The organism is Cellulomonas taurus (assembly GCF_012931845.1).
GTDB lineage: Bacteria > Actinomycetota > Actinomycetes > Actinomycetales > Cellulomonadaceae > Cellulomonas > Cellulomonas taurus.
Map to the genome: position 1 here is coordinate 1,203,887 of NZ_CP051884.1, position 57,671 is coordinate 1,261,557.

Consider the following 57,671-nt stretch of genomic DNA (forward strand, 5'->3'; position numbering starts at 1 on the left):
CCTCCGGCACGCGGAGCCCGAGTTCGGCCGCCACCCCGAGGCCGGCGACCGCCATCACGTCGTTGTCGTAGACGATCGCGGTCGGCCGGTCGTCACCGGCGAGCAGGGAGCGGGTCGCCGCCGCCCCGCTGGCAGCGCCGTAGTCGCCGGTCAGCACGGTGCCGGTCAGTCCGGAGTCCCGCAGCGCGCGATGGAAGCTCGCGGTCCGGGCGCGGGTGTGCAGGAATCGCTCGGGGCCGCACACCCGGCCGATCCGGCGATGCCCGAGTCCGATCAGGTAGTCCAGCGCGATCCGCATCGCCGCGCCGTTGTCGTAGTCGTCGACCACCGGCAGCCCCCAGGCGGGGTCGCCGCCGAGCAGCACCACCGGCAGCCCCTCCCGGGCGCAGGCGGCGGCGCGGTCGTCGCCGTCGGTCAGGTCGGTCACCAGCACCGCGTCCACCAGGCGCTGATCGGCCCAGCGGCGGTACAGGGCGACCTCGGCGGCCCGGTCGTCGGCGGTCACCAGCAGCACGGCACCACCGCGCGGGTCGAGGTGTTCCTCCACCCCGGCCAGCAGATCCCGGTAGAACGGGGTCAGCGGACCGTCGCCCGGGCCCTCGGTCAGCACCAAGCCGAACCGCAGACGGTCGCCATCGCTCGTCATGGGGGTGAGTATGGCGCGGCCAGCCTGATCTGGACAGATCGACGGCCATACTGGTCCCCATGTCCGGCCAGGCCCCTCGGCGTCCAGCGTCCTCCCGCGGCCGGGTGCTGGACCTGGTCCGGACCCGCGCGCCGATCAGCCGGGTCGAACTCGCCGAGCTGACCGGGCTCACCCAGGCGGCGATCTCGCACGCGGTGCGCTCGCTGATCGACGACGGACTCCTGGTCGAGACCGATCAGCGCACCTACACCGGCGGCAAGCCACGCGTGCTGCTCAGCCTCAACCCCCGGGCCCGATGCGGGATCGGCGTGCAGCTCGGCGCCGACTGGATCGTGCTGGTGCTCGCCGACGCCGCCGGACAGGTCGTCGCCCGCTCGCGGCTGCGCGGTGCCCGCGACCGGGACCCCGCCGAGGTGGTCGCGGACGTCGCGGCCGAACTCGACGTGCTGCTGCGAGCCGCCGCGGTGGACCCGTCGGCGGTGGTCGGGATCGGCGTGGTCGCCCCGGGTGCGCTCGACCTGGACCGCGGCGCCATCCTGGTCTCGCGCAGCCTGGAACGCTGGCAGGGCTTCGCGCTGCGGGACGCCCTGGCCGCCGGTACCGGACTGCCGGTCCTGCTGGACAACGACGCCACCGCCGCCGCGATCGGCGAGTTCTGGAGCGGGCGGATCGCCGGATCGGTGGCGCACTGCACCCTCTACATGGGAGCCAGCATCGGCGCCGGCATCGTGATCGGCGGCTCGGTGTACCGGGGCGCCAGCTCCAACACCGGCCCGCTCGGCCGGATGCGGTTACGCGGCCCCGACGGCGGCACCGTCGAGGACCTGGCCGGGCCCGCTGCCGTCGCCGCCCGGGCCCGTGCCGCCCTGGCCGAGGGCCGCGAGTCGGCGGTCCGGCTGAGCGTCGACGGCGACCCGTTCCTCGACTTCACCGCCGTCGCCGCCGCGGCGGTGCACGGCGACGACCTGTGCCGCGCCCTGATCGAGGAGTCGGCCGTCTACCTCGCCGACGCCGCCATCACGGTGGCGAACCTGCTCGACCTGGACTCCCTGGTGCTGGCCGGACCGTCCTTCACCACCGCCGGGTCGATCTACCTGCGCACCGTCCAGGACCGGATCGCTGCCGAGTTCTTCCCGGCCGCCCGGCACGACGTGCGGGTGATGCTCTCCGGCCAGGTGGCGGACGCGGCGGCGGTGGGGGCGGCGGCGTTGGTGCTGCAGGAGGAGCTTGCGCCGCGGCATCTGGTCGTCGGGGGCTGAGCCACCCGACCGTCAGCAGCCCGTGAGCGAGCGCCGGGCACCCGTATGGATTCCGTCAGCACGCTCGCCCCCACCTCCCGCCCCGGCGTCTGATCGACCCCGTGCCGCGCACCACCGGCACCCGGGCGGCGCACCGCACCCCCGGTCGTTCGATCGTCGGGAGTCCGAAGTGCAAGACCTGCTCGTCGTGCTGGGTGTGCTCGCCCTGTTCGCGCTCGTGAGCCTGATCGCGGTGGGGGTCGAGAAGCTGTGATCGTCCTCGATCTGATCGCGGCCGTGCTGGGGGTGGCCGCGGTGGTCTACCTGGTGTGGGCGCTCGTCCATCCGGAGCGGTTCTGATGTGGCCCGCCATCGCCCAGGTGGTGACGGTGGCCGTGGTGCTCGCCGCGCTGTACCGGCCGCTGGGTGACTATCTCGCCCACGTCTACTCCTCGCCGCGGGACTGGCGGGTGGAGCGGGGGCTGTACCGGTTGTTGGGGGTGGATCCGGCCCGGGAGCAGACCTGGCGCAGCTACCTGCGGGGTGTGCTGGCGTTCTCCCTGGTGGGGGTGCTGCTGGTGTACCTGCTGCAGCGGGCGCAGAGCTGGCTGCCCTACGACCTGGGGCTGCCGAATCCGAGTCCGCACCTGAGCTTCAACACCGCGATCAGCTTCATGGCCAACACCAATTGGCAGTCGTACTCGCCGGAGGTGACGCTTGGGTACACGGTGCAGGCGGCCGGGCTGGCGGTGCAGAACTTCGTGTCCGCGGCCGTCGGGATGGCGGTGGCCGTGGCGGTGGTGCGCGGCTTCGCCCGTCGGCGGTCGGACACGATCGGGAACTTCTGGGTGGACCTGACCCGGGGCACCGTGCGGGTGCTGCTGCCGATCAGTGTGCTGGCGGCGCTGGTGCTGATCGCGGGCGGTGTGATCCAGAACTGGGACGGCTTCACCCAGGTGAGCACCCTGGTCGGTGACAGCCAGTCGATCCCGGGCGGTCCGGTGGCCTCGCAGGAGGCGATCAAGCTGCTCGGGACGAACGGTGGTGGCTTCTTCAACGCGAACTCCGCGCACCCGTTCGAGAACCCGTCGGGGTGGACGAACCTGGTCGAGGTGCTGCTGATGCTGGCGATCCCGTTCAGCCTGCCGCGCACCTTCGGCCGGCTGGTCGGCAACCACAAGCAGGGCTACGCGATCCTCGCGACGATGGCGAGCCTGTTCCTGGTGTCGTTGACGGCCCTGACGATCCTGGAGTCGCGGTTCGGCACGATGGAGGGCAAGGAACAGCGGTTCGGCATCGCCGGGACCGCCCTGTTCGGCACGACCAGCACGATGACGTCGACCGGTGCCGTCAACGGCATGCACGACAGTTTCAGTGCGCTCGGCGGGATGCTGCCGATGCTGAACATGATGCTGGGCGAGGTGGCCCCGGGCGGGGTCGGCTCCGGGCTGTACGGGATGCTGGTGCTGGCGGTGATCGCGGTGTTCATCGGCGGCCTGATGGTCGGCCGGACCCCGGAGTACCTGGGCAAGAAGATCGGCCCGCGGGAGATCAAGCTGGCGGCGCTCTACATCCTGGTGACGCCGACCCTGGTGCTGGCCGGGACGGCGATCACCGTGAGCATCCCGGGCATCCGGGACCTGACCGCCAATCCGGGGGTGCACGGTTTCAGCGAGATCCTCTACGCGTTCACCTCGGCGGCGAACAACAACGGGTCGGCCTTCGCCGGTCTGACCGCGAACACCCCGTGGATGAACACCGCCCTCGGCGTGGCGATGCTGCTCGGCCGTCTGCTGCCGATCGTCTTCGTGCTGGCGCTGGCCGGATCGTTGGCGGCTCAGGACCACGTGCCGGAGACCGCGGGCACCCTGCCCACCCATCGGCCGCAGTTCGTCGGCCTGCTCGCGGGCGTCACGCTGATCGTGACCGCCCTGACCTACTTCCCGGTGCTGGCACTGGGACCCCTGGCGGAAGGCCTGTGATGGCGCACCTGAAGGAGGCGCTGGTCCGGCTGGACCCGCGCCGGATGTGGCACAACCCGGTGATGTTCGTGGTCGAGGTCGGCGCCGTGCTGACCACGGTGCTCGCCATCGCCGAACCGTTCCTGGGCGGCGCCGGTACCTCCGGCGGCACCCCGATCCCGACCGGGTTCACCGCGGCGATCGCGGTCTGGCTCTGGCTGACCGTGCTGTTCGCGAACGTCGCCGAGTCGGTGGCGGAGGGCCGGGGCAAGGCGCAGGCGGCGAGCCTGCGGCAGACCCGGACCAGCACGCTGGCCCACGTGGTCGAGGCGGTGGACGCCGAGCAGTGGACCGAGCGGTCGTCGGCGGACCTGACCGTCGGGGACCTGGTGGTGGTGAGCGCGGGGGAGCTCATCCCGGGCGACGGCGACATCGTCTCCGGCATCGCGTCGGTGGACGAGTCGGCGATCACCGGCGAGTCGGCCCCGGTGGTCCGGGAATCCGGTGGTGACCGCAGTGCGGTGACCGGCGGCACCCGCGTGCTGTCGGACCGGATCGTCGTACGGATCACCTCCAAGCCCGGCCAGACCTTCGTCGATCGGATGATCGCCCTGGTCGAGGGTGCCGCACGGCAGAAGACCCCGAACGAGGTGGCGCTGAACATCCTGCTGGCCAGCCTGTCGGTGGTGTTCGTGGTGGTGGCGCTGACCCTGGGACCGGTGGCCGGGTTCTCCGGTGCGGCGGTGAGCGTGCCGGTGCTGGTGGCGCTGCTGGTCTGCCTGATCCCGACCACGATCGGCGCTCTGCTGTCGGCGATCGGCATCGCCGGGATGGACCGACTGGTGCGGCGCAACGTGCTGGCGATGTCCGGCCGCGCGGTGGAGGCGGCGGGGGACGTCACCACCCTGCTGTTGGACAAGACCGGCACCATCACCTACGGCAACCGACAGGCGGTGGCGTTCCTGCCGCTGCCCGGGGTGACCGAGCACGAGCTGGCCGAGGCGGCGGCGTTGTCGTCGCTGGGCGATCCGACCCCCGAGGGTTCCAGCATCGTGACCCTGGCAGCGGCGCAGGGCATCGCGCCCGACGCCCGGGGAGTGATCGTGCCGTTCACCGCCCAGACCCGGATGAGCGGGGTGGACCTGCCGGACGGCCGGACGATCCGCAAGGGCGCCGGGTCGGTGATGGTCAAGGACCGTGAGCTGGACGTGATCGTCGACGGGATCGCCGCCAGCGGTGGCACCCCGTTGGTGGTGGCGGTCGATGACCGGCCGCTCGGTGTGGTGCACCTGAAGGACGTGGTGAAGGAGGGTCTGCCGGAGCGGTTCGCCGAGCTGCGCGCGATGGGCATCCGCACCGTGATGATCACCGGCGACAACCCGCTGACCGCCAAGGCGATCGCCGCCGAGGCCGGGGTGGACGACTTCCTGGCCGAGGCGACCCCCGAGGACAAGCTGGCGCTGATCAAGCGCGAGCAGGCAGGCGGCAACCTGGTGGCGATGACCGGGGACGGCACGAACGACGCCCCGGCGCTGGCCCAGGCGGATGTCGGCGTGGCGATGAACACCGGCACCTCGGCCGCCAAGGAGGCCGGGAACATGGTCGACCTGGACTCGGACCCGACCAAGCTGATCGACATCGTCCGGATCGGCAAGCAGCTGCTCATCACCCGCGGTGCCCTGACCACGTTCTCCCTGGCGAACGACGTGGCCAAGTACTTCGCGATCATCCCGGCCCTGTTCGCCGGGGTGTTCCCGGGCTTGGCGGTGCTGAACGTGATGCAGCTGCACAGCCCGGCCTCGGCGATCCTGTCCGCGATCGTGTTCAACGCGCTGATCATCATCGCCCTGATCCCGCTGGCCCTGCGCGGTGTCGCCTACCGGCCGCTGTCGGCCAGCAGCATCCTCGGCCGCAACCTGCTGATCTACGGACTCGGCGGGATGGTCGCCCCCTTCCTCGGTATCAAGCTGATCGACCTGGTCGTCAGCCTGCTGCCCGGTTTCTGAGCTGGAGCACGCGATGAACATTCGGCACATCTGGCCGCACCTGCGGGTCGCCCTGCGCGCGATGCTGGTCACCACCCTCGTCCTCGGCATCGGCTACCCGCTGCTGGTCACCGGCCTGGCGCAGCTGATGCCCGGCCGGGCCCACGGATCGCTGGTGGCGGACGCCGACGGCACGGTGGTCGGCTCGGCGCTGATCGGGCAGTCCTTCGCCGGTCAGGAGGGCTACTTCCAGTCCCGTCCCTCGGCCGTCGACGACGACGCGGCGGGCTCCGGCGGCAGCAACCTGGGGCCGACCAACCCCGAGCTGCCGCACCCGCAGCCCGGCGAGCCGCAGGACGCGGTGTACTCCTCCGGATCGGGGCTGGACCCGGACATCAGCCCGGCCAACGCCCGGTCGCAGGTGGCCACGGTCGCGGCCGCCCGTGATCTGCCGGAGGCGGAGGTCGCGGACCTGGTCGAGGCTACGATCACCGGCAGAGATCTCGGATATCTGGGGGAGCCGACCGTGAACGTGCTGGCGCTCAACCTCGCGCTCGACGCACTCGACCCGCGATGAGACGAGGCCGGCTGCGGGTGTTGCTCGGCGCCGCCCCGGGCGTGGGGAAGACCTACGCCATGCTCGAGGCCGGTCGGGATCTGCTCGCCGACGGCAAGGACGTGGTGGTCGCGGTCGTGGAGACCCACGGCCGCGCCGCCACGGCCGCCCTGGTCGACGGACTGGAGCTGATCCCGCGCCGCCGGGTCGAGCACCGCGGGGTGGCGCTGGAGGAGATGGATCTGGACGCCGTCCTCGCCCGCCGGCCCGCGGTGGCCCTGGTGGACGAGTTCGCGCACACCAACGCCCCCGGGTCGCGGAACGCCAAGCGCTGGCAGGACGTCGAGGAGTTGCTGGACGCCGGGATCCACGTCCTGACGACGGTGAACATCCAGCACATCGAGTCGTTGAACGACGTGGTGCGCACCATCACCGGGGTGCCGCAGCGCGAGACGGTGCCGGATGCCCGGCTCCGGGCCGCCGACCAGATCGAGCTGGTGGACCTGGCGCCCCAGTCGTTGCGCGACCGGTTGGCCGACGGGCAGGTGTACCCGGCCGAACGGGTCGACGCCGCGCTGTCCAACTACTTCCGGCTGGGCAACCTGACGGCCCTGCGCGAGCTGGCGCTGCTCTGGCTCGCGGACGAGGTGGACTCCGCGCTGCGCAGCTACCGCGCCGACCACGCGATCGACGCGCCCTGGGGTGCCCGGGAGCGGGTGGTGGTCGCGTTGACCGGCGGCCAGGAGGGGGAGACCCTGCTGCGCCGTGGCGCGCGGATCGCCGCCCGCAGCGCCGGTGGCGAGCTGATCGCGGTGCACGTCACCGGGCAGTCCGGGCTGCGGGACGGCGATCCGGGGGCGCTCGCGGCCCAGGCGGCGCTGACCGAGCAGCTCGGCGGCACCTTCCACCAAGTGGTGGGCGAGGACGTCCCGGAGGCGCTGGTCGGCTTCGCCCGGGCCGCCAACGCCAGCCAGCTGGTGATCGGGATCAGCCGACGCAGCCGCCTCGCGGCGCTGCTCACCGGCGCCGGGATCGGTGCCACCGTGATCCGGGAGTCCGGCCCGATCGACGTGCACATCGTCAATCACGAGGCGGCGGGCGGTCGCCGGGCCGTGCTGCCGCCGCTGGGTGGTGCGCTCACCGTGCGCCGCCGCCTGGTCGGTCTGCTGATCGCGCTGGTCACCGGTCCGGTGCTCACCGCCGTGCTGCGGGCCACCCGCTCCGAGGACACCCTGGTCGGGGACGTGCTGGCCTACCAGCTGCTGGTGGTGGTGGTCGCCCTGGTCGGCGGGCTGTGGCCGGCGCTGTTCGCGGCCGTGCTGTCCGGGCTGACCCTGGACTACTTCTTCATCGACCCGCTGCACACCATCACCATCGGCGAACCGAAGCACGTCATCGCCCTGCTGCTCTACATCCTGAACGCGGTCCTGGTGTCCTACGTGGTCGATCAGGCGGCCCGCCGCACCCGGGCCGCCGAACGGGCCACCGCCGAGTCCGAGCTGCTCAGCACGGTCGCCGGGGGAGTGCTGCGCGGTCAGGACGCGGTGGCGGCCCTGCTGGTCCGCGCCCGGGAGTCCTTCGGTCTGACGGCGGTCCGGCTGCGCACCACCGGCGGCGAGGTCCTGGGCTGCGAGGGCGACTGGGACCCGACCCGCACCGACGTGGCGACCACGGTGGTGGACGAGCAGACGGTGCTGGACCGGATCGGCCCGGACCTGGACGCGGCGGGCACCCGGCTGCTCGGGGTGGTGGTGTCCCAGATCGGTGCCGCCCTGGAACAGCAGCGGCTGCGGGCCACCGCCGAGGAGGTCGGCCCACTGGTCGAGACCGATCAGGTCCGCTCGGCGCTGCTGTCGGCGGTCAGCCACGACCTGCGTCGTCCCTTGGCGGCTGCCACGGCCGCGATCGGGTCGCTGCGGCAGGCGGATGTGGACTTCTCCGCCGAGGACCGGGCCGAGCTGCTCGCCACCGCCGACGAGTCGCTGGGCACCCTGACGGCGCTGGTCACGGATCTCCTGGACGTGACCCGGTTGCAGGCCGGAGTGCTCGGGGTGACCCGACTGGCCACCGATGTGGACGAGGTGATCCTTCCCGCGCTGGACGAGCTGGGCCTCGGGCCGGACGACGTGGAGCTGGACCTGGACCCGGCGCTGCCGCCGGTCGCCGCCGACCCTGCCCTGCTGCGCCGGGTGCTGGTGAACACGCTGGCGAATGCCGTGCACTTCGACCCGGGCCGTCCGCGGGTGACCACCAGCGCCTTCGGTGACCGGGTGGAGATCCGGGTGATCGACCACGGACCCGGCGTCGCCCCGGACCATCGGGACGAGCTGTTCCTGCCCTTCCACCGGCTGGGCGACACCGACAACCTGACCGGCCTGGGCCTGGGGCTCGCGCTGTCCCGGGGCTTCACCGAGGGGATGGGCGGCACCCTGACCCCCGAGGACACCCCCGGTGGCGGTCTCACGATGGTGGTCTCGCTGCCCGTCGACCCCGGGGGTGCCCGATGAGGATCCTGATCGCCGACGACGACCCGCAGATCCTGCGCGCGCTGCGGATCACCCTGCGCGCCCGGGGCTACGACGTGATCGTGGCGACCGACGGGGTGCAGGCGGTGAACCGCGCGATCGAGCACCGACCCGACCTGTACCTGATCGACCTCGGCATGCCGAATCTGGACGGGGTGGAGGTGATCACCGGTCTGCGTGGTTGGACGGCGGCGCCGATCCTGGTGGTCTCGGGTCGCAGCGGCTCGGCCGACAAGGTCGAAGCCCTGGACGCCGGTGCCGACGACTACGTGACCAAGCCGTTCAGCATCGACGAGCTGCTGGCCCGGATCCGGGCGCTGGGCCGCCGGGTGGACGGCGCGGCACCCGGTCGGGACGCCGAGCCGGTCATCACCCTCGGTGACGCGACGATCGACCTCACCGCCACCACCGTGACCCGGGCTGGCGCGCAGGTCCGGCTCACGCCCACCGAGTGGCGGGTGCTGGAGATCCTGGTGCGGAACGCCGGACGACTGGTCACTCGCCAGACCCTGCTGTCGGAGATCTGGGGGTCGGAGCACGTCACCGACACCGGCTACCTGCGGCTGTACCTGTCCCAGCTGCGCAAGAAGCTGGAACCGGATCCCGCCGTGCCGCGCTACCTGCTCACCGAGCCGGGGATGGGGTACCGCTTCGACCCCTCCGGTGGAGTGTGACCGACCTCACATTTCTCCTGACACGTCCGGAAATCGCTTGCCGTGCCCGTGACCTGCAGATTCGTCCGTTGCAGGGTGGTACTTGCCGATCTGTCCGTTTTCGGGTTAGCGTTCTCACTGTTGAGCGACAACGGCAAACCCGCCGCGAGGTGGGGACGCAAAGCCACGGGACCCTCGAAGGTCAGCCGGGCTACCGAACCGACTAGGAGTCACCATGACCTTCCCCCTCGAGACCCGTCCGCAGGCCTCCGCCCTCCTCACCCCCGGTGAGGTCGCCGTGATGTTCCGGGTCGACCCGAAGACCGTGACCCGCTGGGCGCAGGCCGGCAAGCTCTCCGCCGTCCGGACCCTCGGCGGCCACCGCCGGTTCCTGGAGTCCGAGGTGATGGAGCTCCTCAGCACGGTGCCGCACCAGATGGCTGCCGCCCGGGCCTGAACCCCGCACGTCGAACGGCCCCGCCGCCCACCCGGGCAGCGGGGCCGTTCCGCGTCCGCGCACCCCCCTGCTGCCCCCTCGCCCCCGAACGCGGCACGTCGGCGCCCGACGTCGGCACGTCGCACCCGACGCGGCACGTCACGCCCGAGGTCGGCACTTCGCGCCCGAGGTCGGCACTTCGCCGCAGCGCCTCTGGCCTGCACTGCCGATCTGGTCGCGGCGGTGGCGTGAACTGCCGATTTGGCGGCTGCGGGTGCCCAGCACCTGCCGAGCCGGCGACTGCGCTGGCGTGAACTGCCGAGCTGGCGACTGCGCTGGCGCGGACTGCCGACGTGGCGGCTGCGGGTGGCGTGAACTGCCGACCTCGCGGCAGCGAGGCCTCGGACTGCCGACCTGGTGGGTCCAGGCGGTCCGGCGCCGCCCACGTGGCGGCTGCGGGGTCGCCCGGGTCCAGCGAGCAGGGTCGGCGACTGCCGCGCGGGCGGCTCAGAGCGGGTCGAGCAGGGTCGACAGCACCGCGCGCCGCACCTCGACGATCGGCCGCTCGGGCTGGAAGGCCAACCACTCCAACCCGGCGACCAGCGTCGCGCCGAACAGGGTGGCGGCGGTGAGCGACGGGTCACGCTGCGGCCAGCTCTCCGCCACGACTTCGGCGAACACGGCGAACGATTGGTCCCGCACCTGCCGGATCGACTCCTCCCACTCGCGCCCGGTGCGGAAGACCTCAGCGGTCATCAGCTTGGCGAAGTCCGGGTGGGTGTGGATCTGCTCCAACAGCTCGTGCACCAGCGCGCCGATCGCCCGGCGACCGGACAGTCCGTTCCGGGCCTCCCGCAGCGAGGCGGTCAACCGGGTCACGCCGTCGTCGATCAGGGTCTCGAACAGCGCGGTCTTGGACCCGAAGTTGTAGAACACCGACCCCTTGGCGACCCCCGCGGCGGCGGCGATGTCGTCCACCGACGTGGCGGTGAACCCCCGGTCGGCGATCAGCGCGATCGCCGCGCGCTGGATCGCCTCCCGGGTGGTCAGGGTGGCAGCGGTGTCACTCATGCTGCTCAGGGTCTCAGATCGTCAGGGCCGGGTGCAGGCGGCTGAGCGTCCAGGTGCGCATCCGCCCGGCCCGCCAGGCGGTGACCGCCAACGATCCGACCGTGAAGGCGATCAGCACCACGACGGACCACCACAGCCGACCCTCGGTGCCGCCGGTGAGCAGCTCCCGCAGACCGGTGATCGCATAGGTCATCGGCAGGTAGGGGTGCATCGCCCGGAAGATCTCCGGCGTGGTCTCCACCGGGTAGGTGCCCGAGGCCGAGGTCAGCTGGATCATCAGCAGCGCGATGATCGCCACCTTGCCCGCAGCCGAGCCGAGCACCGCGGTCAGCATCTGCTGCACCGCCAGGAACGCCGCGGCGACCAGCACCGTGAATGCGAACGTCCCGATCGCCGTCGACCAACTCAGCCCCAGACCCAGGTGCACCACCGCGAGCAGCACCGCCACCTGTGCCACACCGATCAGCAGCGCCGGGGCGTAGCCGGACAGGGCGATCCGCCACCCGGCGACCGGGGTCGCCAGCGCGCGGTTCGGCAGCGGCCGCAGCAGCAGCCAGGTGATCAGGCCACCGACGAACAGCGCCAGCGGGATGAAGAACGGTGCGAAGCCCTCGCCCATGGTGGCCGAGCTGGCCACGTCCCGGTCGTCGGCGCGGACCGGGGTGGCGATGGTGTCGGCCCGCTGGGTGCGGGTCGCCTCGTCGTCGTTCGGCAGCTGGGCGGCGCCGTCGCTGAGCTTGTCGGCGAGCTGCTGGGAGCCGTCGATCATCTGGTCCGAGCCGTCGGCGAGCTGCGCCGAACCGTCGGCCAGGGTGCTGGTGCCGTCCGCGAGGGTGGCCGCGCCGCTGGCGAGCTCCTGGGCACCGGAGTCCAGGGTGCCGACCTTGGAGTCCAGGGTGCCCATCGACGAGTTCAGGGTGCCCGCCGAGGAGTTCAGCGTGTCGACGCTCGAATCGAGGGTGCCGACCTTCGCGTTGAGGGTGCCGGTCGAGGAGCTGAGCAGGTCGATCTTGCCGTCCAGGGTGGCTGCGCCCTCGGCCACGGTGGCGGCCGCCGACGCCGCTGTGCCGGTGCCGTCGGCGAGCTGCTGGGCGCCGGTGGACAGCTGGGACGCACCGGAGGACAGGGTGCCCAGTCCGGTGGACAGCTGGGCCGACCCGTCCCGGACCTGGTGCGCACCGTCGACCAGGGTGGCGAGGGCGCTCGGGTCCAGCGTGGCGCTGGTCAGCGGCTCGGTCGTCTGCTGCACGTCGGCCACGGCGGTCCGCAGGGCGTCGGCGGTCGCGGTGTCGCCACCGGCCTCGGTGCGGTCGGCCAGAGCGAGCAACTGGCTGCCCAGGTCGGACAGCCCGGTGCTGACATCCGGGAGGGCCGCGGCCACCGGGCCGAGCGTGGCGGCGAGCTGATCGACGCCGTCGCTGAGCTGCTGGGCTCCGCCCGCCAGTGTGGCGGCGGAGGAGGCAGCCGTTCCGGCGCCGTCGCTCAGCTCCACCGACTTCTGCGCCAGGGTCGTCGCGCCGGAGGCGGCGGTGCCGATTCCGGTGGACAGCTGGGCGGCGCCGTCGCTGAGCCGCTGGGACCCGTCGGCGAGCTGCATCGTGCCGTCGGCGAGCTGCGCCGTGCCGTCGGCCAACTGTCCGGTCCCGTCGGCGAGCTGCTGGGTGCCGTTCGCCAGGCGCCCGGTGCCGTCCGCGAGCTTGCCGGTCCCGTCGGCGAGCTGCCCGGTCCCGTTCGCCAGCGTGGTCGCACCGGTGGACAACTTCTTCGCGCCTTCGGCGGCGCTGCTGGCACCGTCCGCGACCTGGTGGGCGCCGCTGGACAGGTCGCCGGCGGCGGCGTTCAGGGTGAGCGCGCCGTCGGACGCCTGGGCGAAGCCGTCCCGCGCCGATCCGAGTCCGACCAGCACCTGGTCCACCGCCTGCTCCCCGATGGTGGAGGAGACCGCGGCGCGGATCTGGGTCATCGCGCTGCGGCCCAGGGTGGAGGCCAGGTAGGAGTTCGCGTCGTTGTAGGTGACCTGCAGCTGCGCCGGGACCGGGTCGTCGCCGGAGGCGGAGGCGATGTCGGTGCTGAACTCCGCCGGGATGGTCACCGCGAAGTAGTAGGTGCCGTCCTTGACCCCGGCGGCGGCGTCGGTCGCGTCGGTCTGCCGCCAGTCCAGAGCGTCGGAGTCGACCAGCTCGTCGACCACGTCGTCCCCTGCGGTCAGCCGCTCGCCGTCGTCGGTGGTGGCACCGGTGTCCGCGTTCACCAGAGCCACCGGCAGGCGGTCCAGGTTGCCGGTCGGGTCCCAGTAGGCCCACAGGTAGAGCGCCCCGTACAGCAGCGGGATGCAGATCATCGCCACGATGGCGAGCTTGGGCAGCACTCCGCGGCGGAACCGCCGCAGCTCGGTGCCGGTCAGGAAGGAGAACATCGCGAAGACTCCGGGGAGGTTCAGGCGGGAAGGGCGTGCGGGCCGGTGGCGAGGGTGACCAGGTGCGGCGGGGTGTGCCAGGGCACCCGGGCCGCCTCGTCCAGGGAGGCGACGCTCGCGATCACGGTCAGTCCGGTGGCGGCCAGCGCCTCCAGCCGGGCCCACACGGTGCGGCGGCGTTCGGTGTCGTGCACCTGGTCGACGTCGTCGACCACCAGCAGCTCGGGGTCCTGGGCCATCGCCAGGGCGATCCGCAGCAGCATCCGGTCCACCTCGTCCAGGTCCCAGACCACCGAGGTCACCCGGGGCAGCGGGCGGTCGCCGAACACCGGCTCGGCCAGCTCGGTGAACCGCTGCTGCGACACCCGGCCGATGTGCCGGTACCACGGCGCCAGCCACCGCAGCCGCTCGCGGGTCAGGTCGCCGACGGTCACCGACTCGTCCAGGTCGTCGATGCCGTCGAACCCGGCGATGGCGGACCGGCGCTGCACGGCGTTGCGGCGGCGGGGGAGCGGCTCACCGAGGACGGTCAGGTCGGCGCCCTTGTCCGGGGTCATCCGGCCGGCGAGGGTGAGCAGCAGGCTGGAGCGTCCAGCGCCCTGCGGTCCCTGCACCAGGGTGAGGTCGCCGGTGGTCAGCTCCAGGTCGACCGGTCCGTACACCGGGCCGCGGCTGCCGTGCAGCGCGAGGTTCCGGGCGACGACGGCCGGTGCGGGGCTGGTCTCGACCTGCGCCCGGTCGCTCTCGGAGGGCTGGGCGTCGGCCGTTGCGGAGGCGTCGTGCGGCCCGGTCTCCGACTCACTGCCCGGAACGCCGTCCACCACGGCATCGGTCACCGCGGCGTCGGGGTCATCGGTCAGCACGGTGTCCGGATCATGGGCCGGGTCGGCGACGGGCGCGCCGGGCGCGGGGACGTCGCGGTCGATGGTCGCGAGATGGCGCGGCGTTTCGGTGTCGCGGGGCTGGCGCTCGGCCGGAGCCCACGCCCCCTCGATCTCGTCCCGCGCGGCCATACCCGGTTCCTGCTCGCTGTCGGTCACCACTGCCTCACTCGTCATCGCCGGCCCGGTCGTCAAACTGACCGGTCAGTACAAACGCTACGCCGGGGTGCGCGATCTGTCGCCTGCGTCCCCGGTGATCTGCACCACCCGCACCGCCCGCGCGGACATGAAACAATCCCCGCATGGCGATGAGAGAGATCCGTGTGGTCGGCGACCCGGTGCTGCGCACCCCGTGCGAGCCGGTGACCACGATCGACGACCGGGTCCGCGGTCTGGTCGAGGACCTGTTGGAGACGGTGGACACCGACGGGCGGGCCGGGCTGGCCGCGAACCAGATCGGCGTCGGCCTGCGCGCGTTCTCCTGGAACATCGACGACGAGCTCGGCTACGTGCTCAACCCGACCATCGTCGAGCTGAGCGAGGACGAGTACCAGGACGGTGACGAGGGCTGTCTGTCCGTGCCGGAGCTGTGGTTCCCGACCAAGCGCGCCTGGTACGCCCGGGTGGAGGGCACCGACCTGGACGGCAAGAAGGTCGTCGTCGAGGGCGTCGAGCTGATGGCCCGGTGCCTGCAGCACGAGGTGGACCACCTGGACGGTCATCTCTACATCGACCGCCTGGAGCGCTCGGTCCGCAAGAAGGCGATGCGGGCGATCCGGGAACAGTTCTGAGCTCCGGCCGCACATCGGGTGGTGCTGATCACCCGATGTGCGGCATGATCTGAGCAGCACGCCGCGAGACCGTGTGTCACTCGAAGCGGTTGAGGTCGTAGGGGAAGACGAACCTCGAAACCGTCTGGGAGGGATGACATGGCTGGAGCAATCGCCCGCGGTGTCCTTTTCGTGCACTCCGCGCCCCGCGCGCTCTGCCCTCACCTGGAGTGGGCGGCAGGCAATGTGCTCGGCGTTCGCGTGTCCCTGGAGTGGACCGATCAGCCCGCCGCGCCCGGGATGTTCCGCGCCGAGCTGTCCTGGCAGGGCCCGCAGGGCACCGGTGCGCGTCTGGCGTCCGCCCTGCGTGGCTGGACCCACCTGCGCTACGAGGTGACCGAGGATGCCAGCCACGGCAGCGACGGCGCCCGGTGGAGCCACACCCCGGAACTCGGCATCTTCCACGCCCAGACCGACGTGCACGGCGACGTCGTCGTGCCGGAGAACCGGATCCGCGCCGCCCTGGAGGCCGGGGACGCGCAGGCAGTGCGTGCCGAGCTGGACCTGGCCCTCGGTCAGGCCTGGGACGACGAGCTGGAGCCGTTCCGCTACGCCGGGGACGGCGCTCCGGTGCGCTGGCTGCACCGCGTCGGCTGACGGCTCGCGGTCCGTGCGGCGGTCAGCCGCTAGGGGCCTGGCGATCCCGGCGGTCGAGGGATTCCCTGGCATCCCACCGGGCGTTCCCAGGAAATCCGCAGGTATTCGGCCTAGCGTCCTGACTCTTGGATCTGATCGGATTCAATCAGCCAGCGGTCGCTGGTGACCCGCGGGTCGCCGTGGCCACCGGTCGTCACCGACCACGCCAGGAGGACCCGACCATGAACCGTACGACCCGACGCCGTGGATTCATCGCCCTGTCCGGACTCTCGGTCGCCGTGACCCTGGCCGCCTGCGGCAGCAACGCCGACGCGGCGGACAGCGGCACCACCAGCAACGACGCCAGCGCCGGCAGCCAGTCCTCCGCGGACTCCGGCAGCAGCGCCGACAGCGGCTCGTCCAGCGGCGAGTACCAGGACGGCACCTACAGCGCGGAGGGGTCCTACTCCTCGCCGGGCGGCCAGGAGTCGATCGGCGTCGAGCTGACCGTCGCCGACGGCACGGTCACCGACGTCACCGTCACCCCGGAGGCGACCAGCGGCAACGCGGAGAAGTTCCAGAAGGAGTTCGCCTCCGGCATCGCCGACGAGGTGGTCGGCAAGGAGCTGGCCGGGCTGAGCGTGGACAAGGTGTCCGGGTCCTCGCTGACCGGTGACGGTTTCAACGCCGCCCTCGACGCGATCCGCAGCGATGCCTCGGCCTAGCAGCCGGTTCCAGGCGATCGGCACCCGCTGGCAGCTGGACACCGATCGCCCGCTCGACGCAGCCGACCTCGGCGCCGTGCACGACCGGATCGCCCGCTTCGACGCCGACTGGTCGCGGTTCCGGGACGACTCCTGGGTCAGCCGGGTCGCGGCATCCGGGATGGGGGAGTACGACCTGCCGGCCGACGCCGGACCGCTGCTCGCCGCCTACGACGTCGCCGCCCGATGCACGGACGGGGCGGTGTCACCGTTGGTCGGCCGCGCACTCGAGGATCTGGGCTACGACGCCGGCTACCGGCTGCGCCCGCACCGGGACCAGACCGGTGACCTGCTGGTCCGCCCGGCGCCGCCGTGGTCCGCGATCCGGCGTACCGACGACCGGATCACCCTCCCGGCGGACACCCTGATCGACGTCGGTGCGGCCGGGAAGGGCTACCTGGTCGATCTGGTCGTCGAACTGCTCCGCGGTCGGGAGTTCGACCCGGTGACGGTGGACGCCGGGGGCGACATCCGGGTGCTGGGTGGTCCGCTCGCGGTCGCCCTGGAGGACCCGGACGACCCGACCCGGGCACTCGGCCTGCTGCGGGTCACCGACGGGGCGATCGCCGGTTCCGCGCCGAACCGTCGCGCCTGGGGCCCCGGGCTGCACCACGTGGTGGACGCCCGCACCGGCCGGCCCACCACCGGCGTGCGGGCCACCTGGGCGATCGGACCGGACGCCCTCACCGCCGACATCGCCGCCACCGCGCTGTTCTTCGCCGAGCCGGATCTGGTCGCAGCGCGGTTCGGCGTCCGTTACGTGGTGCTCGACGCCGACCGCCGTCTGCGCTGGTCGTTGGATCTGGACGGGGAGGTGTTCGCATGATCGTGCGGGCCATCGCAGGGGTGGACGAACGACTGGGCCGGGTCACGATGTACCGGCTGCTCACCCTGGGGCTGACCGGCATCGCGGTGATCGCGGTCGTCCTGGGTGCCACCGGCACGCTCTCCTTCGCCCCCGGCGACATGCTGCTCAGCCTCGCCGTCGCCGTGCTCGCCTCCGGGCTATCCGGCTGGCTGATCGCCCGGGTGTTCCGCACCCAGGCGCACCTGGAGTCGACCCTGATCACCGGGTTGATCCTGTTCTTCCTGTTCTGGCCCTCCAGCGAGGTGCAGACGCTCGGCGCGCTGGCGCTGGCGGCGGTGATCGCCAACCTGAGCAAGTACCTGATCGCCTGGCGCGGACGGCACCTGGTGAACCCCGCCGCGGCCGGTGCGCTGGTGATCGGGCTGACCGGTCTGGACTCGACCACCTGGTGGGTCGCCGACCGGGCGCTGCTGATCCTGGTGCTGCTGCTCGCGGTCGCCCTCGTGATCCGGACCCGGACCTTCGCGCTGGTCGGCGGCTTCGTGCTGGTCGCGGTGCTGGCGATTTCGATCCGGCTGGCGAGCGAGGGTCAGGCGTTCGCGCCCGCGCTCTGGACGGCGATCACCTCCTACCCGGTGCTGTTCCTCGGCGCCGTGATGCTCACCGAGCCGCTGACCCTGCCGCCCCGACGGTGGCAGCGCCTGGTCGAGGCGGCGCTGGTCGCGGTGCTGCTCGCGATCCCGTTCACCGTCGGGCCGCTGTCCAACACCCCGGAGCTGGCGCTGATCGTCGGGAACCTGCTCGGCTTCGCCTGGGGGCAGCGCGGCGGCATCCGGCTCACCCTGATCGAGACCCGGCGGATCGGACCGCGCACCACCGAACTGCGGCTGCGCGCCGACCGTCCGGTGCGGTTCCGCCCCGGGCAGTACCTGGAGCTCACCGTGCCGCACCGCCGCCCGGACAGTCGGGGCAGCCGTCGGGTGTTCAGCATCTCCTCCGCGCCCCGGGCCGGGGAGCTGACCCTGGCGCTGACCGTGCCGCAGCGGCCCAGCAGCTTCAAGCGCGCGCTGGCAGCACTGCCGGTCGGAGCGCGGCTGCGGGCCACCGGCGTCGGCGGGGACTTCCTGCTGCCCGCCGGTCGGCGCCCGGTGCTCCTGGTCGCCGGCGGCATCGGGGTCACGCCCTTCGCCAGCCAGCTCGCCGAGGACTCCGAGCGGGACGCGGTGCTGGTGCACGCGGTCTCCGATCACGGCGACCTCGCCTACGCCGACGTGTTCCGGGCCGCCGGGACCCGCGTGCTGGTCGCCTCGCCGACTCCGGGTGGCGACCTGCCGGCGGGCTACCTGCACCTGGGCGTGGACCGCCTGACCGCGGAGTCGTTGGCCGAGGCGGTGCCGGATGCCGAGCAGCGGGTGGCCTACGTGTCGGGGCCGCCCGCGATGGTCGAGCACACGCGTGCGCTGCTGCGTTCGGCCGGGGTGCGGCGGATCCGGACCGACGCGTTCAGCGGGTACTGAGACCGCGCGTCACCCGTCCGATGCACCGACGGCCCGGACCCCATCACGGGATCCGGGCCGTCGGCGGTCGCGCTCAGTGGTTGGTGACCACCAGGGCCACGTTGTGCCCGCCGAAGCCGAAGCTGTTGTTGATCACCGCGATGTCACCGGCGGCAAGGTCGCGCGGGGTGTCCCGCACCAGGTCCAGCACCAGCTCCGGGTCGGGGGTGACCACGTTGATCGTCGGCGGCGCCTTGCGGTCGGCCACCGCCATCACGGAGAACAGCGTCTCCAGCGCCCCGGCACCACCGAGCAGGTGCCCGGTCATCGACTTGGTGGCCGACAGCACCGCGCCGTCCGCCGCCGAGCCCAGGGTCTCGCGCACCGACCGGGCCTCGATCAGGTCGCCGACCTTGGTCGAGGTGGCGTGGGCGTTCACGTGCCGGACGTCCGCCGGGGTGACGCCGGCGTCCTGCAGTGCCATCCGCATCGCGGCGATCTGGCCGCGGCCGTTCGGCTCCGGGGAGGTGATGTGGTACCCGTCGGAGGACAGGCCGACACCGGAGATCTCGGCGTAGATGTGCGCGCCGCGGGCCTTGGCGTGCTCCTCGGACTCCAGCACGAGCACCGCCGCGCCCTCACCGATCACGAACCCGTCCCGGTCGACGTCGTAGGGGCGGCTGGCGCCCTGCGGGTCGTCGTTGCGGGTGGACAGCGTGCGGGACGCGGCGAAGGCGGCGATCGGCATCGGGTGGATGACCGCTTCGGTGCCGCCCGCGACCACGACGTCAGCGCGGCCGCCTCGGATCATGTCCACCGCGTAGCCGATCGCCTCGGCACCGGAGGCACAGGCCGAGACCATCGCGTGCGCACCGGCCCGGGCGCCCAGCTCCAGCTCCACGTAGGCGGAGGGGGAGTTCGGCATCAGCATCGGCACGGTCATCGGCAGGACCCGGCGGGCGCCCTTCTCCCGCAGGGTGTCCCACCCGTCCAAGGTGGTCCAGATGCCACCGATGCCGGAGGAGACCACGACGCCGAGCCGCTCCAGCTCGACCTCCGGGGTACCGGCGTCCGCCCAGGCCTCGCGGCTGGCGATCATCGCGTACTGCGCGGAGGGGTCCATCTTCTTCAGCTCGGGGCGGGGCAGCACCTCGGCCGGGTCGACCTTGATGGTCGCGGCGAAGTCGACCGGGATGTCGTACTTCTCGGCCCAGTCGTTCTGCATGGTGCGCGCGCCCGAGGTGCCGGCCAGGGCGGCCTGCCAGGTGCTCGCGGCGTCCCCGCCGAGGGGCGTGGTGGCGCCGAGGCCGGTGACGACGACTCGCGTGCTCATGGTGTGGCTCCTGTGTCTGATGCGGTGGGGATGCACACCGGGGTCGCGCCGTGCCGCAGCACAGCACGACCCCGGTCGGTGCGAGGGGTCAGGCTCAGGCCTGTGCGCCCTCGATGAACTTCACGGCGTCGCCGACGGTGGCCAGGTTCTTGACCTCGTCGTCCGGGATCCGGACCTCGAACTTCTCCTCGGCCAGGGTGACGATGGTCATCATCGACAGCGAGTCGATGTCCAGGTCGTCGGTGAAGGACTTCTCGGGCAGGACGGAGTCGGTGGGCAGGCCGGTCTCCTCGCTGACGATCTCGGCCAGTCCGGCGAGGATCTCCTGCTCGGTGTGCGCCATCGGTTTCTCCTTGTGTGTTGGTGCGCCCCGCGCGGTCGGCGGAAGCGTGGGAACTGTACTGCGGTCGAGCGCCCGGTCAGGGGAGCACGACCACCTGTGCGGCGTAGACGAGTCCGGCACCGAAGCCGATCTGCAGGGCGAGTGCCCCGGATTCGACCTGGCCCTCACGCAGCAGGCGCTCGGTGGCCAGCGGGATCGAGGCGGCCGAGGTGTTCCCGGTGTCGGCGATGTCCCGGCCGACGGCGACGGTCTCCGGCAGCTTCAGCTGCTTGATCATCTGGTCGATGATCCGCATGTTCGCCTGGTGCGGGATGAAGGCGTCGATCTGGTCGGCGGTGACCCCCGCGGCGTCCAGGGCCTTCTGCGCGACCGGGGCCATCTGCCAGACCGCCCACTTGAACACGCTCGGGCCCTCCTGGCGCAGGGTCGGCCATCCGGCGCCGTTGTCCCGCACGTCCAGCCAGGAGTGGGTCTGCCGGATCGCCTGCGACTGCCCGCCGTCCGAGCCCCAGATGGTCGGGCCGATGCCGGGGGTGTCGGAGGGACCGATCACCACGGCACCGGCACCGTCACCGAGCAGGAAGGAGATACTGCGGTCGGTCGGGTCGACGAAGTCGCTCATCTTCTCGGCGCCGATCACCAGCACGTGGCGGGCGTTGCCGGAGCGGACCAGCGCATCCGCCTGGCCGACGCCGTAGCAGTACCCGGCGCAGGCGGCGGAGATGTCGAAGGCGGCGGCCGGGGTGGCGCCCAGCCGGTCGGCCAGGATCGCGGCACCGGAGGGCGTCTGGTGGAAGTAGGTGACGGTGGACAGGATCACCGCGTCGATGTCCGCACCGGTGAGCCCCGCGTTGGCGATCGCCTCCCGGCCCGCCTTCTCCGCCAGGTCCAGCACGTCGGTGTCCGACCCGGCGCGGGTGCGGGTGACGATGCCGGTGCGCTGGCGGATCCACTCGTCGGAGGAATCGATCGGGCCGACCAGGTCGTCGTTCGGCACCACGTTCTCACCGCGGGCGGCACCGAGGCCGAGGATCCGGGTGTGCGCGGGGCCGGTGGCCTGGGTCAGGGTGGGACGGGTCACTTCGCGCTCTCCTGGGATCCATCGGTGTGCAGGTGCGCCGCGACCAGGTCGCGGGCGGCAGGCAGGTCGTCGGGCGAGGTGATCGCCACGGTCTCCACCCCGGGCAGGCTACGCCGCGCGAGACCCTTGAGGACACCACCGGGGGCGAGCTCCAGCAGCGCGGTGACTCCGAGGTCGGCCAGCGTGGCCTGGCACAGGTCCCAGCGGACCGGGGCGGCGATCTGCCGGACCAGGCCGCCGACCACATCCGCGTCCTCGGCGTGGACCGAGCCGTCGGCGTTGGTCAGCAACCGGGTGCGGGGGGCGCTGCGCGGCCAGTCGGCGGCTACGGCGCCGAAGGACTCCAGCGCCGACTGCATGAACGGGGTGTGGAAGGCGCCGGCGACCTGCAACGGGATCACCCGGGCCCGCGCCGGGGGGTTGGCGGCGAACGCGGCGATCGCGTCCAGCGCACCGGCGGCGACGATCTGGCCACCACCGTTGACGTTCGCGGGCCACAGACCGGCCGCCTCGATCGCGGCGGTCACCTCGGCCGGATCGCCACCGAGCACCGCGGTCATCCCGGTCGGCTCGGCGGCGGCCGCGTCGGCCATGAAGGTGGCGCGGCGTGCGACCAGGCCCACGGCGTCGGCGTCGGTGAACACCCCGGCGACTGCGGCGGCGGCGAACTCGCCCACCGAGTGACCCGCGGTGGCGTCCGGCACCAGCGCCTCGCCGAGCAGGTCCTCCAGTGCACGCAGCGCGAGCAGCGAGGTGGACACGATCAACGGCTGGGCGACGGCGGTGTCCCGGATGGTGTCCGCGTCGGAGGTGGTGCCGTGCACCGTCAGGTCGATCCCCGCCGCCTCGGAGAAGGTGGTGAGTCGGTCGGCGGTGCCGGGCAGCTCCAACCAGGGGCTGAGCATTCCGGGGGTCTGGGCGCCCTGTCCGGGGCAGACGATCGCAAGCACCCGACTACTGTGCCCGTTCCGCCCGGATCCGGGGGGAGGTGACCCGCACCAAGCTGTCGGCGGCGTCTTGTGCGGGTCGCACAAAGGCCCGACCCGATCGGGCTTCCCGGGGCTCAGCTCGGCCGGTGGTCCAGTCGGCCCACCGCCAGCGCGGTCTGCAACACGAAGGCCTCGCGCGGGTCCAGCGGGTCCCACCCGGTCACCTCCGCTACCCGGCGCAGGCGGTAGCGCACGGTGTTGGGGTGCACGTAGAGCGTGCGGGCGGCGGCCTCCAGCGACCGACCGGCACCGACGTACGCGCCGAGGGTCTCCAACAGCGACCCGGTGCTGGCCAGCAGCGGCAGATAGGCCTGCTCGATCAGCACCGCCCGGGCGGCGGCGTCGCCGACCAGTACCCGCTCGGGCAGCAGGTCGTTGGCCGCCACCGGGCGCGGAGCCTGCGGCCAGGCCGCCACCGCGACCAGCCCGGCCAGCGCGGAGCGTGCGGACATGGCGGCGTCGGCCAGGTCGTCGCCCTGCGGCCCGAGGATCACCGGGCCGGGGCCGAAGCGCGGCAGCAGCGACTCGGCGGCCGCTCGCAGGTCACCGTGCCCGCCGAGGAAGATCACCAGTCGCTCGCCCTGGATGCCGACCAGCGCGTCGTCGGCGGCGCGCCGGGTCGCCCGGCGCAGCTCGGAGGTGCGGACGTCGTCCAGCTGCTCGCCGGTGGTGCCGACCATCACGATCGTGCGACCGCGCCCGCTCCAGCCCAGCGCCGCCACACGGGACCGCAGCGAGTCGTCGACGTCGCCCCGCAGCAGCGCGTCGACCACCAGGGCCTCCAGCCGGGCGTCCCAGGCGCCGCGGATCTCCGCGGCGCGGGCGTAGACCTCGGCGGCGGAGAACGCCACCTCCCGGGAGTAGCGCAGCACTGCTTCCAGCAGATCGCGTTCGGCACCCGGGGCGGCCAGCTTCTCCGCATGCGCCTCGACCACGTCGACCACGACCCGGACCAGCTGCAACGTGTGCTGCAGGGAGATCGACCGGGTCAGCTCCGGGGGAGCGGTGGCGAAGATCTCGCCGACCCCGTGCGGCGGCTTGGACGGGTCGGCGAACCAGGTCACGAAGGCGGTGATGCCGGCCTGCGCGACCAGCCCGACCCAGGACCGGTCGTCGGCGGGCAGCGCGCGGTACCAGTCGAGGTCGTCGTCCAGCCGGCGCATCGCCGCCGCTGCCAACATCCCGGACCCGTCCCGCACCCGGCGCAGCGTCTCGCCGTTGGAGGCGTCCGGGGCGGTGGCGATCCGACCGGCCCGAGTGCGGTTGCGCGCCGGGGAGATCCCGGACTCGGCGGCGTCAGACATGGCGCTGAGCATACGGGTGTCTTGTGGGGAGTCCACAAAGTGTCGACGGTGACCCGTCCCGCTTCACCCGGTTCGCCCGGCCGTCGGCCGTCGTTGCCGATAGTGTCGCGTCATGGCTCTGCTGCCCCGACTCCGCCGGCTGCTCGGCCGCCCCGCGACCACCTCCCGGGTCGGCGCGCGGCGACCCGGTTCCAGCCGACACGGCGATGTGCCCCAGGAAGACGCCCTGCGCGCCGCCCTCGGGCAGAACCCGAACGACGAACGCGCCTTCGCGGCGCTGGCCGAGATCGTCCGCCGGCACGCGGTGACCGGCACCGACGACGACCCGCTGACCGCCGACGCCGAGGACGCGGACGAGACGGTCCAGGCCGAACGTCAGCGCGCCGCCGACCTGGCCGTCTGGGCGCTCGGCGAGGAGCTGTCCGGCAACCCGCGCGCCTGGTACCCGCTGGTCGAGGTGGCGCGGCTGTCGGTGCGCGACGACCTGGAGGGCACGTTGCGCCGCCTGACCACCGCCGCCGAGCGCGACACCTCCGGCAAGGCGCTGCTCGCGGGGCTGAAGCTGCTCCGGGAGGCCGGGCTGCCGGTGGAGGCGCTGAACCTCGGCACCGGGCACTGGCACCCGCGGGAGCACGACCCGGAGGTCGGCCGCGAACTCGTGCTCGCCGCGATCCAGGCCGACCGGCCGCTGGACGCCAAGCAGCACCTCGCGTCCCTGGAGATGGCCCCGCACCCCGAGCGCACCGCCGCCATGCGCGAGGAGCTCTCCCGCGTCATCGACCGCGCGAACCACGACACGCCCCAGGGCTGACCCGACCGCTGCCCGCACAGCCGCACAGCAGAAGGCCCCGCATCCGGATCGGATGCGGGGCCTTCGCGTCGTGCTCAGCGGGTCAGGCGTCGCCGCCCGCGTTGCCGGAGGTACCGGCGGTCACGTCGAGCAGCTGGTACCGCTCGATCGCCCGCGCCGGAGCGTCCGCCGCGACCTTGCCCTCGCGGGCCAGCTGCTGCAGCACCCGGACCACGGTCGAGGGACCGTCGATCTTGAAGTGCCGCCGCGCCGCCGCACGGGTGTCCGAGAAGCCGAAGCCGTCGGCACCCAGGGTGGCGTACCGGCCCGGGATCCACTGGCGCACCTGGTCGGCGACCAGGTGGTCGTAGTCGGTGGTGGCCACGAACGGACCCTCGGCACCCTGGAGCTTCTGGGTCAGGTACGGGACCCGCTCCTCGGCACCCGGGTTCAGGTACGCGTGCTCGTCGGCGGCCAGGGCCTCGCGACGCAGCTCGTTCCAGCTGGTGACCGACCAGACGGCGGCGGAGACGCCCCAGTCCTCGGCCAGCAGCTTCTTGGCCTCCAGCGCCCACGGCACCGCCACGCCCGAGGCGAGGATCTGGGCCTTGGGGCCCTCACCCTCGTCCGAGGCGACCTGGTAGATGCCCTTGAGGATGCCCTCGACGTCGACGTTCTCCGGCTCGGCCGGCTGGACCATCGGCTCGTTGTAGACGGTCAGGTAGTAGATGACGTCGGGGTCGCGCCCGTCGTCACCGAACATCCGCTGGATGCCGTCCTTGACGATGTGCCGGATCTCGTACCCGTAGGCCGGGTCGTAGTGCACGACGTGCGGCATGGTCCCGGCGATCAGCGGGGAGTGGCCGTCGGCGTGCTGCAGACCCTCACCGGTCAGGGTGGTCCGACCGGCGGTGGCACCGATCAGGAAGCCGCGGACCATCTGGTCACCGGCCGCCCAGAACTGGTCGGCGGTCCGCTGGAAGCCGAACATCGAGTAGTAGAAGTAGAACGGGATCAGCGCCTCGCCGTGGGTGGCGTAGGAGGTGCCGACCGCCTGGAACGCCGCAGCGGAACCGGCCTCGTTGATGCCGGTGTGCATGATCTGGCCGGACTCGGACTCCTTGTAGGAGAGCATGAGGTCGCGGTCCACGGCCAGGTAGTTCTGGCCGTTCGTGTTGAAGATCTTGGCGCTCGGGAAGATCGAGTCCAGGCCGAAGGTGCGGGCCTCGTCCGGGATGACCGGAACCAGCCGGTGGCCGAACTCCTTGTCCTTGACCAGGTCCTTGAACAGCCGGACCAGGGCCATCGTGGTCGCGACCTCCTGCGTCCCCGAGCCCTTCTTCAGCAGCTCGTAGGTCTTGTCGCCCGGCAGCGTCAGCGGCGTGTGCGTGGTGCGGCGCTCCGGCACGTACCCGCCGAGCGCACGGCGACGCTCCTGCATGTACTGGATCGCCGGGTCGTCCTGACCCGGGTGGAAGTACGGCGGGACGTACGGGTTCTCGTCGATCTGCTCGTCCGTGATCGGGATGTGCAGCGAGTCGCGCAGCGTCTTCAGCTCGTCGGCCTTGAGCTTCTTCATCTGGTGCGTGGAGTTACGACCGGCGAAGCCCGACCCCAGGCCGTAGCCCTTGACGGTGTGCGCCAGGATCACGGTCGGCTGGCCGGTGTGCTCCCGGGCCGCCTTGTACGCGGCGAAGATCTTGCGGTAGTCGTGACCACCGCGCTTCATCGCCCAGATCTCGTCGTCGGTCATCTTCTCGACCAGCGCCTTGGTGCGCGGGTCCCGACCGAAGAAGTGCTCGCGGATGAACGCGCCGTTCTCGGCCCGGTAGGTCTGGTAGTCGCCGTCCGGGGTCTCGCCCATCAGGTGCACCAGCGCGCGGTCCTTGTCGGCGTTGAGCAGGGCGTCCCACTCGCGGCCCCAGATCACCTTGATGACGTTCCAGCCGGCGCCGCGGAACTGGGCCTCCAGCTCCTGGATGATCTTGCCGTTACCGCGCACCGGGCCGTCGAGGCGCTGCAGGTTGCAGTTCACCACGAAGGTCAGGTTGTCCAGGCCCTGCTGAGCGGCCTGCTGGAGCATGCCGCGCGACTCGGGCTCGTCCATCTCGCCGTCGCCGAGGAACGCCCACACGTCCTGCTGGCTGGTGTCCTTGATGCCACGCAGGTGCAGGTACCGGTTGGTCCACGCCTGGTAGATCGCCGACGCCGGGCCGAGGCCCATCGAGACAGTCGGGAACTCCCAGAAGTCCGGCATCAGACGCGGGTGCGGGTAGGACGGCAGGCCGCCGCCCGGGTGCGACATCTCCTGGCGGAAGCCGTCGAGCTGGTGCTCGGACAGGCGACCCTCCAGGAAGGCGCGGGAGTAGACGCCGGGGGAGGCGTGGCCCTGGAAGTAGACCTGGTCGCCGCCGCCCGGGTGGTCCTTGCCGCGGAAGAAGTGGTTCAGGCCGACCTCGTACAGGGTCGACACCGAGGCGTAGGACGAGATGTGCCCGCCGACACCGATGCCGGGGCGCTGGGCCCGGGTCACCATCACCGCGGCGTTCCAGCGGTTCCAGGAGCGGTACTTGCGCTCCAGCACCTCGTCGCCGGGGAAGTACGGCTCGTCGTGCACACCGATGGTGTTCACGTACGGGGTGTTCAGCTCCTGAGGGATGCTGACGTTGCGCTCACGCGCCCGCTTCAGCATGTTCAGCAGCACGTACCGCGCCCGCGGTCCGCCCTTGTCGTCGATGAGTCCGTCGATGGACTCGACCCACTCGGACGTCTCCTCGGGGTCGACATCCGGTACCTGGCTCAGCAGGCCGTTGATGAGCGGCCCGCGCCCGTCATTGGAAGCCACCAGTGCTCCTCGTCTCTCCACGCTGTGCGGGCCGGTCGGCCCCGTTGCGCATCTCGGCCCACGCCGGACATGTCAGGTCTGTCGCCAGGAGGCGGCTGGCGTGGGTGGGACCCATTCTGTTCCGTCCGTGGGTCGAAAGTCTCCCCGTCGCGCCGACCGGAGGCGTGACGTCCATGACAATCGACCCGTTCGGGGGTGGTGCTGGTCACGTTCGTCCACAGGCCGCCACGGTCGGTCGGTGGTCCCCAGCCTGGTGCTTCGCCACGCGCGCGGGGTGCCCGGTGGGCTACCGTTCGGTGATCGAAGGAACGCAGACCGCCCAGAACGGGGTGGTCTCGGACGGAAGGAACAGGCGGGACGTGGCGACCAGCACGGGCGACGCCCCTCAGGGGGCAGGCCGACTCGGGTACACCACCGGACAGGTGGTGCAGGAGTTCGGTTACGACGACGACGTGGACGAGGCGCTGCGGACCGGGGTCGAGGAGATCACCGGCGCGGAGCTCGTCGACGAGGACTACGACGACGTGGTCGACGGCGTGATCATCTGGCACCGGGACGACGACGGTGACCTCGCGGACACCCTGGTGGACGCCCTGACCGTGCTGGACGACGGCGGCCTGATCTGGGTCTTCACCCCCAAGCCCGGCCGTCCCGGACACGTCGGTCACGACGACATCCAGGAAGCCGGCACCACCGCGGGCCTGCACGCCACCAGCACCTTCTCCATCGCCGACGACTGGTCGGCGACCCGGATGGGATCGCGCGGCCGCGGTCGCTGAGCCGAGCATGACGATCGGTGGCGACACGCCCGGGATCCTCCCGGTCGGCGACGCTCCTGGTTCCTTCGCTCTCACCGAGCACACCGGCCGCCCGGTCACCCTGGGCTGCCCGGCGGCACGGAGCACCCTCGTGGTCTTCGTGCCGTTCGCGTTCTCACCGGTCTGCGGCGACGAGCTCACCCGGCTCAACGCCGCCCTGCCCGACCTCACCGGCGCCGTCGACGTGGTCGCGGTCTCCTGCGACCCGGTGCCTACCCTGCGCGCCTGGGCCGAGCAGAGCGGGTTCGACTTCCCGCTGCTGTCCGACTTCTGGCCGCACGGCGCCGCGGCGCGGGCCTACGGCGTCTTCGACGACGAGCAGGGGTACGCGCGGCGGGGGAGCTTCCTGCTGGACACCGAGGGGGTCGTGCGGTGGCACACGCTGTCGCCCGCCGGGCGGGGCCGGGACGTGGCGCTGTACCGGGATGCGGTGACCACTGAGCCGCAGGCCCGCCCGGTACGCTGACGCACGAGAAGGGCCTGTAGCTCAGTTGGTCAGAGCGCCGCGCTTACACCGCGGAGGTCGCCGGTTCGAGCCCGGCCGGGCCCACACCAAGTCGTTCGACATGGACGCTCGTTCACGTTCATTGATCCCACGCGGTGGGCCTTTAGGTAGGTGTACCCCCGGTCGGCAAGAAGCTCCTGCACGTTCATCCCCGCGGCGATCAACGCATCGATCGCGAGGATCCCTGCTGCTGCCTTGTCCGATCCTGCGGGCGCCGTGGCGACCGCCAGGGCGAGGCTCAACGAGGTCGGAGCCCCGAACTTGGGGACCTGCGTGAGCAGATGAATGTCCCAGCCGGAGAACCTCTCCTTGCGTCGACCGTTCTGGCCGGAGCGGTATTCGCTCCGCGGGTCGGGATCGAGGGTGTGCTGCGACCGGCCGTCGGGGCCGATACGCGGCCAGCCCAGCGCGCGGAAGGTGTCCGCGGAGTCGACGGTCTCGCGTTCGTCTCCAGGGTGCATCGCACCGGAGGTCTCGTCGATGTCGGGGCGGCGTTCCCAGGACTGGCGCCGGGAGTTCCCCGAGTACCTCCCGCGCGTTCTCACTTCGCGGCGAATCCTGCTCACCACCGGTCAGATCGACGAGATCGACGAGCTGATCGAGGGCATCGCCGTGACGGCCAGGGAGATCAGGGACAAGCGGGGCGAGGCGGAGCTCAGAGCCTTCAGCGAGCTCGTCGCCAACCGCACGAGGCTGCGGGAGATACTCCACTCGATACGGACGGTGATGCGCGACCCTTCCGCGTGAGCGGCCCGCTCGCCTCAGCGAGCGTTCAGTGCTTGCCCTTCCGCCCACGGACCGAGTCGACAGCGCGGGAGACGATGTCCTTCTTCTTCGAGAGCAACTTGTTGTCTCGCAGCTCTGTGATCTGCTTCTGGGTGAGCTTGTGGTTCGACCGTGCGACCTCGGTGTCGAAAGCAGTACGGAGAGCGGCCAGCCGTCCGTGCGAGGTGTCCCCGAGCTGTAGCGCCAACTTGGCGGCGAGGGGCCCGTCTCCGCGGACGTCCGTTCCCAGCAGTGCCAACGCGAGGTCGGCGAGTGCGCGCCCGGCTGCGGCGTTCGCGGGGCGTGCCGTCAAGGCCCTCTCGGCAAGGCTGGTGCGTTCTTGCTGCGCGGTCGCCCGCGTCAGAAGGTCGGTGATCGTCGTAAAGGCGGTAGCGGTCAAGCCGTGTTTCCCGATGGCGGTGAGGTAGGTCACGCCACGGGACGCCGTGGCGAGCCATAGGGTGGTCCGGTCTTCGACCGTGAGCCGTCCGGCGTAGGTGCCTAGCACGTCAGTGGCGGCAGCGCGGAGCGGCTGCACCCTGATGTAGTCCTCAACGGAGGGCTGCAGCTTGACCCAGTCGGAGACGAGATTATCCTTCGACTCGGCAAGCGGCGCGACCTCCAGCATCAGGTCGAGAGGCAGCGCTGGCATGCTAGCGACGTTCCGCGCGGTTAAACGGACCCGCACTGAGGCAACGAGCTCAGCCAGAGCGGCGTCCCTCTCCTCGAAGGCGGCGTCGACGTCGGCGGCGGTGTCTCGGTCCAGCTGCCGCACGCGGGCCAGCACGTCAGCCACGGTCTCGGGAGCGAAGTAGGACTCGAACGCGCCGACCAGGTCGTCCACGACCGCTTCACGCACACGCTTGGCCTGGCTGCTGGCGAGCAAATCCTGCGCGATCCCGTACAGCGCGGTTCGCTGCGCCTTCTCGTCCGCGTCCACGGTCCACTCGAGCGCTGCGGCGGCGCTCACGAACGAGTCCGCCGCCGTTTCCATGCCGGTCTCGTCGAGGTACCCCAGCGAAGCCCGTACAGCCTTCTCGATCCTCGACGCGACCGAGCTGGACGCCCCAGGCAGGCCCGCAAACAGACGCACGACGGCGCGTCTCGCGAGAGTTTCATCCGCTGCATCGGCGGTGACGAGATCCGCCCACCAACCGCAGTTCGCGATCGGCGCGTGAGCCAGTGCGACCAGGGCGTGCTCCGTCCGCTTGTGCGCATCCGTGATGTGCTCGAGCGCGTCGTCCTCCCGGTCGAGCACCGCAGCCTGCACGGCCGGGACGTCGCTGAGCTGCCCGAGCATCAGGACGCCGGAGATGAGCAAGCCTGCGTTGTCGGCGCGCCCCAAGACGGCGTCCAGCAAGTCGCGCCATCGTCCCGCGGCGTCCGGCTTCTCCACAGCGGCCGCGCTGGTCGTTTTCGTTGTCGTCGCGGCCCGCGACGCCGAGTCGGAGGCCATCTCAGACAGCAGCTCGTCGATCCGGTCTCGGCTCAGTGCCCAGAGGTTCCGCGCGGTGTCGAGGGGCAACGTGCGCAGCAGGTCATGCATCGGCTCCGGGTGGTTTTGGTACGACTCCAGCAGCAGTCGGCGCACAGTCTCGACCTGCAGCTCGTCCCCGGATCCAAGAACGGGACCGAGACGCGTCAGCAGACCTTTCTCGGCGAACTCGTCCGCGGAGTAGCGCGCGACCAGCTCGTCCACCAAGTCGGTCCGTCCGGTGACCACCCCGAGCGTGAACGCCCCCGGGATCGCACCGTCGCGCAGTCCGCCCTCCCTCGTCACCGACCAGACGATCGGCTCCACCAGCTCGGCGACCTTTCGCAGGTCGTCGTGGTCGAGCTTCTCCAGCAGCCGACACAGCGACTCCACGATCGTCGTGCGGCCGGGGCCGAGCTCGTCCTCGGCCTGCTGGGCGAGCAGGTGCGCAGCGGTGGTGAGGACGCTCGCCGGCTGCCCGTCGAGGGCCTCAAGCACCTCGTCGGGCGACAGGTCGGCGGCGACGTCGATGACGTGCCCGACCTCCGGGTCGGTGATCCCGTGCTCGAAGCCAGCCGACTGCATGTAGAACAAGTCAGGGCGGGGGTCGTCGATGCCCTGCGCCGCTGCCTTGGCGAGGTAAGACCGCAGCTGGGCGTTCAAGACACGGTTCGCCTCCTTCGCGCTCCCGTCCTCGTCGTTCTCCGAGTCGAGCATCGGCCCGGCCGGCTCCGCAGTCTCGGCGGAGACGTACTGGTTGACCAAGTGCGCCAAGCGCTCCGCACCGGCGGGAACCGGTGCACCACGCAGGTGAGCCAAGAGCATCGGGGCGGTCGCGAGATCGGCAGCCAGGCGCGGGAACTCGACCTGCAAGACGGTGTACATCGCGATCTCGCTCGCGCGCGGAAGCCAGTCCAGGCCACGGGACTGCGCCGTCCGAACGGTCGTCGCGTAGTGGTTCAGCAGGACTTTCACACGCCTTGGGCTGCGCACGTGCACAGGGACCAGAAGGTAGACGACTTCGAGGAAGAGCTTGTTGTCAGGCTGCGCGGCGCGCAGCTCGGCCCACACGCCTCCTTGACCGGTGACGAGGTCGCGAGCGAACTTCGTGAGTGTCTGCGGGCGCAGCGGCGGCAGCGAGAGCTGGTGCTGGAAGATCTTGTCGAGGAACGCACCCGGCGTGGAGTAGTACGGGTCGCTCTCGCGGATCGGGGTGCTCTGCGGGACCTGCTGGAGCGCCGACTCCAGCACCTCACGGTCAGCAGCCACGACGAACACGCACCCCGGCACTTCGAGGAACGTCTTGAGGTCGACGAGTGTCGCGACGACGTCTTTCGGGCTGCACCGGTCGAGCTCGTCGACGAACACGACGAGCTTCTTCTTGCCCTTGTCGGTCGCCTTCCCCACGAGCTTCTTGAACCGTGACGCGAACTGGTCGTCGGTCTGCGGAGCGGGATCGGTCACCTTGACGACTGCCGAGTCGAGCATCCTCGGGCCGACGAGCAGGGCAATCAACGCGAGGCTGAGGACGGAGCCAAGGCCGGACACGGTGATGTCCATCGCCGCGCCGAAGCCTCGCTCGCGACTCACGAGGAAGGCCGCGATCGACGTGGCGAAGAACCAGAGCGTCGCGATGACCGCAGCCACTATCAGTCCGAGCGCGAGCGCCTTCCAGTTGGTGCGCAGGTACCGTCCGAGCTTCACCCGGATGGTCTCCTGGTCCATCCGCAGACCGGTGCCGAAGTCCTCCGTCTTGATGCCGAGGTCGTCCGCGACTGACTCGATGAAGTTCAATTTGAGCGCCCGGCCGCCGTACTTCCACGCGTCGTACCGGACGACTCGGACGCTGGGGCTTCGTCCCTCCAGGGAGGCGCGAAGTGAAGCGAGGAACGAGGACTTGCCTGAGCCCCACGACCCGAAGAGTGCGATGTTCACCGGTGCCTCGGTCGCGAGGACCATGTCCGCGGCGACCTTCACGATCGCCTCATGGTCGAGTCGGTCGCCGTCACCACTGGTCAGCGCCATATCGCTGACGAGGTCGTCGACCATCTCGTTGACCTCGCCCTGGCGCCTCGTGCGCGCGCCGGGAGCCGTGAAACGGGTCATCTGCGAACCACCATTGACGCGTTCCCTCCTTGGACCTCGCTGTCGACGCGTCACGGTATCGGTCGTCACTGACACCCTCGACCGCCGTCCGGGTGGCACCGACCGCAGTCGCGACCCTCGCGGCCGTTGTGCGACGGGAGCGGCGGGCGGCGCCTGAGCGGCTGATCCGGTGACGCGAGCCAACACGCAACTTGCCGTGGACCCGGTTTAGCGCGTGAAGAACGTGGACAGGATCTCGTGGAGGCGTTCGGCCGCGACGGCCACGGTTCCAAGCGTCAGGACGGCTGTGCCGGCGAGCTTGAACCACTGCTGGTGTCGAAGTCGGGTGGACACGACCGGGTCGTGCCCGATGGAGTCACCGTCGTAAGCGCGCGCGACCGTCCTCGCGGCCCTCTCCTGGAACTCGACCCACCCGGGCTCCTCCAAGCCGTCCCGGCGGCGTTTGCGGAGGTGGGCTACGGGATGTTCCGCGCTTTCGAAGGCAGCGATCACGCGATCGATCGCCTTCGCGCGAATCGATCGTCTCAGGTAGCGCGACTCGCCAGGGGGGACGGAGTGCAGCGCCAATGCTCGGCTAGCCGCGATGCCCGCTCCGCGGAGAGGTGAGATCCGGCAGGCCACGCGCTCGTACACGACGGTGCAGCCGAGTCCCACCCACAGGCCAGTGGCGAACGCCTCGAACGCGATCAAGATCGTACGTCCGACGAACCTCAGCCCGGTTGAGGTGAGATGCGTGCTCGTGTAGGTGAGCGCCACGCTCGCGGGGCACGAGGCTAGAACCCACGGGATCGTCCGGTGAGTTCGACTCAGCCTCGAGGCGAAGGTCAGGCTGTCTGCGAGCCGGGCAGCGTCCGGACGGTTCGACATCCCCGTGATCGTTTGGAAAGCCAGAGGGTGCAGGCGCTCGAGGTCCTGGCGGACAACCTGTCCTTGCTCCAACGCGCATCTGAGCCTGAGACCGCACGATGTTGACGGTCAGCGTGGCTTGAACGCCGATCACGGTTACGAGGACCACGATCTGACCACCGATGTACGCGAAGGCTCGAAAAGACTCGACGGCCATCAACGGTTTCCAAGGGCAGAGGTTGGACTTGGTACTTCGGGCGTGCGGCGGTCTGGCGCTCTCAGCCAGTTCTTCACGCGCCCACATGCATGGGCGGATGCGAAAGCGCGGGTCGGTGACCACTCCGCACTGCAGAACACTCGAGTCTGTTGCACGAGTAAGTGACACGGACGCGCATCCCGTCGACTCGCACTCTCGCTGGTACTAGACCCGCAAGGGCACGATCGAGTGCTCGACGCGAGGCTCGTCGATGCCTCCGACCTTGCAGAGCTCAACGACCGTGTCGCGGCCCTGCTCGAAGTACGGGGTGGGCCCAACGACAACGCCCTGAGCGGGCAGTCGACGCTTTGGTCGCCCGTCGACCTGCGTGTCCTTGACTACGACGTTCGAACCTTCGCCCGCTGCAAGGCGTAAGTACCGCACGATGCCGTACTCGGTTGCCCGGAATCGTGTGTGCAGCTGTGGGACGCCTACTGACGCCACCGCGCGGACCTCGCGTTCGCTTCGGAAGCCCTCCGGCTTGATTAAGGCAGCTGCCGTGCCGATCGCAGTCTTAAGGCGCTCGTCAGCGAGGAACGCTTCGTCGGAGATGAAGTCCTCGGATGCCCCACGGCGCTTCATCGAGCGAGAGCGCACCCTGAATGCCCTGTCGTCGTCTCGCGCCCAGTCCAGCAGCGACTGCAGCATCTTGTTCTTGCTCGCGGTGGTGTACGCCACACGACACCAGGGCGCGACCGTTGATTCGCCGCCGAGGTTGAACATCGAGAAGCGTGATTCCTTGGGTTCGGACGAGTCGCCAGAGATCACACCCAACGGCACTGCCGGATCGAGCTCGACCGCGTAACCGGCTTGCCGGCCGCCATACAGGCGCCACTGGGCGGCGTCGTCACGATCCAGCGTCGCTGAGAGGACGAACACTTCGGAGGGTCTGCTTGGTGCCCAGTACCCGTCTTCCTTCAGCATGGACAGGATTCGCCCGGTCATCGGGCCGCCGGTCTCGCGCATCCAAGTACCCAGGTACGTCAACCCGTCACGGAACTCAGAGATGTCGTTCAGGCCCGACGCTTCGGTCGCCCAGAGCTCGCGGTTCGTCATGATCCCGATGAGTCCCACTGCGGTCGTGTAGTGGTAGACGGGGGCGTCCGCTGGCGCGAGTGGCGGCGTCCAAGCGCTGGTCGACTGCGACATAGAGGAGACCCTAGAGGCGCCAACCAAGACGGTGGTGCCGGTGACGCGCCAGAAGGGGGCTGGTCCTACGCGGGTGCGCCCCCGCAGGTCTGCCGTCTGGATAGGTGACACCTCAAATCGTGTCGTCTGCGGGTTCCTCAGCTCTCCGGCGTCAGCACCAGCGTCCGCGCCGGCCCGTCGCCGTCGGCGCTGACCTCCACCCGGCCGACCCCGGAACCCGCGTCCAGCACCAGCCGCGCGGTCGCGTCGCCGTTCTCCCACGCCAGGATCAGCTCCGCCCCCTCGCCCTCGACCCGGAACCGCCCGCCGAATGCCGGGTGCGACCGGCGCAGGCGGAGCAGTTCCAGCACGGTGCGGGTGGCCCAGCTGCCCCAGGCGGCCTCGACCTCCTCGGCGTCGAACCGGTGGCGGTTGATGTCGCGGCCGACCCCGGTGCGGGCGAGCAGGTCCATGTCGTTGACCCCGGCGAGCAGCCCGACGTAGTAGACCTGCGGGATGCCGGGGGTGAACAGCTGGATCGCCCGGGCGGCGACGTGGCGTGCGTCGTCGCGGTCGAGGGCGTCGTAGAACGTGCAGTTCACCTGGTAGACGTCGACGTTGGACGCCGCCCACCCGGTCGCTTCGCGGGACTGGCCGCCGGAGTGCTCGTGGATCGACTCGACCAGCGCGTCGACCTGGGCGGCGGTGAGCAGGCCGGGGGCGTGCGGCTCGATCTGGTCGGGGCCGACGTCGACCACGCCGATGCCGTCGTGGGTGTCCAGCACGGTGATCGCGTTGCTGGGGCGCACGTCCAGCCAGTGCCGGAGGGCAGCGGTGTCACCGGTGTAGAGGGTGTGCAGCACCAGGGGCGGCAGGGCGAAGTCGTAGACGAGGTCGACCCGTTCGGCGATCGCGATCTGGCGTTGGTAGTGCGAGTGGATCTCGACCAGGACCTGGGCGCCCTGGGCGCGGGCGGCGGCGGTGAGCTCGTCGATGAACGCGAAGGTCTCCGGCGTCATGAACGACGAGGTGCCGGGGGTCTTGACCCCGTACCCGACCGCGTCCAGCCGGATCATCCCGACCCCGGCGGAAGTGAGGGCGGTGAGCACCTGGTCCAGGTACTCGCGGCCGGCGGTGGAGCGGACGTCCAGGTCGATCTGCTGCGGGGTGAAGGTGGTCCACACCAGGTGCCGGGTGTCGCCCAGCGTCATCGGGGTGAAGGGCAGGCCGGGCCGGGGGCGGTAGATCCGGGCCAGTTCGGCCTCGTCGGCGCCGTCGGGGTAGACGGACCCGAAGGTGAGGAACATCCCGGCGGCGGGTGACCGGTCGCCCCGCGCCAGGACGTCCTGGAACGCGGCGGAGTCGACCGAGACGTGGTTGACGATCATGTCGGCCATCACGGTGTGGCTGGTCGCGAGGTCCGCGACGTCCGACCAGGTGCCGAGGCGGGGGTCGACGGCGGTGTGGTCGACCGGGTCGAACCCGGCGTCCGCCCCGTCGAACGGGGTGTAGAACGGCAGGATGTGCACGCCGTCGAACACCCCGGCGAGCGGGCCGCGCAGCAGGGCGGTGAGGGCCGGGATCGATCCGCCGAGGCGATCGGCGTAGGCGATCAGCTGCGGGCCGGTGCTGGGGGCGGGGCGGGTCATCGGGACTCCAAGGGCCGGGCGGGTGGCATCGTGGATCGGGTCAGGGTGCGCCGGGGGAGCAGGCCGTCGTCGGCGAACACGAGTCGGGCGAACCGGTGGCCGATCTCACGGTAGAGCGGTCCGTCCGGGTGCAGCCCGTCGGGCAACGGGTGGACGTCGACGTCCTCGGCGCCGTAGAGCAGGCGGCCGTCCAGGTAGTGGGTCGGCTCGCCGCGGGTGGCCCGCACCCGGGCCACGTGCGCCAGGTGCTCGCGGGAGGTCGCCAGGGTGAGCGCGCCGGTGGCCAGATCGGCCGGGTCGCCACAGGTGCGCACCCGGACCGACCCGTCGGCGCCGATGTCGGCCCGCGAGGGGCCGGGGACGTCCTCGCTGCCGCGCCACAGGATCGAGCTGATCAGCAGCACCGGGGTGTGCGGGTGGCGTTCCCGGACGGTGTCCAGGAAGGCGTGCACCGCCGGGACGAAGGTGCGGCGGTCCAGTGATCGCGCACCGACCGGGTTGACCCCGAAGCTCAGCGAGATCAGGTCGGCCGGGGTGTCCCGGATCGCCTGGGCCACGAAGCCGTCGACCATCGCGTGCCCGGAGAACCCGAGGTTGATCGGGTCGAGTCCGGCGTCCAGGGCGGCGGTGACCGGCCAGGACCAGGTCGGGTCGTGGGCGTCCGCACAGTGGCTGATCGAACTGCCGTGGTGCACCCACACGGGGGAGTCGGTGAGCTCCGCGGGCAGCACCGGCGCGTCACCGGAGAGGCCCAGCAGGTCGACCGCCATCGCCGTCGGCAGCCAGATGGTCACGGTGACGGTGCGTCCGGGCAGACCCGACAGCAGCACCCGGCTGCTGTCCCGGGCGCGGGTGGGCAGGGCGGTCGACCCGTCCGGGGCGATGCGTTCGATCTGGTCCACCCCGGCCTGGGCGGTGGCGACCAGCTGTCCGTCCACGGTGGCGACCACCTCGCCGACGGGGCCGGTCCGGTCGCCGTAGTCGAAGCGGGTGAACCGGGCGTGCAGGGTGAGGGTGCTGGCGGCGGTGGTCACCGCGAGCCGCACCCCCGAGGCCTGCACGGTCACCGAGCGCACGGATTCGGCCTCCGGCGGGAACCGGTCCCACAGCGACCGGGGCAGCCGGACCGGACGCAGCGCCCCGTCGTTCTGCATCAGGTCGAGGTGGCCGGACAGCAGCACGGCGGTTCCGTCCGGCAGGGTGACGACCTGTCCGGATGCGCTCATCGTGCACCGCCGGACCGGGGGGAACGGTGCGCGAGCAGGTGCTGGACGGTGCGGGCGATCACGTGATCGCGGTGCGGGACGGTCATCCAGCCGTGGTCGGCACCCGGCACCACCTCCAGGGTGGCCTCCGGCCCGAGCACCTCCAGATACCGCTCGGCGTAGCGGACCGGCACGAAGTCCTCGGTGCCGTGCAGCAGCAGCGTCGGCCCCCGGTACCCGGCCGCGGCCGCGTAGGGGTCGAAGTCCCGGGCGTCCCGCACCATCGCCGGCCCCATCCGCTGTCCCATGAAGTCGAAGTAGCCGACGGTGTCCAGGGTGTCGAGCGACCGACCCTGGATCTGCCCGGAGGCGATGTCGTCGACGAACACGGCGGCGGTGGACCACATCACCAGGGCCGGGATCGGCACCGGGCTGCCGGCCGCGACCGCCGCGGCGATCACGGACCCCAGGCTGAGGCCGACCAGGTGGATGCCGTCGGGGTCGATCTCGGGCCGGGCGGCGAGGGCGGCGAGCACGGCGTGCGCGTGCCGGACGTCCTGGGTGACGTGGGTGTCGAAGAACTCCCCGTCGCTCTCCCCGTGCCCGGCCCGGTCCCAGGCCAGCACCGCGAACCCGGCGTCGTTCAGGGCGCGGGCCAGGGAGACGAACAGTCGGGCGCCCTCGGTCCGGTTGCCGCCGAACCCGTGGAACAGGGCGACGGCCGGGTACCGTCCCGTCCCGTCGCCGGGCAGGGACAGCGAACCACGGAGCGTCAGCCCCTCGACGGGGGTGCTGAACGGGACGATCGTCATCGGGATCCTTCGGGACGCAGGGTGGGGGTCAGACCGTGGCGGGGGCCGGGTGCTCGAGCTCGTGCTCGGTGTCGAACTCGTTGCGGGCGTTCCGGCGGAAGCCCCACCAGCCGATGCCGAAGCCGACCGCTGCCAGCACGGCCACCGCGAGGTAGAGGCCCTTCGGGTTGAGGGCGAGCAGCATCGGGGTCACGGCGTTCAGACCGGCGGCCGCGAACCGGGAGACGCCGTAGATGAAGCCCTGGGCGGTGCCGCGCAGCAGGGTGGGGAACGACTCCTGGGTCCACACCTTCATGATGGTCTCGAAGCAGAACGCCCCGGCGACCGTGGACATCAGCACCGAGGTGAGCACGGTGGCGAAGGTGAAGCCGAAGGCCACCGGGATCAGGTTCGACAGCACCACGAAGGCCGCGCCGACCACGTAGGCGGGCATCCGCCACCGGGTGTCGGCGACCGCCATGAAGCCCATCTGCGCGATCACGGCCAGCGGGAGGGCGACCAGGGTGGCGGTGTTGTACCGGGCGACGTCGACCCCGGCGAGGTTCACCGCGACGTAGGTGCCGAAGCTCCCGGCGATGGACACGGCGACAGCGGCGAGGGTGTAGTAGCAGGCCAGGACGAAGAACGGCCGGTTGTACGGCTGGCGCACCAGGTCGCGGAGCGAGGACTTGTCGGCGCGGACCGTCTGCACCCCGGAGCGACGCTCGTCGCGGGCCGCGAGCCAGACGGTGGACTCGGGGATGCTTAGCCGCAGCATCAGGGTGACCAGGCCGACGGCGCCGAACGCGCCGAAGATGATGTGCCCGCCGGTGGCGCCCAGGTGCCCGAAGGCGATCGACAGCAGCACGGACATCGCGATGCCGAAGCCGCCGAGGATGTTGGAGAAGACGATGATCTTCCCGCGGTTGGAGTCGTCGGCGCTCTCCGAGATGGTCGCCAGCGCGACCGGGAGGTCGGCACCGACGCCCAGCCCGATCACCGTGATGCCGAGCAGCATCAGCGGGAAGCTGATCGACAGGAACGGTGCCACCGAGCCGAGGACGATCAGCGCCATCGTCACCAGGAAGACCTTGCGGCGGCCGAAGTGGTCACCGAGCCGTCCCCCGGCCAGCGACCCGACCGCGACGCCGAGGGTGAGGGCAGCGGTCAGGAAACCGACCTGGTTGCCGGTCAGCCCCTCCGCGCCGGGCGAGGCGGCCTGGAACAGCACCAGGGCGATCCCGATGCCGGTGGTGGCGGCAGCGTCCACGAAGGTGGCGAGGCCGCAGACGAAGCCGACCCACCAGGGGTGGGGGCGTCGGGCGCTGGGGTGGTGGTCGAGGGTCATGGCGCTACTCCTTTGTCGCGGCCGGAGCCAGTGTGGGGGTCAGAACGAGGTGGGTGGGTGCGACAGGGCGTCGGCGAGGTGGCCGAGCGTCTGCTCCACCTGGGGCAGGCCCGGTCCGGGCAGCCAGTTGAGGTGTCCGTGCAGCACGCCCGGGATCTGCCGCAGGCTGACGGGGACGCCCGAGTCGGCGAGCTGACCGGCCAGCCGCTCGGTGGACGGACGCAGGTCGTCGTACTCGCAGCAGATCAGGGTGGTCGGTGGCACGGCGCCGAGGTCGCCGTCACCCGGGACCGCCGCCCAGGGCTGCTCCGTGCTGCCGGGGATCGGCGCGTCGACCGAGCGTGGGCTGGGGCGGAAGCGCAGCGGCTCCGGCAGGGTGTCCATCACCGCCGCCGTCGCCGGGTCCAGCGGATCGACGTGCGCGTGATAGACGCCGTAGGCGCCGATGAACCCGTCCGGTCGGGGCAGCGCGTCGGTGCGGTGCCCGGCGGCCAGGGTGAGCGCCAGGTTCGCCCCGGCGCTGGCGCCGCCGACCAGCACGGGACCGTCCGCCCCGAGGGTCCGGGCGTGCTCCGCGGTCCAGGCCCAGGCCCGGGCGGCGTCGTCGGCGCAGCGGGCGTAGCTGCCGGTGCGGTAGTCGACGCCGACCACCACGGTGCCGGTCCGGGCGGCCAGTTCCGCACCGACCACGTGCGACTCGCCCCAGTCGAGGCTGCCGCCCTGGAAGCCGCCTCCGTGCAGCCAGAGCAGGGCGGGTCGCGGTGTGGTCCGTGCGGGGCCGGTGCCGGAATCGGCGCGGTAGACCCGCACGGGCACGCCCCCGTCGGGCGAGGGCACCGTCAGGTGCAGCACCCGGACGTCGGCGGGCGGGACCCAGTCGGTCGCCGACCGCATGACGTCCGAGGGCAGGCGGTCCGGGGCGGTGCCGATCCGCTCGCGCAGGAAGGGCATCAGACCGGGGGCGGCGCCGGTGGGGCGGGCCTCCCGGTCGGTGGACGTGATCATCGCTGGGTCTCTCTTCGTCGAGTGCTATAGCGTTATAGCACAGGCGATACGGCGCAGTGAAGTGGCGTCGGGCGGGCCGGTCGGGCTGGTCTGATCGGGCGGGAAGGTCCGCCGACTCAGGCGGGAGCCGCCACCGAGGTGTGTCCGGTCAGCGGCATCGGCACCCGGTGGACCCGCCGGGTCCGGCGCGTCGCCAGCACCAGGTCCGCTGCCTGGCGGCCCATCTCCTCCTGCGGGAGCGCGAAGGACGACAGCGGCGGTTCGGTGATCTCGGCCAGTGGGCTGCCGTCGAAGGAGACCACCGACAGGTCCACCGGTACCCGCAGCCCCAGGTCGCGCGCCGCACGCAGCGCGCCGAGTGCCAGACGGTCGTTGGCGCACACCAGGGCGGTGGGCCGGTCGGTGGCCGACAGCGCCTCGGTCGCGGCACGCACGCCGTCCGCGACCTCCCAGTCCGTGACCGTGGTGCAGCCCGCCAGTGACGCACCGGCCGCGCGCAGCCCCTCACGCAGGCCGTCCAGCCGGTCGGCCAGCGCCATCGGCTGCCACCCGTGCCAGCGCGGCGCGCCCACCATCCCCGGCGGGAAGGTGCCGAGGAACTGGATCCGGTCCCGGTGTCCGGCCTCCAGCAGCACCCGGGCGGCCGCGCGTCCGGCCGCCTGCTCATCGGGCACGACCGCGGGCACCGCCGTGATCGGGGTGGCGGGCACGCAGTTCAGCAGGACCAGCGGCAGACCGGTGAGGATCGGCGGTACCTCGACCACCCGGGTGAACATCGCGGCGTAGATCACCCCGTCCACGTCGCGGGCGAGCAGCGAGTGCAGCAGCCGGTTCTCCAGCTCGGGTTCGCCCTGGGTCTCGACCGCGAACATCATCGTGTCCCGGCGGTCCAGCTCCAGCAGGGCACCACGCACCATGGCGTTCGCCACCGAGGTGGTGGAGATGAAGTCCGAGACCAGTGCGATGGTCCCCGAGCGCCCGGTCCGCAGCGTCCGCGCGGTGAGGTTGGGCCGGTAGCCCAGCTCGTCGGCGGCGGCCTGCACGCGCTGCTCGGTGCGCTCCGAGATGCGCTGATCGGTGCGCCCGTTGAGCACGAAGGAGACCGCGGAGACCGAGACGCCGGCCTTGGCGGCGACGTCGGCCAGGGTGACCCGGCGCGTCGGCTCGGCGGGGGTGGAATCGTCCACCGATGTCCTCCTCGTGTCGCCGGAGGGTGCATCACCCGGGCTGCGCCTGTGCTGGTCCTGGCACTCTAGCCGGTCGGTGGGCGCCGGAGCGGGTCCCGCACCAGGTCGCGGCGGGTCCTCACCGGGGTGGGGTCGGTCAGCCGCGCTCGCCGATCTCCGGCGCGTACACCGCCACCGCCCGCCGCCCCACCCGCAGCGTCACCGCCGCGCCGTCGGGCACGTCGTAGGTCTCCCCGTCGACCGCCACCGTCCGGGCCCCGTCGATCCGCAGGGTCTCCACCCCGCGCAGTCGCCGCACCCCCGGTGCCCGGCGGGTCCAGTCGTCCCCGGCGGACCTGGTGCCGAGCAGCCACGCGTCCAGGGTGTGCACCCCGGGGATCCGGCTGCCGGGCAGCGGGGCCTCGGGGGCGCCGTAGTCGCCGTTGCCGATGAAGATCGACACCGCCTCGACGGGCCGGCCGTCGACGGTCCACCGGGTGGGGTGGGCGTGGGTGAGTTCGGTGGCACCGGCGATGACGGCGGCGACCGGCTTGGGCAGTTGGTGCAGGTCCTCGTCGCGCCGGGCCACCATCTCCGGGTAGACGCCGGTGGAGAAGGTGTTGAGCATCGGGACCCGGAGCGAGCCGATGGTGACCTCGACCAGGGTGGCGGCGCGGCCCGAGCCGGTGCGCAGGGCGCGCAGGGAGTCCGAACCGTGGCCGACGCCGATGGCCTTGGCGAAGTGGTTCAGCGTGCCGTGGGCGGCGATGAAGAACGGGATTCGGTGCTCGGCGGCGACGGCGGCTGCCACACCCAGGGTGCCGTCACCCCCGGCGGCGCCGATGGCGGTGTACTGACCGGAGCGTGCTGCCTCGGTCAGCAGGGCCTCGGCGTCGTCGTCCTCGCCCAGGGTGTGCACGTCGGCGCCGGGGATCGCGGCGAGGAACTGGTGCAGGATCACCTCGTCGAGCTGGGCGGCAGGGCCGGAGCTCGGGCCGGCGTGCGGATTGACGATCAGGTAGAGACCGGTGCCGTCGGGCAGTTCGGGCAGGTGGACGTACTCGGACGACCCGGCGTGCCGGGCGGCGATCCGGCGACGGAGGGTGTCCACCGCGACCGCGCTGCCGACACCGATGGCCGCGCCGCCGATCACGTCGGAGAGCCAGTGTGCGCCGACGTGCAGTCGGGAGAAGGCGACTGCCCCGGCGACCGGGATGACGGCGGCCCCGCGGGCGGGGGAGACCAGGGTGGTCGCGGTGGCGAAGGCGACGGCATTGGCGGTGTGCCCGGACGGCCAGGACGCCGAACGCGGGGTGCGGGGCAGGCGGCGGGTGGCCGTGGTGGACAGGAACTGCCCGGCGGGCCGGGAGGTGCGCAACAACGGCTTGGCGACCAGGTTCGCCACCAGGGCGGCGGCGGCGAGGGAGGTCATCGCGGTGCCGGCGGCGGTGCGGCCCTTCCGGCCGGTGAGGGTCAGCCCGCCGGCGATGCCCCACCAGAGGGTGCCGCCGTTGGCGGCCTGGGTGAGGCCACGCAGTCCTCGGTCGACGGCGGTCGGCCACTGCGTGCGTGCGATCCGCAGTCCCACCCACTCGTCGACCCGGCGCACACTCGTTCGCTTCGGCACCCGGTGAGTCAATCACTTGTGCACCGCACACGTCCTGGGACTGGTTGTCACAGGAGCATTGACAAGCCGGTTGCCCGGGTCAACGATCCAAGCGCGCTGCGGGACAGATCGGGTAAGGACGCTCGGTCGCCGGCGGTGCACCTGATCGATCTGTCGGGTGCGCCCGACGGGCACTAGGGGGAACGTGATGAGGGGTTCCATCAAGCGGCTGGTCTCGCTGGCCGCCGCGTTCGGGATCGCGTCCGGAGGTCTGCTGCTCGTGCAGGCACCGGCGATGGCGGCGACATGTGGCCCGGCCTGGTCGGCGTCCACCGCCTACACCGGCGGCGCGACCGTCAGCAAGAACGGCACCAACTACACCGCGAACTGGTGGACGCAGGGCGACGACCCGGTCACCCAGAGCGGCGGGGCGGGCAGCGGCAAGCCGTGGACGTCGGCGGGTGCGTGCACCGGCGGCGGCGACACCGGTGGCGGGACCGACCCGGGCACCGGCACCAACCCGGGGACCGGAACCGCCTCCGGGCTGCTGTTCAGCCCGTACAAGGACGTCACGGTGAACCTGAACTGGAACACCAACCAGATGCGGACCGCCGCCTCCGGCACGGTCCAGCCGGTGGTCGGTGCGAACAGCCTGGTGTCCACCTTGCTGCCGGACCTCAAGGCGATCACCCTGGCGTTCGCCACCGGCACCTGTGGCAGCGAGTCCTGGGGCGGGATCGCCAAGGACGCCTTCATCAGCGCGAACATCACGCAGCTGAACTCCGCCGGACTGGACTACGTGGTGTCCACCGGTGGTGCCGCGGGATCGTTCAAGTGCGCCTCCGGGGATGCGATGAAGGCGTTCATCGCCAGCTATGCGACGCCGCATCTGGTCGGGATCGACTTCGACATCGAGAGCGGGCAGTCGGTGGCGGACATCCAGGCGCTGGTGAACTCCGCCGCAGCCGCCCAGTCGACCTACCCGAAGATCCGGTTCTCCTTCACGCTGGCCACCCTGGCGGCGTCCGACGGGTCGTACGGCGGGCTGAACAGCACCGGGGACGCGGTGGTGAAGGCGATCAAGGCGTCGTCGCTGTCGAACTACACGATCAACCTGATGACGATGGACTTCGGCCGGGCGACCGCGGCGAACTGCGTGCTCAAGGGCGCCACCTGTGACATGGGCGCGTCCACGATCCAGGCGGCGGTCAACCTCAACCACACCTACGGGATCCCGTACACCAAGGTCGAGCTGACCCCGATGATCGGGGTGAACGACGTGGCGGACGAGGTGTTCACCCTGGCCGATGTGAACACTGTGACCAGCTGGGCGGTGACCAACAAGATCGCGGGCCTGCACCACTGGTCGCTGGACCGGGACACCCCGTGCGCGTCCCCGCAGTCGACCGCCTCGCCGATCTGCAGCTCGGTGACCGGATCGACCCCGTTGCAGTGGACCAAGCGGTTCCTGACCGCCCTGGGTCAGTAGGCAGGGTCAGTGGGCGGGCGCGGTGGTCGGTGACCATCGCGCCCGCTCCGCCTGCCGGGGCTCACGCGCTGCGGGTGAGGATCTCCGCGCCGTCCTCGGTGATCAGCACGGTGTGCTCGCTGTGCGCGGTCCGCGCCCCGGTGGCGCTGCGCAGCGTCCAGCCGTCGGCGTCGGTGACCAGCTCGTCGGTGTCGGCCATGATCCAGGGCTCGATGGCCAGCAGCAGACCGGGGCGCAGGGTGTACCCGCGGCCGGGGCGTCCGTCGTTGGAGATGTGCGGGTCCTGGTGCATGGTCGAGCCGACGCCGTGGCCACCGAACTCCAGGTTGACCGGGTACCCGGCCTCGGTGAGCACCGTGCCGATGGCGTGGGACAGGTCGCCGATCTTGGCACCGGGCCGGGCCACCGCGATCGCGGCCGCCAGTGCGCGCTGGGTCGCGTCGATCATGTCCTGGTCCGCCTGCGACGCGCGGCCGCCGACCACGAAGCTGATCGCCGCGTCGGCCACCACCCCGTCCAGCGACACCGCGAGGTCCAGGGTGAGCAGGTCGCCGTCCGCGAGCCGGTAGTCGTGCGGCTTGCCGTGCAGCACGGCGTCGTTCACCGAGGTGCAGATGTAGTGCCCGAACGGCCCGTCGCCGAAGGACGGCGCGTAGTCGACGTAGCAGGACACCGCGCCCGCCTCGACGATCATCTGCCGGGTCCACTCGTCGATCTCCAGCAGGTTGGTCCCGGCGGTGGCCCGGGACTTCATCGCCGCCAGGATGCTGCCGACCAGGGCGCCGACGGCGCGGGCGCGGGGGAACTCGCTGGGGCTGAGGATCTCGATCATGGTGGGCCTTACTGCACGGGTGGGTCGTTGACGGGCCTGGCCAGGGTAGTCGGCTCCGTCGCCACCCGAGCCAGACCGGCGGCGAACAGCGCCACCGACCCCTCCGCCGCCCGGTCGTCCCGGGTGCTCAGCCAGCCCGCCATGATCCCGGTGGCGGCGGCGACCAGTCCTTCGGCGAGGGTGCGGGGGTCCAATGCGACCGGGGAGTCGTCCGCCCGCCACCGGTGCAGCATCGCCTCGGCCTGGTCGACGTAGGCGGTGTGCTCCCGGCGGGCGACGTGCACGAGCTCGGGGGTGCGGGCGGCCACGTCGACCAGCTCCGCGGTGAGCAGGTGGTACTCCGGGTCGGTGCGCACCCGGTCGAGGATCGCGCGCAGGGCTGCGGCGATCCCGGACTCCAGGTCGTCGGTGGCGGCGACCGCGACCCAGGCCTGACCGAGTGACGCGTCCAGCTCCCGGTCCAGCAGGGCCGCGAACAGCTCGTCCTTGGAGCCGAAGCAGTAGTGGAAGGCACCCTGGGGCAGCCCGGCCTGGTCGGCGACGGCGCGGGTGGTGGCGGCGCTGATCCCGCCGACCCGCATCACGGCGACGGCGGCGTCGAGCAGCTGCTCCCGGCGTTCGGCGGCGGGGCGGTGTTCACGGACCACGGTGCGGGACTCCTGGGCAGGACGAGCGGGGCGGGGCGAGCGGGGCGTCAGGCGGTGACCGGCCGCCACATCGCGATCGGCTCGCCCTGTCCCGGGAAGCCTGCCACCTGCCCGGTCGAGCGGAAACCGTGCCGCGCGTACAGCCCGGAGCTGCGCCGGGTGGAGGCCTCCAGGTAGGCGGGCTGTGCCGGGGTCCGGTCCAGCTGCGCCAGCCGGTGGTCGAGCAGCGCCGAGCCGATGCCCCGCCCGTGACCGTCCGGGTGCACGCCGATCGCCGCCAGGTACCAGTGCGGGCTGCGCGGGCGGGCCGCGTGCATCAGCCGGTCCAGAGCGGCGGCCCGGCGCAGCCCGGTCGGCCCGAAGGCCCGCCAGTAGTCGCGCAGGTCGGCGAGCACGGTCAGCGGGGACCAGGGTGCCCGTCCTGGCGCCGACCAGACCGCGACCCCGAGCACGGTCGCATCGCCCTCGGTCCGGGCCAGGTCGACCACCCCGTGCCGCAGGGCCGAGCGGGCCAGGACGGCGAACACGTGCCGGAGCCCGCGCTCGTCGGTGCCGAAGTGGGACATCACGCGGTCGCCGTGCAGGGCACGGGCCAGCACGGCCGCGGCAGCGGACACATGGGCGGGTGCGGCGGGGGAGATGAGGACGGGTGCGTCGGGGGAGGTGGGCGTCATGCGGTGAGTTTAGGTCAAACGCTCAAGTCGCACGACCTAGACCCGGCTGTGACCGTCCTGTGACCTCGATGACCGGTTGTCCGCCCCTGACGACGGTCCAGCCGCCCACCCTCGGAACGCCGCCGCGCCGTCCCTAAGTTGGCGACCGCGGCCCACGGACTCGGATGTCCGGGCCGCTCAGGTCAGCTCGGCGTGCTGCGTCGGAGGTCGCCAGACCCGCCCAACGGGGGGAGGGGGTCGGCGCACCGGGCAGCAGGGCCGCACGACGGACAAGGAAGGTCAATGAAGACGACGACACGACCCCAGCGCGGAACCCTCCGGGGTGTCGCGGCGGTCACCGGTGTGGCCCTGTTCGCCCTGACGGCGTGCAGCTCGGGCAGCCCCGAGGACCAGAGCTCGGACGCCAGCAGCTTCACCACCCGCGATGTCAGCGACGGCAAGACCGACTTCGTGGTCGTGACCAACCCGGCGGGCGGCGCGACGCTGTCCTACGGCAAGGACAGCGGCATCGAGCTGCTGACCGAGACGGTGGACGGCACGGAGTACGCGTTCAAGGACATGAACGGCAACGGCGAGCTGGACCTGTGGGAGGACTGGCGCGAGTCGGCCGCCGACCGGGCCGCGGACCTGGCGGGGCAGCTGTCGAAGGAGCAGATCGCCGGGCTGATGCTGTTCAGCTCGCACGAGCGCTCCCCGGCGGACGGCATCTCCGACGCGCAGAAGGAGTACCTGTCCGAGTCGCGGCTGCGCAATGTGCTCAACGCCGGTCCGAACGACGTGCAGGCGAACGTCACCTGGTCCAACCAGCTGCAGTCCTACGTCGAGGGCCTGGCCACCGAGGACGAGCCCTACGTCCCGGTGAACTTCAGCTCCGACCCGCGCTCCACCGCCGAGAGCGGCGGCAACTACAACGCCTCCGGTGACATCTCGCGCTGGCCGTCGAACCTCGGCCTCGCCGCTACCTTCGACACCGAGACGATGACCGCGTTCGCCCAGGCGGTCTCCGCGGAGTACCGCGCGCTGGGCATCGGCACCGCGCTCAGCCCGCAGATCGACCTGGCCACCGACCCGCGCTGGCTGCGGGTGGACGGCACGTTCGGGGAGAACGTCGAGCTGTCGACCGAGCTGGCCCAGGCCTACGTCGACGGCTTCCAGACCACCCCCGACGACGAGGACGGCTGGGGCGACGAGTCGGTCAACGCGATGATCAAGCACTGGGCCGGTGACGGTCCGGGCGAGGGCGGCCGCGAGTCGCACACCGAGGCCGGCAAGTACGGCGTCTACCCGGGCGACAACTTCGACGCACACGCCGAGGTCTTCCTGGGCGCGATGGACTCCGCCGCGGTGATGACCGCCTACTCGATCGCGCTGGACGGCGAGGGGCAGCCGCTGGGCGGCGGCGACCGGAAGGGGTCGGCCTACGACTCCTACCGCACCGACCTGCTGCGCCAGAACTTCGACGGGGTGGTCGTCACCGACTGGGGCGTCACCGCCGGTGGCAGCACCGACCCCGAAGCGCTGATCGGCACCTCCTGGGGTGTGGACGACCTGACCGTGGCCGAGCGGCACTACGCGATCCTGCAGAACGGGGTCGACATGTTCGGCGGCAACAACGCCGTCGCCCCGGTGCTCGAGGCCTACGACCTGTGGCAGGCCGACTACGAGGCCGGCGTGAACGAGGTCGACGCCGACACCCGGTTCGCCGAGTCCGGCACCCGCATCCTGAAGATGCTCATCCAGCCGGGTCTGTACGAGAACCCCTACCTGGACCTGGACGAGGCCAAGGAGATCGTGGCCAGCCAGGACAAGCTGGACGCCGGGTATCAGGCGCAGCTCGACTCCGTGGTGCTGCTGAAGAACGACGCCGACACGGTCGCCGCCGCCGAGGCCGGTGACTGGAAGGACAAGACGGTCTACATCCCGCGGAACTTCGACACCGGCCAGGCAGGGCTGTTCGGCCCGGGGGAGTACGCCGAGGGCCCCGGCCTGACCGTGGAGATCGCCGAGCAGTACTTCGGCACCGTCATCACCGACGAGGCCGAGCTGGACGCGGACGAGAAGGTCGTCTCCTACACCGCCCCCGACCTGTCCGACGTTGACCTGGTGCTGGTCGGGATGGACTCGCCGAGCAGCGGCGCCGTCTTCGCCAACTCCGGTCACGACGAGGAGACCGACGAGTGGTACCCGCTGTCCCTGCAGTACCGCCCGTACACCGCTGACGGCGAGCACGTGCGTCAGGTGTCCATCTCCGGTGACCTGCTGCCGGACGGCACCCAGCAGAACCGGTCGTACTTCGGGAACACCTCCCGCACCTCCAACGAGTCCGATCTGGACGCGTTCGAGCGGGCGGTGGCGGCGGTCGAGGCCTCCGGCAAGGACATCCCGGTGATCACCGTGCTGAAGGCGAAGAACCCGACCGTCCCGGCCGAGTTCGAGGCGAAGTCCGACGCGATCCTGGTCGGCTTCGGGGTCAGCGACCAGGCACTGATCGAGACCGCGATCGGCCTGTCCGAGCCGCAGGGTCGGCTGCCGATCGCCTTCCCGGCCTCGATGGACGCGGTCGAGGCGCAGCTGGAGGACGTCCAGGAGGACACCGAGCCCTACGTCGACGCGGCGGGCAACAGCTACACCTTCGGCTTCGGCCTGAACTACAGCGGCCCGATCGCGGGCTGAGACCTCCCGGGTGGTCGGCGGCGCGGTCGTCGGCCACCCGGGGGCACGGCCACGGGGTGGGCCCGTGGTCAGCACATCGGAATCAAGGAGCACACCTGTGAAGCGCACCATCATCACCACCGGCCTGACCGCGCTGATCGCCCTCACCGGCGCCTTCGGTCTGGCGGCCTGCAGCAGCGGCGACGACGCGGCCTCCGGTGGTGAGACCGCCGCCACCACCACCCAGGACGTCGACGTCGCCGAGGACCTGGAGAACGCCCGGGTCGCCGTCGCCGACGCACTGGCCGAGGACGACTCCTGGAACCAGATCATGCTGGCCAGCGACGTGAAGGCCCCGACCGTCAAGTACGGCCTGCTGGTGGTGCCCTACTCGTTCTCCGAGGCGGCATCGCGGGTGCAGGGCACCATCACGATCACCGACGGCAAGTACACGATCGACGCCGATTCGGCCGAGTCCGGCAAGACCTGGCAGATCGACCAGGACGGCACCATCACCGAGGTCACCGAATGAGCGCGCGCACCACGCGCCGGATGTCGAACCGCGCGTACCTGTCGATCTGGGTCCCGGTGCTCGCGCTGGTCACCCTGATCGCCGTGGTGGCGAACATCGCCCTGGTGGTCGCGGGCGGCTGGGTCGCCTCCCAGTTCGGCTCGGGCACCTACACCTTCACCAACGCGGAGGAGTCGGCTGACTGGGACACCGACTACTACACCGCGGACTACGCCGACATCGACGAGGTGGACGCGGCGGCCGAGGCGCTGGTGCAGGAGATCTCCGGAGCGGGCATCGTGCTGGCCAAGAACGAGTCGGCCGCCCTGCCGCTGGCCGCCGGAGCGCGGGTGACCATGCTCGGTCGCGCCGCCGCGGACCCGGTGTTCGGCGGTTCCGGCTCCGGATCGGTGGACACCAACTCGGCCGTCACCGCGCGCGCCGGGCTGGAGAACGCCGGATTCGTGGTGAACGACGCCGTGTTCGCCACCATCGAGTCCTTCGCCGCGGAGAACGACCGTGGCTACATCGAGATGGACAACCCGGACGCCTCGTCGTACACCATCGGTGAGCTGCCGGTGGAGCAGTACCAGGCGCAGCAGTCCACCTTCGCCGACTACGGCGACGCCGCGGTGGTCTACCTCGGCCGTCCCGGCGGTGAGGGCGGTGACCTGGCCACCGACATGGAGGGCTGGGACGACAACTACGTCCCCGGCCAGCACCAGCTGGAGCTGAACCAGGACGAGAAGGACCTGATCGAGCTGGCGAAGGCCGACTTCGACACCGTGGTGGTGGTGATCAACGCCTCGACCACGATGGAGCTGGGTCTGCTCCAGGACGACGCCGGGGTGGACGCCATCCTGCTCGCCGGGTCGCCCGGTGCCACCGGCCTGAACGCGCTGGGCAGGATCCTGTCCGGCGACGTGAACCCGTCCGGCAAAACCTCGGACCTGTGGGCGGCGGACTTCACCGCCGACCCGACGTTCGTGAACTTCGGCGGGTTCGTCTACGAGAACCTGTCGGTCTCCTACCCGGTGTCGGCGGTCGAGACGGCCACCTCCAACGCGACCATCACCGACCAGGCGCCGTTCGTGGACTACGCGGAGGGCATCTACGTCGGCTACCGGTACTACGAGACCGCCGCGGTCGAGGGCTTCCTGGACTACGACCAGGCCGTCGTCTACCCCTTCGGCTACGGCCTGAGCTACACCGACTTCGACTGGCAGGTGCTCGGGTCGACCGAGTCCGACGGTGTGATCAGCACCCAGGTCCAGGTGACCAACACCGGTGACGTCGCGGGCAAGGACGTCGTGGAGCTCTACTACACGGCGCCGTACACCCCGGGCGGGATCGAGAAGTCGGCCGTGGTGCTCGGTGGCTTCGACAAGACGGGGCTGATCGAGCCGGGTGCCAGCGAGACGGTGACCATCGACCTGCCGGTCGAGGACATGGCGTCCTACGACTACCAGGACGCGAAGGCCTACGTGCTGGAGGCGGGCGACTACCAGCTCACCGTGCGCTCGGACTCGCACACGGTGGTGGCCGACGCGCTGACCTACACCGTCGACGCGGATGTCGTGTACTCCGGTGACGACCACCGCGAGTCGGACCGGGCGGCGGTGACCAACCAGTTCGACGACGTGTCGGCACGATTCGGCGAGGGCGGCGTCACCCCGCTGTCCCGCGCCGACTTCGCCGGGACCTTCCCGACCGCACCGACCGGTGACCTGCTGGTCGCCGACGACGCGGTGGCCGCCGGGTTCGCCGCCTGGGACTACGAGGCGGTCGCCGACGCCTTCGACGGGGAGATGCCCGCCACCGGGGCCGGCACCGAGCTGTCGCTGATCGATCTGCGCGGTCTGCCCAAGGACGACCCGCAGTGGCAGGAGCTGCTGGACTCGCTGTCGGTCGGCGACATGACCGACATGCTGCTCAACGGTGCCTACCAGACCGCCGCCATCGGGTCGATCGGCAAGCCGCAGACCACCGAACCGGACGGCCCTGCCGGGTTCTCCTCCTTCATCAACTCGTCGATCAACGGCGTGGCCTACCCGTCCGAGTTCCTGATCGCGCAGACCTGGGACGTGGACCTGGGCCGCGCGATGGGCGAGATGCTCGGCAACGAGGCGATGCAGAAGGACATCAACGGGTGGTACGCCCCGGCGGCGAACCTGCACCGCTCACCGTTCGCCGGCCGCAACTTCGAGTACTACTCGGAGGACCCGTTCCTGTCCGGCGCGATGATGACCTCGGTCGCCAACGGTGCGGCCACCAAGGGCGTCTACACCACGCTCAAGCACTTCGCGCTGAACGACCAGGAGACCAACCGGGTCAACAACGGCCTCGCGACCTGGGCCACCGAGCAGACCATCCGGGAGATCTACCTCAAGCCGTTCGAGATGGCGGTCAAGGGGATCACGATGGACGTGGCCTACCTGGCGGACACCGAGGGCACGATCGAGCACACCACCGTCGGGTCCACCGCGGTGATGAGCTCCTTCAACCGGATCGGGGCGACCTGGGCCGGTGGCTCGCGGGCACTGATGCACGACGTGCTGCGGGAGGAGTGGGGATTCGAGGGCTTCGCGATCTCCGACTTCAACCTCTACCCGTACATGAACCCGAACCAGGGGATCAGTGCCGGCACCGACCTCACGCTGACCTTCCAGCCGTCGAAGTCCTTCGGCGACACGAGCTCGGCCAAGGCGGTGAGCGACATCCGCACCGCGACCCACAACATCCTGTTCACCGTGGCGAACTCCAACGCGATGAACGGGCTGGCTCCGGGTGCGACCGTCGACTACACCCCGCCGACCTGGGTCTACATCCAGATCGTCGCGACGGTGGTGGTCGGTCTCCTGGTGGTCGCCGGGGTGGTCATGGTCATCCGCCGGGTGCGCCGGAACCGCACGGCCTGACCCACCCGACCCCGTCCCGCCGGGCGACGCGAGCCCACCTCCGCCCGGCGGGACGGATCCCATCCGATGCGTCCGACGAGGGGCGGGTCAGTGCACGATCGGCACCGCGACCGCGCGGAAGGCGGCCAGCACATCGGCCGCCAGGTCGAAGTCCGGTCGGATGAACCACTGGGCCTGCAGACCGTCCCAGGCGCCGACCATGATCCGGGCGCTGCGTTCGGGGTCGGCGACCAACCGCACCTGACCGCGCTCGGCGAACCGGGTGAAGTCCCGGGTCACCGCACCGACCACCCGGTCGGTGCGGGCCCGGAACACCTGGTGCGCGGGATGGTCCGGATCGGAGGACTCGGCCAGCAGCACCTGGTACAGCCGGGCGATCTGCGGGTGCTCGATGTCCCGGGTGACCAGCCGCACCAGGAACGCCTCCAACTCGGCCACCGTCTCGTGCTCCTGCGGGGCGATCGCCTCGGCCAGCAGGTGTTCGAAGACCGCGACGTACAGGTGTTCCTTGCTGGGGAAGTGGTACAGCACGGCGGCTTCGGTCACCCCGGCCCGGGCGGCGACCGCGGCGGCGGTGGTCGACCGATGACCCTGCGCGCGGACCAGCTCGAAGGTGGCCGCCATGATCGCCGTCCGCCGCTCGCGCGTGCCGGCGTACGGCCCCCTTTTCCGCGCTGTCACGTGCGGAATCGTCGCACACGACTCTTGACCGGGACCGAACACAGAGTCGACCATGTATTCACGCCACGGGCGGGTGCCGGACCACGACGACGTGGCCACCGACCCGGGGCCGGACCGCGGGAGATGCCGTGATCACGATCCGAATCGTCGACGACGACCCCGTCGCCGCCCAGCAGCTCGTCGGGCACATCCGGCGCTACCAGGCGGAGCGCCAGGAGACCTTCGCGGTCGACGTGCTGATGGACGGTGCGCAACTGGTCGAGCAGTACCGCTCCGACGTCGACATCCTGTTCCTGGACGTCGACATGCCGGGGATGGACGGGTTCACCGCCGCCCAGCAGATCCGCCAGCTCGACTCCGATGTGGTGATCGTCTTCGTCACCGCGCTCGGGCACTACGCGATCCGTGGCTACGAGGTCGGAGCGCTCAGCTACCTGGTCAAGCCGGTGCCGTACTTCGCCTTCTCCCAGCAGCTGATGCGCAGCGTCGCCGCCGTCCGCCGCCGCCCGGTGGACGACTTCCTGGTGCTGCCCACCCGCGGCGGGATCGCCCGGATCCCGACCGCCGACATCGTCTACGCGGAGAGCGCACGCCGACACACCGTGGTGCACACCGCCGACGGCGCCTACCAGGCACCCATCACCCTCAAACAACTGGAGGACGACCTGTCGGGACGGGCGTTCTACCGCAGCAACAACTGCTACGTGGTCAACCTGCGGCACGTCACCGGGGTGCAGGAGGGCGACTGCCTGCTCGCCGACGGCTCCCGGTTGGCGATCAGTCGGTCCCGGCGGCGGGGATTCATGGCGGCGCTCACCGACCACTTCGCCGGGGCCGGGCCGCAGAGCTGGCCGGTGGGGGAGATCGCGTGATCCAGTGCCTGATCAGGTGCCCGAACGGTTTGATCAGGTAGACTGGTCGAACATTCGTACGTGCGGGGCGTCTCCCCGCCACGGTGGCCATCGGGCGTCGCAGCCCGGTCGTCGCGCTATCGCGAGCCACTGACCTGCATCACCGTCTGCTGCCGAAGGCGCGGACCGAAGGAATCATCATCTCCCTGCAGTCCCTTGCTGTGCCCCTGTCCCTGCCTGTCGTCGCGCCGTCCCGGGTGCAGTGGCGTCAGGCCGATCACGACCTCTGGGTCGCCACCCTCGACGGCGAGTTCGCCGGCATGCTGAGCACCGACGACCTCGGTCGCCACCACGTCACGGACCGGATCGCCCGCCCGGTGCTCGCCACCGGATCCTGGGCGGTCGCCACCGCCGCGCTGGACCCGGTCAGCGATCACGTCGCCCCGTCACCCGCCCGTCGGCGTCGTCGGCGCCGCGGCCGCAACCGCCCCGCCGGTCGCTGAAGAACCACGAACCGGGCCCATCCCCTGCTGGGGGTGGGCCCGGTTCGTCGTCCGGATCCGGCGGCCGGCTGGTCAGACCTGGCGGAAGCGGCGGACCATCGGGCAGTCGAACGGGTCGCGGGCGGACAGCCCGACCTCGTTGAGGTACCGGACGACGATCGCGTACGAGCGCAGCAGCGTGGTCTCGGTGTAGGGCACCCCATGCCGCCGGCAGTGCTCGATCACCATCCGGCGCGCGCGGCCCAGATGCGGGCGGGGCATGTTCGGGAACAGGTGGTGCTCGATCTGGTAGTTCAGGCCACCCATCAGGGTGCTCATCCAGCCACCGCCGGAGATGTTCCGCGAGGTCAGCACCTGCTTGCTCAGGAAGTCGAGCTTGCTGTCCTCCGGGATGATCGCCATCCCCTTGTGGTTCGGCGCGAAGGACGCGCCCATGTAGACGCCGAACACCGCGAGCTGCACCCCCAGGAACGCGAAGGCCATCCCGACCGGCAGCAGCCAGAACACCAGCGCCGGGTACACCGTGAGCCGGACCGCGAGCACCACCAGCTCCAGGGTGCGCTGCCGGCTCCGCTCGGCGGACCACAGCGTCCGGATCGAGGTGACGTGCAGGTTCAGCCCCTCCAGGGTGAGCAACGGGAAGAACGCCCAGCCCTGCACCCGGTTCAGCGCGGCCATGAACCGGTTCCGCTGCGCGGCGGCGTCCTCGGGCAGGAACACGATGGTGTCCGGCGCGATGTCCGGGTCCTTGCCCTTGCGGTTCGGGTTCGCGTGGTGCCGTGAGTGCTTGGTCATCCACCAGGAGTGGCTGATCCCGACCACACCGTTCGCCAGGACCCGGCCCAGCCGGTCGTTGGCGGGACCGGAGTCGAAGACCTGCCGGTGCGACGCCTCGTGCGCGATGAACGCCGCCTGGGTCAGCACGATCCCGAGCGCACCAGCGATCAGCAGCTGGAACCAGGAGTCGCCGAGCAGCACCGCCCCGGCGACCAGCCCGGCCACCGCCACCCCGAGTCCGGCGACCAGCGCGAGGTAGAACCCGCGGGTACGGGTCAGCAGGCCCGCCTCCCGGATCTGCCGCGACAGGTCCTGATACGTGCCGGTGACGGCGTTCTGACGCGGGCGGGGAGGCAGGGTGTCCGTGGTCATGGAGCTCCGCAGGTGGTGTCGGTCGACAGGATGTCGGTCGGCTTCCCAGCCGCGGCTGAGCGGGTGCGCTCGTCGTTCGGATACCGCCCGAGCCTACGTGGGATTCGCCGATTCGGAACGGATGAGAACGTGAGGATGCGGTGTCGGTGTCGATCCGTACGCTGACCTGCATGAACCTGCTCCTGCTGTCCCTCGGCATCGGTGCCGTGCCCACGTTCCTGGCAGAGACCGCGCCGGAACGCGCCCGGATCGGCTACCTCGGCGCCGCAGCGGGCGACGCCCCGTGGGCCCAGGAGGAACGCGCCCGGATCGACGCGCTCGGCCACACCGTCGTCGACGTCGACCTGGCGGAGGGCCTGCCGGAGATCGACGTCCTCTACGTCGCGGGCGGCAACACCTTCGTGCTGCTGGACGCACTGCGTCGCACCGGCCAGGACCGGGTGATCGCCGACCGAGTGCGCGCCGGACTGCCGTACATCGGCCTGAGCGCGGGGTCGATCGTGGCCGGACCCAGCGTCGAGGCCGCGTCGCTGATGGACGACCGCACCGAGGCGCCCGGGCTGACCGAC

At 71.3% G+C, this 57,671-nt stretch carries 49 protein-coding genes, 1 tRNA gene and 1 riboswitch (2 of these 51 running past the window's edge); of the genes, 25 read left to right on the forward strand and 25 right to left on the reverse strand.

The genetic code is table 11. The annotated features are described in order from the left end of the window. Window positions 1-646, reverse strand: partial view of a LacI family DNA-binding transcriptional regulator gene (locus tag HGK68_RS05410; RefSeq protein ID WP_169165032.1) — the 5' portion only. 218 nt of this gene lie to the left of the window's left edge; only the first 646 of its 864 coding nucleotides appear in the window; it begins with the start codon at window positions 644-646; the stop codon falls past the left edge of the window. Window positions 647-705: 59 nt separating this feature from the next. Here HGK68_RS05410 and HGK68_RS05415 point away from each other — a divergent pair, with 59 nt between their 5' ends. From HGK68_RS05415 to HGK68_RS05450, 8 genes are all read left to right on the forward strand, one after another. Continuing rightward, the gene (locus HGK68_RS05415) at window positions 706-1,905 is read left to right on the forward strand and encodes an ROK family transcriptional regulator (RefSeq protein ID WP_169165033.1); all 1,200 of its coding nucleotides are present in this window, start codon (window positions 706-708) and stop codon (window positions 1,903-1,905) included. A gap of 249 nt (window positions 1,906-2,154) precedes the next feature. Then, entirely contained in the window at window positions 2,155-2,244 is a 90-nt protein-coding gene (locus tag HGK68_RS05420; protein ID WP_169165034.1) for a potassium-transporting ATPase subunit F, read from the forward strand. Next, window positions 2,244-3,866: a potassium-transporting ATPase subunit KdpA gene (gene kdpA, locus HGK68_RS05425; protein WP_169165035.1), complete on the forward strand. Its 1,623-nt coding sequence runs from the start codon at window positions 2,244-2,246 to the stop codon at window positions 3,864-3,866. Before HGK68_RS05420 ends, kdpA begins: the two co-directional genes overlap by 1 nt. Next, on the forward strand, window positions 3,863-5,851 hold the full coding sequence (gene kdpB, locus HGK68_RS05430) for a potassium-transporting ATPase subunit KdpB (RefSeq protein WP_425483666.1): 1,989 nt from the start codon (window positions 3,863-3,865) through the stop codon (window positions 5,849-5,851). The genes kdpA and kdpB overlap by 4 nt, the downstream gene beginning before the upstream one ends. A gap of 13 nt (window positions 5,852-5,864) precedes the next feature. Beyond that, a complete protein-coding gene (locus HGK68_RS05435) occupies window positions 5,865-6,407 on the forward strand; it encodes a potassium-transporting ATPase subunit C (protein ID WP_169165037.1) in 543 nt (180 codons plus the stop codon). Further along, a complete protein-coding gene (locus tag HGK68_RS05440) occupies window positions 6,404-8,893 on the forward strand; it encodes a sensor histidine kinase (protein ID WP_169165038.1) in 2,490 nt (829 codons plus the stop codon). Before HGK68_RS05435 ends, HGK68_RS05440 begins: the two co-directional genes overlap by 4 nt. After that, complete coding sequence (locus HGK68_RS05445; RefSeq protein ID WP_169165039.1) at window positions 8,890-9,585, forward strand: response regulator; 696 nt, start codon at window positions 8,890-8,892, stop codon at window positions 9,583-9,585. The genes HGK68_RS05440 and HGK68_RS05445 overlap by 4 nt, the downstream gene beginning before the upstream one ends. Before the next feature lie 122 nt (window positions 9,586-9,707). After that, window positions 9,708-9,783, forward strand: a riboswitch (cyclic di-GMP riboswitch). Window positions 9,784-9,799: 16 nt separating this feature from the next. Further along, window positions 9,800-10,021: a BldC family transcriptional regulator gene (locus HGK68_RS05450; protein ID WP_169165040.1), complete on the forward strand. Its 222-nt coding sequence runs from the start codon at window positions 9,800-9,802 to the stop codon at window positions 10,019-10,021. A 486-nt stretch (window positions 10,022-10,507) separates the two neighbouring features. On the opposite strand, the gene HGK68_RS05455 is transcribed toward HGK68_RS05450, so the two are convergent. Genes HGK68_RS05455 through HGK68_RS05465 form a run of 3 tightly spaced genes read right to left on the reverse strand, consistent with a single transcriptional unit; the run spans window position 10,508 to window position 14,527 of the window. Then, entirely contained in the window at window positions 10,508-11,071 is a 564-nt protein-coding gene (locus HGK68_RS05455) for a TetR/AcrR family transcriptional regulator (RefSeq protein ID WP_169165041.1), read from the reverse strand. Window positions 11,072-11,084: 13 nt separating this feature from the next. After that, complete coding sequence (locus HGK68_RS16235; RefSeq protein WP_169165042.1) at window positions 11,085-13,487, reverse strand: YhgE/Pip family protein; 2,403 nt, start codon at window positions 13,485-13,487, stop codon at window positions 11,085-11,087. Window positions 13,488-13,507: 20 nt separating this feature from the next. Next, on the reverse strand, window positions 13,508-14,527 hold the full coding sequence (locus HGK68_RS05465) for an ATP-binding cassette domain-containing protein (protein WP_246260616.1): 1,020 nt from the start codon (window positions 14,525-14,527) through the stop codon (window positions 13,508-13,510). A 143-nt stretch (window positions 14,528-14,670) separates the two neighbouring features. Between HGK68_RS05465 and def the strand changes: the two genes are divergently transcribed. From def to HGK68_RS05490, 5 genes are all read left to right on the forward strand, one after another. Continuing rightward, the gene (gene def / locus HGK68_RS05470; protein ID WP_169165043.1) at window positions 14,671-15,159 is read left to right on the forward strand and encodes a peptide deformylase; all 489 of its coding nucleotides are present in this window, start codon (window positions 14,671-14,673) and stop codon (window positions 15,157-15,159) included. Window positions 15,160-15,297: 138 nt separating this feature from the next. Continuing rightward, window positions 15,298-15,795 (forward strand): DUF3145 domain-containing protein, encoded by a 498-nt coding sequence (locus tag HGK68_RS05475; protein WP_169165044.1) that lies wholly within the window; start codon window positions 15,298-15,300, stop codon window positions 15,793-15,795. Between the two features lie 221 nt (window positions 15,796-16,016). After that, window positions 16,017-16,499, forward strand: a complete 483-nt coding sequence (locus HGK68_RS05480; protein WP_169165045.1) for an FMN-binding protein — start codon at window positions 16,017-16,019, stop codon at window positions 16,497-16,499. Beyond that, a complete protein-coding gene (locus HGK68_RS05485) occupies window positions 16,486-17,364 on the forward strand; it encodes an FAD:protein FMN transferase (RefSeq protein ID WP_169165046.1) in 879 nt (292 codons plus the stop codon). The genes HGK68_RS05480 and HGK68_RS05485 overlap by 14 nt, the downstream gene beginning before the upstream one ends. Next, window positions 17,361-18,863, forward strand: a complete 1,503-nt coding sequence (locus HGK68_RS05490; RefSeq protein ID WP_169165047.1) for an FAD-dependent oxidoreductase — start codon at window positions 17,361-17,363, stop codon at window positions 18,861-18,863. Before HGK68_RS05485 ends, HGK68_RS05490 begins: the two co-directional genes overlap by 4 nt. A 73-nt stretch (window positions 18,864-18,936) precedes the next feature. Here HGK68_RS05490 and fabF read toward each other — a convergent pair whose 3' ends face one another. The 5 genes from fabF to HGK68_RS05515 form a co-directional block, all read right to left on the reverse strand. Beyond that, window positions 18,937-20,175, reverse strand: coding sequence for a beta-ketoacyl-ACP synthase II (fabF, locus tag HGK68_RS05495; RefSeq protein WP_169165048.1), 1,239 nt, complete (start codon window positions 20,173-20,175; stop codon window positions 18,937-18,939). A gap of 94 nt (window positions 20,176-20,269) precedes the next feature. Then, the gene (locus tag HGK68_RS05500) at window positions 20,270-20,518 is read right to left on the reverse strand and encodes an acyl carrier protein (protein WP_168630888.1); all 249 of its coding nucleotides are present in this window, start codon (window positions 20,516-20,518) and stop codon (window positions 20,270-20,272) included. 76 nt (window positions 20,519-20,594) lie between these two features. Beyond that, window positions 20,595-21,599: a beta-ketoacyl-ACP synthase III gene (locus HGK68_RS05505; RefSeq protein WP_169165049.1), complete on the reverse strand. Its 1,005-nt coding sequence runs from the start codon at window positions 21,597-21,599 to the stop codon at window positions 20,595-20,597. Next, on the reverse strand, window positions 21,596-22,549 hold the full coding sequence (locus tag HGK68_RS05510; RefSeq protein WP_169165050.1) for an ACP S-malonyltransferase: 954 nt from the start codon (window positions 22,547-22,549) through the stop codon (window positions 21,596-21,598). The genes HGK68_RS05505 and HGK68_RS05510 overlap by 4 nt, the downstream gene beginning before the upstream one ends. Before the next feature lie 113 nt (window positions 22,550-22,662). Continuing rightward, window positions 22,663-23,892 carry a PucR family transcriptional regulator gene (locus HGK68_RS05515; RefSeq protein ID WP_246260618.1) on the reverse strand — a complete coding sequence of 410 codons (1,230 nt, stop codon included), beginning with the start codon at window positions 23,890-23,892 and terminating at the stop codon, window positions 22,663-22,665. A 112-nt stretch (window positions 23,893-24,004) separates the two neighbouring features. Between HGK68_RS05515 and HGK68_RS05520 the strand changes: the two genes are divergently transcribed. Next, the gene (locus tag HGK68_RS05520) at window positions 24,005-24,703 is read left to right on the forward strand and encodes a hypothetical protein (protein ID WP_246260621.1); all 699 of its coding nucleotides are present in this window, start codon (window positions 24,005-24,007) and stop codon (window positions 24,701-24,703) included. 82 nt (window positions 24,704-24,785) lie between these two features. On the opposite strand, the gene aceE is transcribed toward HGK68_RS05520, so the two are convergent. Beyond that, the gene (aceE, locus tag HGK68_RS05525) at window positions 24,786-27,527 is read right to left on the reverse strand and encodes a pyruvate dehydrogenase (acetyl-transferring), homodimeric type (protein ID WP_169165052.1); all 2,742 of its coding nucleotides are present in this window, start codon (window positions 27,525-27,527) and stop codon (window positions 24,786-24,788) included. Window positions 27,528-27,886: 359 nt separating this feature from the next. Between aceE and HGK68_RS05530 the strand changes: the two genes are divergently transcribed. From HGK68_RS05530 to HGK68_RS05545, 4 genes are all read left to right on the forward strand, one after another. Beyond that, window positions 27,887-28,306: a DUF3052 domain-containing protein gene (locus tag HGK68_RS05530; RefSeq protein WP_246260622.1), complete on the forward strand. Its 420-nt coding sequence runs from the start codon at window positions 27,887-27,889 to the stop codon at window positions 28,304-28,306. Between the two features lie 7 nt (window positions 28,307-28,313). Continuing rightward, window positions 28,314-28,811, forward strand: coding sequence for a redoxin domain-containing protein (locus HGK68_RS05535; protein ID WP_169165054.1), 498 nt, complete (start codon window positions 28,314-28,316; stop codon window positions 28,809-28,811). A 10-nt stretch (window positions 28,812-28,821) separates the two neighbouring features. Then, window positions 28,822-28,895 (forward strand) — tRNA-Val (locus tag HGK68_RS05540). A gap of 240 nt (window positions 28,896-29,135) precedes the next feature. Further along, window positions 29,136-29,597 carry a hypothetical protein gene (locus tag HGK68_RS05545; protein WP_169165055.1) on the forward strand — a complete coding sequence of 154 codons (462 nt, stop codon included), beginning with the start codon at window positions 29,136-29,138 and terminating at the stop codon, window positions 29,595-29,597. A 25-nt stretch (window positions 29,598-29,622) separates the two neighbouring features. Here HGK68_RS05545 and HGK68_RS05550 read toward each other — a convergent pair whose 3' ends face one another. The 10 genes from HGK68_RS05550 to HGK68_RS05595 all read right to left on the reverse strand — a co-directional run bounded on the left by HGK68_RS05550 (window position 29,623) and on the right by HGK68_RS05595 (window position 44,216). Next, window positions 29,623-33,195 (reverse strand): P-loop NTPase fold protein, encoded by a 3,573-nt coding sequence (locus HGK68_RS05550; RefSeq protein ID WP_169165056.1) that lies wholly within the window; start codon window positions 33,193-33,195, stop codon window positions 29,623-29,625. Between the two features lie 207 nt (window positions 33,196-33,402). Beyond that, complete coding sequence (locus tag HGK68_RS05555; protein ID WP_169165057.1) at window positions 33,403-33,951, reverse strand: hypothetical protein; 549 nt, start codon at window positions 33,949-33,951, stop codon at window positions 33,403-33,405. A gap of 511 nt (window positions 33,952-34,462) precedes the next feature. After that, a complete protein-coding gene (locus tag HGK68_RS05560; RefSeq protein WP_169165058.1) occupies window positions 34,463-35,446 on the reverse strand; it encodes a DUF2971 domain-containing protein in 984 nt (327 codons plus the stop codon). A 137-nt stretch (window positions 35,447-35,583) separates the two neighbouring features. Beyond that, window positions 35,584-37,074 carry a sucrose phosphorylase gene (gene gtfA / locus HGK68_RS05565; protein WP_169165059.1) on the reverse strand — a complete coding sequence of 497 codons (1,491 nt, stop codon included), beginning with the start codon at window positions 37,072-37,074 and terminating at the stop codon, window positions 35,584-35,586. Beyond that, window positions 37,071-38,300: a GDSL-type esterase/lipase family protein gene (locus tag HGK68_RS05570; RefSeq protein WP_169165060.1), complete on the reverse strand. Its 1,230-nt coding sequence runs from the start codon at window positions 38,298-38,300 to the stop codon at window positions 37,071-37,073. Before HGK68_RS05570 ends, gtfA begins: the two co-directional genes overlap by 4 nt. Further along, a complete protein-coding gene (locus HGK68_RS05575; RefSeq protein WP_169165061.1) occupies window positions 38,297-39,091 on the reverse strand; it encodes an alpha/beta hydrolase in 795 nt (264 codons plus the stop codon). The genes HGK68_RS05570 and HGK68_RS05575 overlap by 4 nt, the downstream gene beginning before the upstream one ends. A gap of 28 nt (window positions 39,092-39,119) precedes the next feature. Continuing rightward, complete coding sequence (locus HGK68_RS05580; protein ID WP_169165062.1) at window positions 39,120-40,418, reverse strand: MFS transporter; 1,299 nt, start codon at window positions 40,416-40,418, stop codon at window positions 39,120-39,122. A gap of 39 nt (window positions 40,419-40,457) precedes the next feature. Then, window positions 40,458-41,423 carry an alpha/beta hydrolase gene (locus HGK68_RS05585; protein WP_169165063.1) on the reverse strand — a complete coding sequence of 322 codons (966 nt, stop codon included), beginning with the start codon at window positions 41,421-41,423 and terminating at the stop codon, window positions 40,458-40,460. A gap of 116 nt (window positions 41,424-41,539) precedes the next feature. Continuing rightward, window positions 41,540-42,610: a LacI family DNA-binding transcriptional regulator gene (locus HGK68_RS05590; RefSeq protein ID WP_169165064.1), complete on the reverse strand. Its 1,071-nt coding sequence runs from the start codon at window positions 42,608-42,610 to the stop codon at window positions 41,540-41,542. Between the two features lie 136 nt (window positions 42,611-42,746). Then, entirely contained in the window at window positions 42,747-44,216 is a 1,470-nt protein-coding gene (locus HGK68_RS05595; RefSeq protein ID WP_169165065.1) for a bifunctional phosphatase PAP2/diacylglycerol kinase family protein, read from the reverse strand. Window positions 44,217-44,403: 187 nt separating this feature from the next. On the opposite strand from HGK68_RS05595, the gene HGK68_RS05600 reads away from it, so the two are divergent. Further along, a complete protein-coding gene (locus HGK68_RS05600; RefSeq protein WP_169165066.1) occupies window positions 44,404-45,684 on the forward strand; it encodes a carbohydrate-binding protein in 1,281 nt (426 codons plus the stop codon). Between the two features lie 61 nt (window positions 45,685-45,745). On the opposite strand, the gene map is transcribed toward HGK68_RS05600, so the two are convergent. The 3 genes from map to HGK68_RS05615 are packed head-to-tail and all read right to left on the reverse strand — an operon-like array spanning window position 45,746 to window position 47,837. Beyond that, entirely contained in the window at window positions 45,746-46,516 is a 771-nt protein-coding gene (gene map / locus HGK68_RS05605; RefSeq protein WP_169165067.1) for a type I methionyl aminopeptidase, read from the reverse strand. Window positions 46,517-46,524: 8 nt separating this feature from the next. Next, a complete protein-coding gene (locus HGK68_RS05610; protein ID WP_169165068.1) occupies window positions 46,525-47,163 on the reverse strand; it encodes a TetR/AcrR family transcriptional regulator in 639 nt (212 codons plus the stop codon). Window positions 47,164-47,210: 47 nt separating this feature from the next. Next, window positions 47,211-47,837 carry a GNAT family N-acetyltransferase gene (locus HGK68_RS05615; protein ID WP_169165069.1) on the reverse strand — a complete coding sequence of 209 codons (627 nt, stop codon included), beginning with the start codon at window positions 47,835-47,837 and terminating at the stop codon, window positions 47,211-47,213. A 282-nt stretch (window positions 47,838-48,119) separates the two neighbouring features. On the opposite strand from HGK68_RS05615, the gene HGK68_RS05620 reads away from it, so the two are divergent. From HGK68_RS05620 to HGK68_RS05630, 3 genes are all read left to right on the forward strand, one after another. After that, the gene (locus HGK68_RS05620; RefSeq protein ID WP_169165070.1) at window positions 48,120-50,510 is read left to right on the forward strand and encodes a glycoside hydrolase family 3 protein; all 2,391 of its coding nucleotides are present in this window, start codon (window positions 48,120-48,122) and stop codon (window positions 50,508-50,510) included. 97 nt (window positions 50,511-50,607) lie between these two features. Next, entirely contained in the window at window positions 50,608-51,021 is a 414-nt protein-coding gene (locus tag HGK68_RS05625) for a hypothetical protein (protein WP_169165071.1), read from the forward strand. Further along, entirely contained in the window at window positions 51,018-53,918 is a 2,901-nt protein-coding gene (locus HGK68_RS05630) for a glycoside hydrolase family 3 C-terminal domain-containing protein (RefSeq protein ID WP_169165072.1), read from the forward strand. Before HGK68_RS05625 ends, HGK68_RS05630 begins: the two co-directional genes overlap by 4 nt. 87 nt (window positions 53,919-54,005) lie before the next feature. Here HGK68_RS05630 and HGK68_RS05635 read toward each other — a convergent pair whose 3' ends face one another. Further along, window positions 54,006-54,542, reverse strand: coding sequence for a TetR/AcrR family transcriptional regulator (locus HGK68_RS05635; protein WP_169165073.1), 537 nt, complete (start codon window positions 54,540-54,542; stop codon window positions 54,006-54,008). 185 nt (window positions 54,543-54,727) lie between these two features. Between HGK68_RS05635 and HGK68_RS05640 the strand changes: the two genes are divergently transcribed. Beyond that, window positions 54,728-55,471 carry a LytR/AlgR family response regulator transcription factor gene (locus HGK68_RS05640; RefSeq protein WP_169165074.1) on the forward strand — a complete coding sequence of 248 codons (744 nt, stop codon included), beginning with the start codon at window positions 54,728-54,730 and terminating at the stop codon, window positions 55,469-55,471. A 200-nt stretch (window positions 55,472-55,671) separates the two neighbouring features. Continuing rightward, on the forward strand, window positions 55,672-55,953 hold the full coding sequence (locus HGK68_RS05645; protein WP_169165075.1) for a hypothetical protein: 282 nt from the start codon (window positions 55,672-55,674) through the stop codon (window positions 55,951-55,953). Window positions 55,954-56,025: 72 nt separating this feature from the next. On the opposite strand, the gene HGK68_RS05650 is transcribed toward HGK68_RS05645, so the two are convergent. Then, complete coding sequence (locus HGK68_RS05650) at window positions 56,026-57,102, reverse strand: fatty acid desaturase family protein (RefSeq protein ID WP_169165076.1); 1,077 nt, start codon at window positions 57,100-57,102, stop codon at window positions 56,026-56,028. Window positions 57,103-57,272: 170 nt separating this feature from the next. On the opposite strand from HGK68_RS05650, the gene HGK68_RS05655 reads away from it, so the two are divergent. Next, window positions 57,273-57,671, forward strand: partial view of a Type 1 glutamine amidotransferase-like domain-containing protein gene (locus HGK68_RS05655; RefSeq protein ID WP_206155808.1) — the 5' portion only. Its footprint extends 189 nt past the window's final position; only the first 399 of its 588 coding nucleotides appear in the window; it begins with the start codon at window positions 57,273-57,275; its stop codon lies beyond the right edge, outside the window.

Coding starts and splice junctions, on each gene's coding strand:
- HGK68_RS05415 (WP_169165033.1), top strand. CDS start 706: ATGTCCGGCCAGGCCCCTCGGCGTCCAGCGTCCTCCCGCGGCCGGGTG.
- kdpA (WP_169165035.1), top strand. CDS start 2,244: ATGTGGCCCGCCATCGCCCAGGTGGTGACGGTGGCCGTGGTGCTCGCC.
- HGK68_RS05435 (WP_169165037.1), top strand. CDS start 5,865: ATGAACATTCGGCACATCTGGCCGCACCTGCGGGTCGCCCTGCGCGCG.
- HGK68_RS05440 (WP_169165038.1), top strand. CDS start 6,404: ATGAGACGAGGCCGGCTGCGGGTGTTGCTCGGCGCCGCCCCGGGCGTG.
- HGK68_RS05445 (WP_169165039.1), top strand. CDS start 8,890: ATGAGGATCCTGATCGCCGACGACGACCCGCAGATCCTGCGCGCGCTG.
- HGK68_RS05450 (WP_169165040.1), top strand. CDS start 9,800: ATGACCTTCCCCCTCGAGACCCGTCCGCAGGCCTCCGCCCTCCTCACC.
- HGK68_RS05455 (WP_169165041.1), bottom strand. CDS start 11,071: ATGAGTGACACCGCTGCCACCCTGACCACCCGGGAGGCGATCCAGCGC.
- HGK68_RS16235 (WP_169165042.1), bottom strand. CDS start 13,487: ATGTTCTCCTTCCTGACCGGCACCGAGCTGCGGCGGTTCCGCCGCGGA.
- def (WP_169165043.1), top strand. CDS start 14,671: ATGGCGATGAGAGAGATCCGTGTGGTCGGCGACCCGGTGCTGCGCACC.
- HGK68_RS05475 (WP_169165044.1), top strand. CDS start 15,298: ATGGCTGGAGCAATCGCCCGCGGTGTCCTTTTCGTGCACTCCGCGCCC.
- HGK68_RS05480 (WP_169165045.1), top strand. CDS start 16,017: ATGAACCGTACGACCCGACGCCGTGGATTCATCGCCCTGTCCGGACTC.
- HGK68_RS05485 (WP_169165046.1), top strand. CDS start 16,486: ATGCCTCGGCCTAGCAGCCGGTTCCAGGCGATCGGCACCCGCTGGCAG.
- HGK68_RS05490 (WP_169165047.1), top strand. CDS start 17,361: ATGATCGTGCGGGCCATCGCAGGGGTGGACGAACGACTGGGCCGGGTC.
- fabF (WP_169165048.1), bottom strand. CDS start 20,175: ATGAGCACGCGAGTCGTCGTCACCGGCCTCGGCGCCACCACGCCCCTC.
- HGK68_RS05500 (WP_168630888.1), bottom strand. CDS start 20,518: ATGGCGCACACCGAGCAGGAGATCCTCGCCGGACTGGCCGAGATCGTC.
- HGK68_RS05515 (WP_246260618.1), bottom strand. CDS start 23,892: ATGTCTGACGCCGCCGAGTCCGGGATCTCCCCGGCGCGCAACCGCACT.
- HGK68_RS05520 (WP_246260621.1), top strand. CDS start 24,005: ATGGCTCTGCTGCCCCGACTCCGCCGGCTGCTCGGCCGCCCCGCGACC.
- HGK68_RS05535 (WP_169165054.1), top strand. CDS start 28,314: ATGACGATCGGTGGCGACACGCCCGGGATCCTCCCGGTCGGCGACGCT.
- HGK68_RS05545 (WP_169165055.1), top strand. CDS start 29,136: ATGTCCCAGCCGGAGAACCTCTCCTTGCGTCGACCGTTCTGGCCGGAG.
- HGK68_RS05550 (WP_169165056.1), bottom strand. CDS start 33,195: ATGACCCGTTTCACGGCTCCCGGCGCGCGCACGAGGCGCCAGGGCGAG.
- HGK68_RS05560 (WP_169165058.1), bottom strand. CDS start 35,446: ATGTCGCAGTCGACCAGCGCTTGGACGCCGCCACTCGCGCCAGCGGAC.
- gtfA (WP_169165059.1), bottom strand. CDS start 37,074: ATGACCCGCCCCGCCCCCAGCACCGGCCCGCAGCTGATCGCCTACGCC.
- HGK68_RS05570 (WP_169165060.1), bottom strand. CDS start 38,300: ATGAGCGCATCCGGACAGGTCGTCACCCTGCCGGACGGAACCGCCGTG.
- HGK68_RS05575 (WP_169165061.1), bottom strand. CDS start 39,091: ATGACGATCGTCCCGTTCAGCACCCCCGTCGAGGGGCTGACGCTCCGT.
- HGK68_RS05580 (WP_169165062.1), bottom strand. CDS start 40,418: ATGACCCTCGACCACCACCCCAGCGCCCGACGCCCCCACCCCTGGTGG.
- HGK68_RS05585 (WP_169165063.1), bottom strand. CDS start 41,423: ATGATCACGTCCACCGACCGGGAGGCCCGCCCCACCGGCGCCGCCCCC.
- HGK68_RS05600 (WP_169165066.1), top strand. CDS start 44,404: ATGAGGGGTTCCATCAAGCGGCTGGTCTCGCTGGCCGCCGCGTTCGGG.
- map (WP_169165067.1), bottom strand. CDS start 46,516: ATGATCGAGATCCTCAGCCCCAGCGAGTTCCCCCGCGCCCGCGCCGTC.
- HGK68_RS05615 (WP_169165069.1), bottom strand. CDS start 47,837: ATGACGCCCACCTCCCCCGACGCACCCGTCCTCATCTCCCCCGCCGCA.
- HGK68_RS05620 (WP_169165070.1), top strand. CDS start 48,120: ATGAAGACGACGACACGACCCCAGCGCGGAACCCTCCGGGGTGTCGCG.
- HGK68_RS05630 (WP_169165072.1), top strand. CDS start 51,018: ATGAGCGCGCGCACCACGCGCCGGATGTCGAACCGCGCGTACCTGTCG.
- HGK68_RS05635 (WP_169165073.1), bottom strand. CDS start 54,542: ATGGCGGCCACCTTCGAGCTGGTCCGCGCGCAGGGTCATCGGTCGACC.
- HGK68_RS05650 (WP_169165076.1), bottom strand. CDS start 57,102: ATGACCACGGACACCCTGCCTCCCCGCCCGCGTCAGAACGCCGTCACC.